This window comes from Frondihabitans sp. OV104 (assembly GCF_057787745.1).
The window spans coordinates 3,278,448-3,334,548 of record NZ_CM173541.1 but is presented as its reverse complement, the minus strand read 5'-3'; the positions used below and the strand labels follow the sequence as shown (position 1 = coordinate 3,334,548).

At 66.0% G+C, this 56,101-nt stretch carries 57 protein-coding genes, 1 tRNA gene and 2 pseudogenes (2 of these 60 only partly in view); 24 read left to right on the top strand and 36 right to left on the bottom strand.

The window, feature by feature from the left end:
- The 10 genes from AC3CBB_RS15755 to AC3CBB_RS15710 form a co-directional block, all read right to left on the bottom strand.
- On the bottom strand, positions 1-1,511 hold the 5' portion of the coding sequence (locus AC3CBB_RS15755; protein WP_488625324.1) for a glycosyltransferase family 2 protein. It extends 457 nt beyond the left edge of the window; the window shows 1,511 of its 1,968 coding nt (coding positions 1-1,511); it begins with the start codon at positions 1,509-1,511; its stop codon lies off the left edge, out of view.
- A 365-nt stretch (positions 1,512-1,876) separates the two neighbouring features.
- Entirely contained in the window at positions 1,877-2,761 is an 885-nt protein-coding gene (locus AC3CBB_RS15750) for a hypothetical protein (RefSeq protein ID WP_488625323.1), read from the bottom strand.
- A gap of 21 nt (positions 2,762-2,782) precedes the next feature.
- Positions 2,783-3,073: a TnpV protein gene (locus tag AC3CBB_RS15745; RefSeq protein WP_123506822.1), complete on the bottom strand. Its 291-nt coding sequence runs from the start codon at positions 3,071-3,073 to the stop codon at positions 2,783-2,785.
- 96 nt (positions 3,074-3,169) lie between these two features.
- The gene (locus AC3CBB_RS15740) at positions 3,170-3,565 is read right to left on the bottom strand and encodes a DUF1304 domain-containing protein (RefSeq protein ID WP_488625322.1); all 396 of its coding nucleotides are present in this window, start codon (positions 3,563-3,565) and stop codon (positions 3,170-3,172) included.
- A gap of 121 nt (positions 3,566-3,686) precedes the next feature.
- Complete coding sequence (locus tag AC3CBB_RS15735) at positions 3,687-4,010, bottom strand: hypothetical protein (RefSeq protein WP_488625321.1); 324 nt, start codon at positions 4,008-4,010, stop codon at positions 3,687-3,689.
- Positions 4,011-4,080: 70 nt separating this feature from the next.
- Positions 4,081-5,145 (bottom strand): DUF2510 domain-containing protein, encoded by a 1,065-nt coding sequence (locus tag AC3CBB_RS15730; RefSeq protein ID WP_488625320.1) that lies wholly within the window; start codon positions 5,143-5,145, stop codon positions 4,081-4,083.
- Between the two features lie 180 nt (positions 5,146-5,325).
- Positions 5,326-6,168: a helix-turn-helix transcriptional regulator gene (locus AC3CBB_RS15725; RefSeq protein WP_488626756.1), complete on the bottom strand. Its 843-nt coding sequence runs from the start codon at positions 6,166-6,168 to the stop codon at positions 5,326-5,328.
- Between the two features lie 122 nt (positions 6,169-6,290).
- A complete protein-coding gene (locus AC3CBB_RS15720; RefSeq protein ID WP_488625319.1) occupies positions 6,291-7,625 on the bottom strand; it encodes a glycosyltransferase family 2 protein in 1,335 nt (444 codons plus the stop codon).
- Between the two features lie 23 nt (positions 7,626-7,648).
- Complete coding sequence (locus tag AC3CBB_RS15715) at positions 7,649-8,626, bottom strand: glycosyltransferase family 2 protein (protein WP_488625318.1); 978 nt, start codon at positions 8,624-8,626, stop codon at positions 7,649-7,651.
- Positions 8,623-9,468 carry a glycosyltransferase family 2 protein gene (locus AC3CBB_RS15710; protein WP_123506817.1) on the bottom strand — a complete coding sequence of 282 codons (846 nt, stop codon included), beginning with the start codon at positions 9,466-9,468 and terminating at the stop codon, positions 8,623-8,625. The genes AC3CBB_RS15715 and AC3CBB_RS15710 overlap by 4 nt, the downstream gene beginning before the upstream one ends.
- Before the next feature lie 836 nt (positions 9,469-10,304).
- On the opposite strand from AC3CBB_RS15710, the gene AC3CBB_RS15705 reads away from it, so the two are divergent.
- Positions 10,305-11,333, top strand: a complete 1,029-nt coding sequence (locus AC3CBB_RS15705) for a glycosyl hydrolase family 18 protein (protein ID WP_488625317.1) — start codon at positions 10,305-10,307, stop codon at positions 11,331-11,333.
- A gap of 95 nt (positions 11,334-11,428) precedes the next feature.
- Positions 11,429-11,746 carry a DUF6504 family protein gene (locus AC3CBB_RS15700; protein WP_370454108.1) on the top strand — a complete coding sequence of 106 codons (318 nt, stop codon included), beginning with the start codon at positions 11,429-11,431 and terminating at the stop codon, positions 11,744-11,746.
- Positions 11,747-11,808: 62 nt separating this feature from the next.
- Here the strand turns inward: AC3CBB_RS15700 and AC3CBB_RS15695 are convergent, their stop codons facing one another.
- Both AC3CBB_RS15695 and AC3CBB_RS15690 read right to left on the bottom strand, forming a co-directional pair.
- Positions 11,809-12,414, bottom strand: a complete 606-nt coding sequence (locus tag AC3CBB_RS15695; RefSeq protein WP_488625316.1) for a GNAT family N-acetyltransferase — start codon at positions 12,412-12,414, stop codon at positions 11,809-11,811.
- Between the two features lie 251 nt (positions 12,415-12,665).
- Positions 12,666-13,373, bottom strand: a complete 708-nt coding sequence (locus AC3CBB_RS15690; RefSeq protein WP_488625315.1) for a ScbR family autoregulator-binding transcription factor — start codon at positions 13,371-13,373, stop codon at positions 12,666-12,668.
- 186 nt (positions 13,374-13,559) lie between these two features.
- On the opposite strand from AC3CBB_RS15690, the gene AC3CBB_RS15685 reads away from it, so the two are divergent.
- On the top strand, positions 13,560-14,654 hold the full coding sequence (locus tag AC3CBB_RS15685; protein WP_488625314.1) for a glycerate kinase: 1,095 nt from the start codon (positions 13,560-13,562) through the stop codon (positions 14,652-14,654).
- A 20-nt stretch (positions 14,655-14,674) separates the two neighbouring features.
- On the opposite strand, the gene AC3CBB_RS15680 is transcribed toward AC3CBB_RS15685, so the two are convergent.
- Entirely contained in the window at positions 14,675-15,757 is a 1,083-nt protein-coding gene (locus AC3CBB_RS15680) for an alkene reductase (protein WP_488625313.1), read from the bottom strand.
- A gap of 60 nt (positions 15,758-15,817) precedes the next feature.
- Between AC3CBB_RS15680 and AC3CBB_RS15675 the strand changes: the two genes are divergently transcribed.
- A complete protein-coding gene (locus AC3CBB_RS15675) occupies positions 15,818-16,846 on the top strand; it encodes an MBL fold metallo-hydrolase (RefSeq protein WP_488625312.1) in 1,029 nt (342 codons plus the stop codon).
- Here the strand turns inward: AC3CBB_RS15675 and AC3CBB_RS15670 are convergent.
- The 4 genes from AC3CBB_RS15670 to AC3CBB_RS15655 all read right to left on the bottom strand — a co-directional run bounded on the left by AC3CBB_RS15670 (position 16,843) and on the right by AC3CBB_RS15655 (position 19,215).
- On the bottom strand, positions 16,843-17,790 hold the full coding sequence (locus AC3CBB_RS15670) for a GAF domain-containing protein (RefSeq protein ID WP_488625311.1): 948 nt from the start codon (positions 17,788-17,790) through the stop codon (positions 16,843-16,845). The two genes, AC3CBB_RS15675 and AC3CBB_RS15670, sit on opposite strands and share 4 nt — an antisense overlap.
- Positions 17,787-18,038 carry a hypothetical protein gene (locus tag AC3CBB_RS15665; RefSeq protein ID WP_488625310.1) on the bottom strand — a complete coding sequence of 84 codons (252 nt, stop codon included), beginning with the start codon at positions 18,036-18,038 and terminating at the stop codon, positions 17,787-17,789. The genes AC3CBB_RS15670 and AC3CBB_RS15665 overlap by 4 nt, the downstream gene beginning before the upstream one ends.
- 94 nt (positions 18,039-18,132) lie before the next feature.
- Positions 18,133-18,996 carry a GH25 family lysozyme gene (locus tag AC3CBB_RS15660; protein ID WP_488625309.1) on the bottom strand — a complete coding sequence of 288 codons (864 nt, stop codon included), beginning with the start codon at positions 18,994-18,996 and terminating at the stop codon, positions 18,133-18,135.
- Between the two features lie 33 nt (positions 18,997-19,029).
- Positions 19,030-19,215, bottom strand: a complete 186-nt coding sequence (locus AC3CBB_RS15655; protein ID WP_488625308.1) for a PspC domain-containing protein — start codon at positions 19,213-19,215, stop codon at positions 19,030-19,032.
- 81 nt (positions 19,216-19,296) lie between these two features.
- Between AC3CBB_RS15655 and AC3CBB_RS15650 the strand changes: the two genes are divergently transcribed.
- From AC3CBB_RS15650 to AC3CBB_RS15635, 4 genes are all read left to right on the top strand, one after another.
- The gene (locus AC3CBB_RS15650) at positions 19,297-19,785 is read left to right on the top strand and encodes an SRPBCC family protein (protein WP_488625307.1); all 489 of its coding nucleotides are present in this window, start codon (positions 19,297-19,299) and stop codon (positions 19,783-19,785) included.
- A gap of 104 nt (positions 19,786-19,889) precedes the next feature.
- Positions 19,890-20,243: a DUF6596 domain-containing protein gene (locus AC3CBB_RS15645; protein ID WP_488625306.1), complete on the top strand. Its 354-nt coding sequence runs from the start codon at positions 19,890-19,892 to the stop codon at positions 20,241-20,243.
- A gap of 33 nt (positions 20,244-20,276) precedes the next feature.
- On the top strand, positions 20,277-20,501 hold the full coding sequence (locus AC3CBB_RS15640) for a YciI family protein (RefSeq protein ID WP_488625305.1): 225 nt from the start codon (positions 20,277-20,279) through the stop codon (positions 20,499-20,501).
- Positions 20,483-20,818: a YciI family protein gene (locus AC3CBB_RS15635; RefSeq protein WP_488625304.1), complete on the top strand. Its 336-nt coding sequence runs from the start codon at positions 20,483-20,485 to the stop codon at positions 20,816-20,818. The genes AC3CBB_RS15640 and AC3CBB_RS15635 overlap by 19 nt, the downstream gene beginning before the upstream one ends.
- 69 nt (positions 20,819-20,887) lie before the next feature.
- Here the strand turns inward: AC3CBB_RS15635 and AC3CBB_RS15630 are convergent, their stop codons facing one another.
- The gene (locus tag AC3CBB_RS15630) at positions 20,888-21,904 is read right to left on the bottom strand and encodes a class I mannose-6-phosphate isomerase (protein ID WP_488625303.1); all 1,017 of its coding nucleotides are present in this window, start codon (positions 21,902-21,904) and stop codon (positions 20,888-20,890) included.
- 124 nt (positions 21,905-22,028) lie between these two features.
- Here AC3CBB_RS15630 and AC3CBB_RS15625 point away from each other — a divergent pair, with 124 nt between their 5' ends.
- Positions 22,029-23,006, top strand: coding sequence for a zinc-binding dehydrogenase (locus AC3CBB_RS15625; RefSeq protein WP_488625302.1), 978 nt, complete (start codon positions 22,029-22,031; stop codon positions 23,004-23,006).
- Positions 23,007-23,015: 9 nt separating this feature from the next.
- Here AC3CBB_RS15625 and AC3CBB_RS15620 read toward each other — a convergent pair whose 3' ends face one another.
- The 3 genes from AC3CBB_RS15620 to AC3CBB_RS15610 all read right to left on the bottom strand — a co-directional run bounded on the left by AC3CBB_RS15620 (position 23,016) and on the right by AC3CBB_RS15610 (position 25,456).
- Positions 23,016-23,525 carry a DUF3592 domain-containing protein gene (locus tag AC3CBB_RS15620; RefSeq protein ID WP_488625301.1) on the bottom strand — a complete coding sequence of 170 codons (510 nt, stop codon included), beginning with the start codon at positions 23,523-23,525 and terminating at the stop codon, positions 23,016-23,018.
- 271 nt (positions 23,526-23,796) lie between these two features.
- Positions 23,797-24,723, bottom strand: coding sequence for a helix-turn-helix transcriptional regulator (locus AC3CBB_RS15615; protein WP_488625300.1), 927 nt, complete (start codon positions 24,721-24,723; stop codon positions 23,797-23,799).
- Between the two features lie 61 nt (positions 24,724-24,784).
- On the bottom strand, positions 24,785-25,456 hold the full coding sequence (locus AC3CBB_RS15610; protein ID WP_488625299.1) for a response regulator transcription factor: 672 nt from the start codon (positions 25,454-25,456) through the stop codon (positions 24,785-24,787).
- A 117-nt stretch (positions 25,457-25,573) separates the two neighbouring features.
- Here AC3CBB_RS15610 and AC3CBB_RS15605 point away from each other — a divergent pair, with 117 nt between their 5' ends.
- Positions 25,574-25,849 carry a GlsB/YeaQ/YmgE family stress response membrane protein gene (locus tag AC3CBB_RS15605; RefSeq protein WP_123506802.1) on the top strand — a complete coding sequence of 92 codons (276 nt, stop codon included), beginning with the start codon at positions 25,574-25,576 and terminating at the stop codon, positions 25,847-25,849.
- A gap of 72 nt (positions 25,850-25,921) precedes the next feature.
- Here AC3CBB_RS15605 and AC3CBB_RS15600 read toward each other — a convergent pair whose 3' ends face one another.
- Entirely contained in the window at positions 25,922-26,794 is an 873-nt protein-coding gene (locus AC3CBB_RS15600) for a LysR family transcriptional regulator (RefSeq protein WP_488625298.1), read from the bottom strand.
- A 93-nt stretch (positions 26,795-26,887) separates the two neighbouring features.
- Between AC3CBB_RS15600 and AC3CBB_RS15595 the strand changes: the two genes are divergently transcribed.
- The 3 genes and pseudogenes from AC3CBB_RS15595 to AC3CBB_RS15585 all read left to right on the top strand — a co-directional run bounded on the left by AC3CBB_RS15595 (position 26,888) and on the right by AC3CBB_RS15585 (position 29,029).
- Positions 26,888-27,661 carry an SDR family oxidoreductase gene (locus AC3CBB_RS15595; RefSeq protein ID WP_488625297.1) on the top strand — a complete coding sequence of 258 codons (774 nt, stop codon included), beginning with the start codon at positions 26,888-26,890 and terminating at the stop codon, positions 27,659-27,661.
- Positions 27,662-27,908: 247 nt separating this feature from the next.
- Positions 27,909-28,577 (top strand): HAD family hydrolase, encoded by a 669-nt coding sequence (locus AC3CBB_RS15590; RefSeq protein WP_488625296.1) that lies wholly within the window; start codon positions 27,909-27,911, stop codon positions 28,575-28,577.
- Positions 28,574-29,029, top strand: a pseudogene (locus tag AC3CBB_RS15585) (DUF1810 domain-containing protein). Before AC3CBB_RS15590 ends, AC3CBB_RS15585 begins: the two are co-directional and overlap by 4 nt.
- Before the next feature lie 173 nt (positions 29,030-29,202).
- On the opposite strand, the gene AC3CBB_RS15580 reads toward AC3CBB_RS15585, so the two are convergent.
- The 6 genes from AC3CBB_RS15580 to AC3CBB_RS15555 form a co-directional block, all read right to left on the bottom strand.
- Positions 29,203-30,228 carry an NAD-dependent epimerase/dehydratase family protein gene (locus tag AC3CBB_RS15580; RefSeq protein WP_488625295.1) on the bottom strand — a complete coding sequence of 342 codons (1,026 nt, stop codon included), beginning with the start codon at positions 30,226-30,228 and terminating at the stop codon, positions 29,203-29,205.
- A 968-nt stretch (positions 30,229-31,196) separates the two neighbouring features.
- Complete coding sequence (locus tag AC3CBB_RS15575) at positions 31,197-31,553, bottom strand: glutaredoxin domain-containing protein (RefSeq protein ID WP_488626755.1); 357 nt, start codon at positions 31,551-31,553, stop codon at positions 31,197-31,199.
- Positions 31,554-31,582: 29 nt separating this feature from the next.
- Positions 31,583-31,993 (bottom strand): hypothetical protein, encoded by a 411-nt coding sequence (locus AC3CBB_RS15570; RefSeq protein ID WP_488625294.1) that lies wholly within the window; start codon positions 31,991-31,993, stop codon positions 31,583-31,585.
- 105 nt (positions 31,994-32,098) lie between these two features.
- Positions 32,099-32,302, bottom strand: a complete 204-nt coding sequence (locus tag AC3CBB_RS15565) for a hypothetical protein (RefSeq protein WP_488625293.1) — start codon at positions 32,300-32,302, stop codon at positions 32,099-32,101.
- A 1,087-nt stretch (positions 32,303-33,389) separates the two neighbouring features.
- Positions 33,390-33,680 carry a hypothetical protein gene (locus AC3CBB_RS15560; protein ID WP_488625292.1) on the bottom strand — a complete coding sequence of 97 codons (291 nt, stop codon included), beginning with the start codon at positions 33,678-33,680 and terminating at the stop codon, positions 33,390-33,392.
- Positions 33,673-34,584: a GIY-YIG nuclease family protein gene (locus AC3CBB_RS15555; protein ID WP_488625291.1), complete on the bottom strand. Its 912-nt coding sequence runs from the start codon at positions 34,582-34,584 to the stop codon at positions 33,673-33,675. The genes AC3CBB_RS15560 and AC3CBB_RS15555 overlap by 8 nt, the downstream gene beginning before the upstream one ends.
- 116 nt (positions 34,585-34,700) lie before the next feature.
- On the opposite strand from AC3CBB_RS15555, the gene AC3CBB_RS15550 reads away from it, so the two are divergent.
- Positions 34,701-36,359, top strand: coding sequence for an N-6 DNA methylase (locus AC3CBB_RS15550; RefSeq protein ID WP_488625290.1), 1,659 nt, complete (start codon positions 34,701-34,703; stop codon positions 36,357-36,359).
- Positions 36,343-37,362, top strand: coding sequence for a hypothetical protein (locus AC3CBB_RS15545; RefSeq protein WP_488625289.1), 1,020 nt, complete (start codon positions 36,343-36,345; stop codon positions 37,360-37,362). The genes AC3CBB_RS15550 and AC3CBB_RS15545 overlap by 17 nt, the downstream gene beginning before the upstream one ends.
- A gap of 33 nt (positions 37,363-37,395) precedes the next feature.
- Here AC3CBB_RS15545 and AC3CBB_RS15540 read toward each other — a convergent pair whose 3' ends face one another.
- The 3 genes from AC3CBB_RS15540 to AC3CBB_RS15530 all read right to left on the bottom strand — a co-directional run bounded on the left by AC3CBB_RS15540 (position 37,396) and on the right by AC3CBB_RS15530 (position 42,531).
- Positions 37,396-38,910 (bottom strand): AIPR family protein, encoded by a 1,515-nt coding sequence (locus tag AC3CBB_RS15540; protein ID WP_488625288.1) that lies wholly within the window; start codon positions 38,908-38,910, stop codon positions 37,396-37,398.
- Between the two features lie 45 nt (positions 38,911-38,955).
- Positions 38,956-40,124 (bottom strand): IS3 family transposase gene (locus AC3CBB_RS15535; protein ID WP_488624446.1). Its coding sequence is split into 2 segments (ribosomal slippage): positions 38,956-39,836 and positions 39,836-40,124, totalling 1,170 coding nucleotides; the frame shifts between segments, so codons are not numbered across the junction.
- Between the two features lie 364 nt (positions 40,125-40,488).
- Complete coding sequence (locus AC3CBB_RS15530) at positions 40,489-42,531, bottom strand: hypothetical protein (RefSeq protein WP_488625287.1); 2,043 nt, start codon at positions 42,529-42,531, stop codon at positions 40,489-40,491.
- 538 nt (positions 42,532-43,069) lie between these two features.
- Between AC3CBB_RS15530 and AC3CBB_RS15525 the strand changes: the two genes are divergently transcribed.
- The 3 genes from AC3CBB_RS15525 (at position 43,070) to AC3CBB_RS15515 (ending at position 45,624) form a co-directional block, all read left to right on the top strand.
- Positions 43,070-43,684: a hypothetical protein gene (locus tag AC3CBB_RS15525; protein WP_488625286.1), complete on the top strand. Its 615-nt coding sequence runs from the start codon at positions 43,070-43,072 to the stop codon at positions 43,682-43,684.
- 207 nt (positions 43,685-43,891) lie between these two features.
- Positions 43,892-44,365, top strand: a complete 474-nt coding sequence (locus tag AC3CBB_RS15520) for a hypothetical protein (RefSeq protein WP_488625285.1) — start codon at positions 43,892-43,894, stop codon at positions 44,363-44,365.
- Positions 44,366-44,415: 50 nt separating this feature from the next.
- Positions 44,416-45,624: a hypothetical protein gene (locus AC3CBB_RS15515; RefSeq protein WP_488625284.1), complete on the top strand. Its 1,209-nt coding sequence runs from the start codon at positions 44,416-44,418 to the stop codon at positions 45,622-45,624.
- A 56-nt stretch (positions 45,625-45,680) separates the two neighbouring features.
- Here the strand turns inward: AC3CBB_RS15515 and AC3CBB_RS15510 are convergent, their stop codons facing one another.
- Both AC3CBB_RS15510 and AC3CBB_RS15505 read right to left on the bottom strand, forming a co-directional pair.
- Positions 45,681-46,496, bottom strand: coding sequence for a GIY-YIG nuclease family protein (locus AC3CBB_RS15510; RefSeq protein ID WP_488625283.1), 816 nt, complete (start codon positions 46,494-46,496; stop codon positions 45,681-45,683).
- Positions 46,497-46,798: 302 nt separating this feature from the next.
- Positions 46,799-47,008, bottom strand: a pseudogene (locus tag AC3CBB_RS15505) (recombinase family protein); the annotation flags it as partial.
- A 589-nt stretch (positions 47,009-47,597) separates the two neighbouring features.
- On the opposite strand from AC3CBB_RS15505, the gene AC3CBB_RS15500 reads away from it, so the two are divergent.
- Positions 47,598-48,530: a hypothetical protein gene (locus tag AC3CBB_RS15500; RefSeq protein WP_488625282.1), complete on the top strand. Its 933-nt coding sequence runs from the start codon at positions 47,598-47,600 to the stop codon at positions 48,528-48,530.
- 521 nt (positions 48,531-49,051) lie between these two features.
- Here the strand turns inward: AC3CBB_RS15500 and AC3CBB_RS15495 are convergent.
- A complete protein-coding gene (locus AC3CBB_RS15495; RefSeq protein ID WP_488625281.1) occupies positions 49,052-49,717 on the bottom strand; it encodes a nuclease-related domain-containing protein in 666 nt (221 codons plus the stop codon).
- Positions 49,718-50,295: 578 nt separating this feature from the next.
- Between AC3CBB_RS15495 and istA the strand changes: the two genes are divergently transcribed.
- Positions 50,296-51,972, top strand: a complete 1,677-nt coding sequence (gene istA / locus AC3CBB_RS15490) for an IS21 family transposase (protein WP_488625280.1) — start codon at positions 50,296-50,298, stop codon at positions 51,970-51,972.
- Positions 51,966-52,787, top strand: a complete 822-nt coding sequence (gene istB, locus AC3CBB_RS15485) for an IS21-like element helper ATPase IstB (RefSeq protein WP_488626754.1) — start codon at positions 51,966-51,968, stop codon at positions 52,785-52,787. The genes istA and istB overlap by 7 nt, the downstream gene beginning before the upstream one ends.
- Positions 52,788-52,826: 39 nt before the next feature.
- On the opposite strand, the gene AC3CBB_RS15480 is transcribed toward istB, so the two are convergent.
- Positions 52,827-53,399, bottom strand: coding sequence for a TetR/AcrR family transcriptional regulator (locus AC3CBB_RS15480; protein WP_488625279.1), 573 nt, complete (start codon positions 53,397-53,399; stop codon positions 52,827-52,829).
- Between the two features lie 96 nt (positions 53,400-53,495).
- Between AC3CBB_RS15480 and AC3CBB_RS15475 the strand changes: the two genes are divergently transcribed.
- Both AC3CBB_RS15475 and AC3CBB_RS15470 read left to right on the top strand, forming a co-directional pair.
- Positions 53,496-54,332, top strand: a complete 837-nt coding sequence (locus AC3CBB_RS15475; protein WP_488625278.1) for an oxidoreductase — start codon at positions 53,496-53,498, stop codon at positions 54,330-54,332.
- Between the two features lie 403 nt (positions 54,333-54,735).
- Positions 54,736-55,596 (top strand): hypothetical protein, encoded by an 861-nt coding sequence (locus AC3CBB_RS15470; protein WP_488625277.1) that lies wholly within the window; start codon positions 54,736-54,738, stop codon positions 55,594-55,596.
- Between the two features lie 182 nt (positions 55,597-55,778).
- On the opposite strand, the gene AC3CBB_RS15465 is transcribed toward AC3CBB_RS15470, so the two are convergent.
- Positions 55,779-55,869: transfer RNA gene (locus AC3CBB_RS15465), tRNA-Ser, on the bottom strand.
- Positions 55,870-55,971: 102 nt separating this feature from the next.
- On the opposite strand from AC3CBB_RS15465, the gene AC3CBB_RS15460 reads away from it, so the two are divergent.
- A protein-coding gene (locus AC3CBB_RS15460; protein WP_488625276.1) for an SGNH/GDSL hydrolase family protein crosses the window boundary here: on the top strand, positions 55,972-56,101 show its 5' portion. It continues 731 nt past the right edge of the window; 130 of the gene's 861 nt are visible here — the first part of the coding sequence; it begins with the start codon at positions 55,972-55,974; the stop codon falls past the right edge of the window.

Here is a 56,101-nt window from a genome sequence, read left to right as displayed (position 1 = left end):
CCGGTGACGTGCCAGCCCTCGTCCTTGCCGGTGATGACGTTCCAGAGCGCCTTGACGTAGATCGGGAACGACACGGTCGCCAGCATCAGCACCTCGTACCGGAACGACCCCAGCGTGTAGAACGCCAGCAGGATCTGCATCAGGTAGAAGCTGCAGTAGTAGAGGATCCACTGCCAGAGCGAGATGGTCAGGTTCATGGGGCGCAGGTCGAAGAAGATCTCGAGCGGCGGCACCAGGAGCAGGAGGAGCGGCGCGATGCCGGTCAGGTAGTTGGTCGCGGTGACCATGTACTGCAGCTTCTGGTCCATCGTCAGCGTGCGCTTCGGCGACATCGGGTTGTGCTGCATCAGGATCTCGAATCCGCCCGAGGCCCAGCGGAGCTGCTGCTTCGAGTACGCCTCGATGGTCTCGGGGGCGTCGCCGACGGCGAGCGTCAGCGGGATGTAGATCGAGCGCCAGCCGGCCTCGTGGAGGTGCAGCGAGGTCCAGACGTCCTCCGACTTCGACGCGGTGTCCATTCCGCCGATCGAGTCGATCGCGGCGCGACGGAAGATCACGTTCGTGCCGACGCAGAACGCCGCGTTGAAGCGGTTGCGGCCCGGCTGGATGAACTTGTAGAAGACGGCCTGCATGTAGCCGGCCCCACGCGACACGAGCGACGACAGGTTGCCGTACGCCTGCGGGGTCTGCACGAAGGCGACCTTGTCGTCGACGAAGAACGGCACGGTCTCGAAGAGGAACTCGGGCTTCGGCACGAAGTCGGCGTCGAAGATGGCGTAGTACTCGCCCTTGGCGAGCGAGAGCGCGTGGTTGACGTTGCCGGCCTTCGCGCCGTGGTTCGTCAGTCGACGCACATAGCGGGCGGCATGGCGCGCGGCCAGGTCGCGGACCTCGTCGCTCTTGCCGTCGTCGAGGATCCAGGTGCGGTGCTCGCCCTGCAGGGCGAGGGCAGCGACGAGCGTGGCCTCGATCTTAGCGACGTCCTCGCCGTAGACCGTGATGAACACGTCGATCAGCTGACGCTTGCCGTTGATGTACATGGGCCACAGGTGCGGCTGGTCGGCGAGGCCGAGACGCTCGATCTCGTCCTCGTCGTACAGCGTCTCCTGCGTCTGGTGGAAGTCGAAGTCGCGGGGGTCGGCGCCGCCTGAGAGGATCGTCCACATCGACAGCAGCGCCTGGACGACGACCACGGCCTCCGCCACGATCACCATGCAGTACGGCAGCAGGTCGCCACGGTTCGCAGGGTTCAGCAGGAACTGGCCGTACAGCAGGATGCCGAGGGTCGCGACGAGCACGAGCAGCACCATCACCGGCGAGTGCGTGCGCCCCTCGGGACGACCGCCCGCCGTGATGTGCGCGGTCGTGTGGACCTTCGGAGCTCGCACGGCCTTCTTGACGGCGGCGGCCTCCTCGAGGCGCATCCGCTCGGCTTCGAGCCGCGTCTCAGCGCGGCTCACGTGGGTGGATCTGCGAGCGGACGTGCGCTCGCCGGGCATGGTTCGGGACATGCGGGACAGGTCTCCTGGATTCGGGTCAGGGGAGATGCCGACAGAAGGGCGCAGCTGGGTGGGCGAGCCCTCGCGAAGGCGGGGTGTCGGCTACGGCGACGACGAATGGACTGGGATGAACGGAGTTGCCATCGTGCTCTGCAGACGGTTGGGCGGCCGTCCGAGTTGGTCTGGTCAGATTATCCTGAGGTCCCTCTTTTGACCGACCCCCGTTTGGGGTGCAAAAGGGGGGCACTTGTGCCTTTGTCCCCCGCATAACGGGCCTCTCACCCGCGTAGACCACCCGATGACAACGCTTACCCACCCGGCGGGTGCCGTGTCGATGACGCCATCGCTGCCAGGGGTTTCTCAGGCGCGCGACGCCGTCAGGCCACCTGCTCCAGCCACGAGCGCAGGAACTCGGCCCCCGCCTCGTCGTGGATGGCCCCGCTGGCGCTCACCCGGATCGGATACCCCTTCTCGGGCACCCCGTCGGACGGCCGCACGTCGACGTGCTCGACCTCGTAGCCTTCGGCGTCCAGCCAGTCGGCCATGGCGTAGTCGCTCCGCGAGTCGCCCACCGTGCGCCACGAGAGAGGCAGCGCGCCGTCGAGGGCGAGCAGCTCGAGAGCCCGCTTCGCACCCAGGTCTTTGCCGAGGACGACCGACTCGATGTCGGTCGAGATGATGGTCGGGTCGATGCGCCACTGCACAGCGCCGTCGGCGTCGGGGCGCTCGTCGTCCATCCGCCGCACGCCGAAGCCGCGCCGCTGGAGCGAGGCCATGGCGAGGTCGTCGAAGACGGGCTGGATCGCCAGGTAGGCCTCGGTATCGATCGACGTGAGCTGCTCGACCGACACCATCGCGCGCTTGGTGTGGTCGAAGAAGACGCTGTCGGCGAAGCGCGCCTGCACGAGCTCGTCCATCTCGGCGGCGAAGTCGATCGGCATCGCGAGGGACTCGTCGACGTAGATCTCGCTCGTGCCGGCAGGGCCGTACTGCGGGCCGATCGAGAACCAGACGGCGCCCTTCTCGCAGATGCCGTGCACGCGGCTGTCAGCGCGGAGCCCCGCGGCGAGCAGCGGCCTCACGACCTCCTCGCGGATGAACGCGTCGGATCGGCCGGTGTTGAAGACGAGCGGGACGCCCGCGTGCGCGAGGGCGACGAGGTCGCGGGTGATCTCGGGCAGGTTGATGCTGCGGGTGATCGGGCTGGCGATGGGGCCGTCCACGTCGAGGAGGAGGCCGAGGGCGGGAGGCGTCGAGGTCACGCCTCAATCCTCCCAGCAGGCTCAGGCGTCGGCGAACACCTCAGCCGGGGGCGCCACCGTCTGCGAGAAGATGAGCTCCTGGAAGGCGACCTCCTCGGCCTGCTTCTTCGCCTTGCGGAGCCGGAGGTCGCGGAGGCGACCAGGCTCGCGGGTCGGGGCATCGCCGGCGAACACCGGCACGAGCTCATCGACCCGACGGGCGACGCGCGATCCGAGCTCGGCGAAGAAGTCGTCACGGTGCTGCATCTGCGCGAAGCGCCGCTCGTCGGCGGCCCTCCACAGGTCCTGTGCCAGTTCTCCGTACGCGTTCACGTCAGCTCCCGCCCCCACCCTTGGTCCGTGGGTTCCACTCCACAGCACGGACGCCTGCAGTGCATCCACCCCGAGACTGATCCTCAGCCCTTGGAATCAGGACGCAGGTGCCATTGCGGTCACTATGAGTGCCACCACAGCGGGCACGAACTGGATGAGCGCCGGCCGGAAGTAGGCACGACCCGTGGTGGAGAGCACGATGCCGGCGACGGCCATGCAGGCCGTGCCGAAGATCACCAGCGTCTTGCCCGCGACGAACGCACCGTCGGCGCCTCCCAGCAGGACGATGCCGACGATGACGCCGATGGCGAGGGCGAGGTTGTAGAACCCCTGGTTGTACGCCATCGGCCGGATGGTGTCGGCCTCCGCCTGCGTGGCGATGCCGAACCGGCCGAACACGGCGGGCCGCCTCCAGAGCACGCTCTCGAGCACGAAGAACACGATGTGGAGGAGGGCGGCGAGCCCCGCGACCACCATTGCGGCGATGAGCATGCGCGGACCCCTGTCAGTGCGACGACGGGCCGGTTGCGCCCTGCTCTCAGCATGGTCCAGCGACGGACCGGAACCGCGGAGGCGAAGGCGTGTCGCGCCGCCCGCGGCTCTGGTCGCGGACTCAGGCCGCGCGGCCGCCGGCGCCGTGCGAGTGCTCGACCACTGCGCGGGCCGCGAGGCGGAGCACGACGTGCACGTCGAGGTCTCGCTGCTCAGCGAGCGCGCTGCTGATGCCTGCGGTGATGGCCGCGCTGGCCGACCCGATCATCTCGACGACTTCGGCCTGGCGGTCGGTAAGGGGCACGTCGGAGAGGCCGTCGACGAGCTCAACGAGTCCGTGGTCGCTGGCGCGCATGGCGTCTTCCCCGCCGTCGACGGAGGCCGTTGCCACCGCGACGAGGGCGAGCGCCAGAGACGCCGCCTCGCTTTCGGTCAACCCGTTCATGGCCTGCACGGTACGCCGCCGCGACCCGGGTTGCGGAGGCAACGCCCAGGGCGCGGTGCGAGAGAGCGGACTAGTTGATCGACCCCATCACGCCCGAGATGATCCCTACGAACGCGGTGATGCCGAGGACGAGTCCGATCACGGCGATCGCGATGGACACCCAGAGGGGCAGGAGACCACGACCCGACCGGCGGTGCACGACGACGCTGCGGCCGATGATGTAGACGAGCGGCGTGATCAGAGCGAAGAACGCGAAGGCCCAGTGGAAGGGGCGCACGACCCCGGCGGCCTTGAGCGCCTTCCAGTCGAAGTAGGCGAGGACGATGGTGGCCGCCGCGATCAGGATGCCCACCACGTTGCCGACGATCTCGAGCGGTGTGGTTGGCGTCGTGGGCACGGTCGACCCCGTCGGATCGGTCTGCGCCGACTTGATGACGTCTTCGACGACCCCTTGGAGGCTGGCGATCGAGGCCAGGCTGAAGATCAGCGAGATGATCGGCAGGAGCACGATCAGCCAGATGAAGATGTTCGTGACCTTGGCACCCTCGGGCGCCTTCGGGATCGGCTGGCCGTAGCCGTACTGCTGGCCGCCGTAGCCGCCGTAGGGCTGCTGCTGAGCGCCGTAGGGCTGCGTCCCGACCGGCTGCTGCTGGCCGTAGCCCTGCTGCGTGCCGTAAGGCGACTGCTGGCCGTGCGGCTGCTGCTGCCCGTAGCCGCTCTGCTGCCCGTAGCCGGTCTGCTGCTGGCCGTAGCCGCTCTGCTGGCCGTAGCCCTGCTGCTGGCCGTACGGCTGGGCCGGCTGCTGCTGCTCGGGCCGGGCCGAGCCCGGCGTCTGGTAACCCGGGATCCGCTCGCCGTACGCGGGCTTGTCGTCATCGCGCTTGCCGAGGTCGAGCGCGGGTGCGGCCGCCTCGGGCTCGACGGCCGACGAGGGCGCAGGAACTCCCACGGCCGCCGCCGGGGCCGCCGGAGCGGGGGCGGCGGGCGCCGCATCGTGCTGGTGCAGCGGAGCCTGCGGCTCCGGTGCGCGCACGTGCTCCGTCCAGGCGCGGCCGTCCCACCAGCGGTAGCCGGGGTCTCCGGACGGGTTGGGGTACCAGCCGGGCTGCGGCGATGCGCCGGTCGAGTCGCTCACGGAGTTCCATTCGTTCTAGACGCCGGGCGCAGTTCCTGCGCCCGCGGACGTTCTCGGGGTTCGTGCAGGCCCAGCCTAGGTCCGGCTTCCTTGCAGAGACCAGGGAACGTCGCGAGATGGCCCTCGACGTCACCCAACCCGCCCCGGAGCGACCGGGAGGGCCATCTCACGCGGAGAGCCTCACTCGGCGAAGGTCTGCCGCCCCACCACGCCGAGCAGGTCGAGCTTCGCCGCCGACTCGCTGCCGGGCTCGGCCGTGAACACGAGCAGGCGCTGGGACGCGTCGCTGACGGTGAGGATCTCGCACCGCACCTCGATGACGCCGAGCTCTGCGTGCCGGATCCGCTTCTCGTTGCTGACCCGCGAGGCGACCTCGTGCCTCTTCCAGAGCTCGACGAACTCGGCGCTGCCGGCCAGGAGGCTGGCGAGGATCGGCGCGACCCGGGGATCGTTCGCGCCGTAGCGGCCGACGGCGGCCCGGAGCTCGGCGACCTGGAAGCGCGACTGGAAGGCGTGGTCCTGCTCCGGGTAGACGTCGCGCCCGTCGGGCCGCGTGAACCAGCGGTGCACGAGGCTGCGGTCGAGTCCGCTGAACCGTTCGTCGTCTCCCATGAGCGCGACGGCGAGGGGGTTCTGCACGAGCGTGCGCCCGAGGTCGTCGACGACCTGCGCCGGGGTGTCGTGCAGGCGGTCGAGGATCCGCAGGATCGTCGCGTTCACGTGGTCGCCCGACCCGAGCCGCTGCGGCGGGTTGTGGCCGGCGAGGCGGAAGAGGTGGTCTCGCTCGTCGAGCGTCAGGCGCAGGGCCCGCGTGATGGCGCCGAGCATCTGCTCGGACGGCTGCGTGGCGCGCTGCTGCTCGAGACGGCCGACGTAGTCGACGCTCATGCCGGCGAGCAGGGCGACCTCCTCGCGGCGCAGGCCCGGGGTGCGACGGCGGCTGCCGGCGGCGAGTCCGACGTCGGCCGGGGTCAGCGCCTCGCGGCGGCGCCGCAGGAAGTCGGCGAGCTGGGCGCGGTCCATGTCCATGCGTCCATCCTCCGCCCGGCGCCGCCGGCGAGCCAGGGACCGCCGCTCCCCGCCCGCCCCGCCCCGCAATATCGAGGAGATTCGTGGCGACAGTCGCGGCCGTCCGGCAGGGGCGGTCATCGACGCGCGAGTGCCGCCGTCCGGATCTGAGGATCAATCAGTCCCGTGCCGTTCCAGCGCTGCCGCAGGTAGCGGCCCGGCCCCTTGGCGACCGACACCAGCTCGGTCCAGCCGACCTTCGACACGGCCTTGGCCCAGTCGGTGCCGCCCTCGGCCGGAGCCGCGGTGACGCCGAGTCGAGCCGACTCGTCCGAGACAGGCTCGCCGCTCTCGAGGGTTCCGCCGCCCTTGGCCGCGAGGCGGCGCAGGGCCGACGGGGCGCGGCGGACGGCGACCTTCATCATGGTCGGGTCGAGCGCGACCTTGGTCAGCCAGGCGCCGAGCCCGGTGCCGTAGCCCACCGCCTGAGCCCGGAGCGCGCCGAGGTCGGCGCGGTGGCGGTGCCAGACGAGGGCCGAGGGCTCGACCACGAGGGCCGATCCTGCGAACAGGACGCGGGTGAAGATGTCGAGGTCCTCGCCGCCGCCGGTGCGGGTGCCGACTCCGAACGCGGTGTCGAAGCCGCCGAGCTCGATGGCGCGGGTGCGGCGCAGCGCGAAGTTGGCGCCGGTGCCGAACTCGCCGACCGAGAACGGGAACATGGGCAGGTCGGCCGGAGGCGCCGAGAGCCGGAACTCGCGAGGCACCAGGTTGCCCGACCATCTCACGCGGTCGTCGAAGAAGCGCTGCACGGGGGTGCGCAGCTCGCCGCTCGGCACGAGGCCGGTGACGCAGTCGACGTCGGCGCCGCGGGCGAAGCCGGCGATGAGGGCGCGCAGCCAGTGGCTGTCGACCACGACGTCGTCGTCTGTGAAGGCGACGAACTCGCCTGTCGAGGCGATGAGACCGGTGTTGCGGGCTCGCGAGAGGCCGGCGAGGGGCTCGCGGATGAGGCGGACGCGCGGGTCGGCGAACTCGGTCTCGACGAGCACGCGCGTGGCGTCGGTCGCCGGAGCGTTGTCGACCACGATGACGTCGAAGGCCGGGTAGTCGATCGCCAGAACCGAGGTGAGCGCGCCGCGGAGCTGGTCGGCGCGGTCGCGCGTGCAGACGATGACGGTGACCGTCGGGAGGTGGATCGGATCGATCGAGCCCGCGACGGGGCCGAGCTTCGCGATCTTCGACACGAGGTCGTCGAACGAGACGCTTCCGCCGATCTGCGGGAGGTCGACCACGGGGAGCTCGACGAAGCCCAGCACGGCGCGTCCGCGGCGGATCAGGAGCCGCGCCCGCCTGTAGCCGGTGCTGTCGCCGAGCACGACAGTGTCACCGTGGACGCCCTCCAGAGAGGCGACGTCGACTGCGCCGATCCAGATCGCCCCCGACCAGTCGGGGGCGATCGGGCTGTCCATCGGGCGCTCCAAGCGCAGCGCGATCACCGTGCGACGACCGCGTGCCGCCGGATCTGCTTCGACAGGGAGGGGGAGTCCGCTGCCGTGGCACCCGAGACCACGCCGACGGCGTAGCCGGCGATCGTCGCCGAGACGGTCAGCGCGATGGCCGCGGCGCGCCGGATGCCCCCGTCGCGGAACTCGCCGAGCTCTCGGAAGAACGCCTTGGGCAGCACGCGCGTCAGGTACGCCGACTCGCTCGAGAGGGAATCGGTCCGTCCGAGCGACCGGCTGAGCACGGCCTTCGAGACTCCCTCGTAGAACGAGCGGCGACGCAGATAGCGCCAGGTGCCCCGGTCGGCCGACACGCGGTGGTGCACGAGCGACATGGGTTCGTAGACGACCCGGGCAGCAGGATCCGCCTGGCGGATCCTGATGCACAGCTCGGTCTCCTCGCCGCCGAGCGGGACGTTGCCGACCCGGCCGACGGCCGACGAGAAGCCGCCGGCGGTGAGGATCGCCGCACGGCGGAACGCCATGGAGCAGCCGATCACGTTGCGGACGTCGGCCGTCTCGGTGGGGAGGCCGGTGTAGCTGCAGCCGACGATCCAGAGGAGCTCGTCCGGGTAGAGCCTCGGACCGCGCTCGTCGGGCCACACGGGCTGCGCGTGGCCGCCGACGCCGGCGACGTGAACGTCGTCGAAGGCGTCCATCAGCCAGGTGAGCCAGTCGGCGTCGGCGATGGCGTCGTCGTCGAGGAACGCGACGACCTCGCCGGTCGCGGCACGGACGCCGGTGTTGCGAGCGCCCGAGAGACCCCGGGCCTCGGTGTTCTCGAGGACGGTCAGGGTCGGCCAGCGGTCCTGCGCCATGCGGAGCAGCTCGGGCTCGTGGTCGATGACGACGACGACCTCGGTCGTGCCGCTCTGCAGGCGGGCCGACTCGACGGAGTCCTGGAGATCGTGCCAGCGGCGCTGAGTGTAGGCGCAGACGACGACGGTGACGGTGAGGGGGGCGCTCACGCGAGTTCGCGGTCGGACTGGATGCGGATCGGAGCGGTGACGGCGCCGATGAGCTCGCGCTCGGGGGCGGAGGCCGACGCGGTCGCGGCGGCGTAGGCGGAGTTGTCGCGGCGCTTCTCGTCGAAGATGGTCTTGAGCACGCGGATGCCGTCGCTGATGGCGTTGAGGTTCGACTCGCCGTGGATGCGGTTCTTCTCGAACGAGGGCACCTCGACGACGCGGAGCTCCGCCTGGGCGAAGCGGCAGGTCAGGATGGTCTCGATCTCGAAGCCGTCGCCCCACAGCATGCCGCCGCCCACGGGCGCCGGCAGCGACGAGTCGAGCAGGTCGATCGCGGGGAGCACGTCGCGCCAGAACGCGTTGTAGCCATAGCAGAGGTCGGAGTACTTGGTTCCGAGCAGGATGTTGCAGATCAGGTTGAGGCCGAGGTTTCCGCCGGAGCGGAAGAGCGTCAGGTCTTCCGAGCCGCCGCCCCTGCGGAAGCGCGAGCCCTTGGCGACGTCGGCGCCCCTGACCAGGGTCTCGACGAACGCGGGGATCTCGGCCGGGTCGGCGGAGCCGTCGGCGTCGAACATGACGATGATGTCGCCGGTGGCCGCCTCGAAGCCGCAGGCCAGGGCGTTGCCCTTGCCCGTGCGGGTCTGCTGGACGATCTTGATGCCGGGCAGCACGCGCCGGGCCGCCTCCACGGTGCCGTCGACCGAGTTGCCGTCGACCAGGATGACCTCGTGCACGTCGGGGAGCTGGGGGAGGATGACCTCGAGGTTCTTCGCCTCGTTGCGAGTCGGAACGATGATCGAGATGGTCGGGTTTGCGGGGCGCAGGGGCGTGCGGACGATCATGGGGAACTGCCATTCGGGTAGGCGGATCAGGGGGGTGACTCATCCGCCGGTGAGGAGTCTGGGTGATTCGACCGGCAGATGTCGGGGCGGCCTTTCGGGTCGACCGCCCCTGTGACGGGCGAAGCCTTTCGGGAGGCTCCGTTCGTCTTCGGGTGTTGCCAAACTAGCCTCGTCCGGATCGAAGCGAGAACCCCCGCGTACGGGGGGTCCTTCACAGGGTTCTCGCCATCTGCGGGCCGTTTCGGTCCCCCGTTTGTCACCCGGTTCGTGGGCAACAGGGAGGACACCGGTGGTCCCCATGGAGGACACAGCTGTACCCCGGGCACATCTCGGCCGCCCGTGGTGCCGAACGCGGTTTTCCGGCACACTCGACGAGCGAGGAGATCACCGTGCCCCGCCCGCCCTCATCATCGAAATCAGGATCAATGCCGACCGCCGACTCGAGCCACCCGCCCGTCTGCCTGTGCGGGCACGTCGGAGAAGCCCACGAGCACTATCGGCGAGGCTCCGACTGCAGCCTGTGCGACTGCAAGCGCTACCGGCCGGCGCGGTAGGCGCGGTCTCCCGCAGTGCGGACACGGTCCCCCGTCGTGTCCTCCTTTCTGCCGACTGAAACGCGCTGTGTACCCCTGGCCCTGTGGATAGCCGAAGCGCAGGAACTGCGGGCGGCGTCCGTCGATCCACGGCGTCTGACCCCGAATCGGGGGCGGCCGCCCCGAGTTCCTGCGCCCCCTCTCGCCCCCCTCGGTCACCCGAACTGGGGGTAGTGGCAGGCGGCTCGGAGGCTCTGGGCGCTCTGGGGGCGGCTCGCGAGGTAGTGCCAGTACCCTCGTCGCATGAACCATCGCTCGCGTTCCAGGGTCGTGCTCGCCGGGGTGGCGGCAGTGGCCCTGCTCCTGACGGCGGGCTGCTCGAGCAGCTCGGCCGACTCGCACGCCGCCAGCATCCCGGCCGGCCTGGCCGTCGAGGGCTACGGCACGGCGAGCGCGGCGACGCTGAAGGCGCTCGCGCGCGACACGGCCGCGATCGACACCGTGGGCATCTCGGGCGTCAGCCTCACCGCGGAGGGGGGCGGGGTCGCCGCGTCGTCCGAGGAGGCGCTGGCGATCCTGAAGAAGGCGCACGCCGACGGCAAGAAGGCCGAGCTGCTGATGAACAACATCGACCAGGCCAAGGGCGACTTCAGCGCCGAGATCGCGACGAAGATGCTGTCGAGCGAGGCGAACCGCGAGTTCGTCATCTCGGGCCTCGCAGGCGAGGTCGAGCACGGCGGCTACGACGGCGTCCAGCTCGACCTCGAGTACCTGTCGGCGGCGAACTCGGACGACCTGGTGTCGTTCGTGTCCGAGCTGCGCGCCGCCCTGCCGGCGAAGGCGACCATCTCGATGGCGCTCATGGCGTCCACGTCGCCGGACGCCTATGCAGCGGCGGGTTACGACCTGCCATCGCTCACGGCCGACGTCGACCGCTTCGTGCTGATGGCCTACGACGAGCACGGCTCGGGTTTCAGCGAGGCCGGCCCCGTCGGCGGGCTCCCCTGGATGAAGCAGGCGGTCGCCGCGCTCACGAGCCTGGTGCCGGCGAAGAAGGTCGACCTCGGCGTCGCCGGCTACGGCTACACCTGGAAGACGAGCGGATCGGGCGGAGTCGTCACGCCGGCGCAGGCGCGATCGAAGGCCGGCACCCGCGCCAGCTGGGTGGCGGCGCAGGGCGAGTGGACCGCCAAGCTCGCCGACGGCACCGTGCTGTGGTGGTCGGACGGACGGTCGCTCACGACACGGGCCAACTACGCGAAGTCGATCGGCCTGCACGGGGTCGCCCTCTGGCAGATCTCGACCGGCGACCGGATCACGCGGGCCTCCTGACGCCGTCTCGAAACCCGTTTGGCGCGTCGCACCATTTCGACGTACGCTCTCCCCCTATCGAACATACGTTCGATTTTCTCCACGAGAGGAGCAGGGTGGACGTCATGACGCGGGTCGACGAACCGGTGACGGTGTGGGTCTCTGACACCGGCCTTCCCGAGCGGATCGTGTGGCGAGCGCGCCGATTCCGCGTGAGCGACACCCCCACTCGGCTGGCCCCGACGCAGCCCGGCTGGCACGGCGAGGCCGGCTGGCAGAACGAGGCCGCATTCGACCCCGCGATCACGCACCCGCCCGAGCCCCGCGAGTCGTGGCGATTCCAGGCCACGGCCGAGACCGGCGAGAGCCTCGTGTTCGACGTGGCCCTCGATCGCTACGCCGCGCGCTGGCGTCTGCTCCGCACCTACCTCTGAACCGCAGTTGCGCGTCCGGTTCCGGCCGCCTCGGCCGGCCGGCGGCGAACTCGGGCGGACAGTCAGCGGGGCGAGCGGGCGGCGGCCAAGCGCTGGATCAGCGACTGCCGGACGGTGGGCCACTCGCCGTCGATGATGGAGAAGACGACCGTGTCGCGGATCGTGCCGTCGGGCCAGACCTTGTGGTTGCGGAGGACGCCGTCCTGCTTGGCGCCGAGGCGGGCGACCGCGGCCCGCGACTGCTGGTTGTGCCAGTGCACCCGAAATTCAACGGCGATGCAGCCGAGCGATTCGAACGCGTGCCGCAGCAGCAGCAGCTTCGCCTCCGTGTTGATCCCGGTGCGCTGGAACTCGCGCCCGATCCAGGTGGAGCCGATTTCGAGGCGGCGATTGGCCGGCTCGAGGTTCAGCACCGTCGTGATGCCGACAGCACGGCCGGTGCGGTTGTCGACGATCGCCCACGGCACCGACTGTCCGGCGGCGTGGAGGGCCAGCCGAGCGTCGATGTCGTCTGCCATGGTCTCGGGAGCGGCGATGTGCGTGGCGTACCAGGTCGTCCAGAGCTCGCCCGCGGCCACCGCTTCGGCCAGATCCGCGGCGTGCTCCGGCGACAGCGGCGCGAGGGTGACCAGGTCGCCGGTCAGAGTGGGGCGGGCCGTGAAGTCCATGCGACGACCCTAGAGGACGATGCGCTGACCCGCAGTGGGGAGAGAGCGAGTTCGCCGCCGCGAGCCAGGCCTGCACCGACTTCGCAGCCGGTGCAGCCTGATCCCCACGGTATCGACCTCGCGAGCCGACACCAGCCGGCCCCTCCGTGCCGATTCAACGATCAAACCATACCGTCTGGTACTTTTCCAGACCGCCGAATGGAGGACACCCGTTCGGGGGGCTCGCCGGATGGGCTCGGGGTCAGATGGGGTCAGTGCCGGATGAGTGCGGGCAGCGCTGCGCACTCCTCGAGGCAGTCCGGCGACGAGATGCCCGGTAGCAGGAGCTCCCACATCTCGCGCACGCGGTCGAACAGGTCGACTCGCCCGTTCAGCGAGTTCGAGACGAGCTGCACGCCGGTGAAGGCGCCGACGACGAAGCGCGCCAGCTTGAGGGCGTCGAGGTCGGCCCTCAGCTCGCCGTCGTCGATCGCGCGCTGGAAGAGGTGGACGTAGAGGTCGGTCCAGGTCGCGTACGGCGCCTGGATCTCGAGCTGCGCCACGAGCTCCTCGGTCGTGAGCTTGACCCCGGCCGCGACGACCACATCGCTCACGATCTGCTGCACCAGGTTGCGGTTGAGGCGGATGAGCGTCTCGACGGGCGGAGCTCCTGCGTCGAGGATCTCCCTGGCGCTCTCTGTCGTCATCCGGAGCTCTTCGGCGATGACGGCGTTGGCCAGGTCGCGCTTCGACGCGAAGTGGAAGTACAGGGCCCCCTTCGTCACGCCGGCCTCGACCGCGACGACGTCGAGAGTCGTGCGGGCGTACCCGCGCTCGGCGAAGATCGTCGCCGCGGCCAGGACGATGGCCGCCTGCGTGGCCTGCGCGCGCTCCTGGCGAGGCTTCTCGAGGGGCGGCGGCGACGTCAGGAGCTCGCGCTCGGCCGGAGTCTCTGGAGAGGGGGTGGAGTCATTCGGCACGGTGATCGCCGTCGTCTTTCTCTTGCAGCAGCCCCCGCCCGCAGGCTCGGCTGCGCGCTTTTCATGTTAACCGCGGACGAACCTGTACGCCGCCGTTTCTGCCTGGTCAAGTGTCCGAACGGGCGCAAACGGATGTCCGTGCTGAATGCAAGACCGTGGAGCCTTCGGATAGGGCAGTGTCGAACCATGAAGATCGTCGTGGCTCCGGACTCGTTCAAGGGCAGCGCGTCGGCGCGAGAGGTCGCCGAGGCGATCGCGCGCGGCTGGCGGAGCCGCCGCGACGATGAGCTCGTGCTGCTCCCGCTCGCGGACGGCGGCGAGGGAACGCTCGCCGCATTCGAGTCGTCCGTCGCCGGGAGCATCCGGCACCGAGTGACCGTGACCGGTCCCGACGGAGCCCCCGTCGACGCATCGTGGCTGATGCTCCCCGACGGGACGGCCGTCGTCGAGCTGGCGACGACGAGCGGCATCACCCTGCTCAGCGAGGGCGGCCTCCTCCCCCTCGACGCCACGGGACGCGGCTTCGGCGAGGCCATCGCCGACGCGCTGGCCGCCGGGGCAAGCCGCCTCCTGCTCGCCGTGGGCTCCAGCTGCTCGACCGACGGCGGTGCCGGAGCCCTGCAGGCGCTCGGCGCTCGGCTCGACGACGCCCACGGCAACCCGATCCGACCGGGCGCGCGAGGACTCGCCGACCTCGCGTCCGTCGATCTGACCGCGATGCTGGCGGTGCCGACGCGGGGTGCGATCGTGGTGTCGGACGTCGCGAACCCGCTGCTCGGGCCGGACGGCGCTGCAGCGGTGTTCGGACCGCAGAAGGGAGCGACGGCCGACGACGTCGAGGCGATGGACGCGGGGCTCGCCCACTACGCGGGGCTGCTCCCGGCGTCGGCGGAGACGGCCGGAGCGGGCGCGGCGGGCGGCACGTCGTTCGGCCTGCTCGCGTGGGGGGCGACGCTCGAGCCGGGCGCGGGCGTCGTGGCCGACGCCGTCGGCCTCGAGGCCGCCCTCGACGGCGCCGACCTGATCATCACGGGCGAGGGCAGATACGACGCCCAGTCGGCACAGGGAAAGCTGCCCTCGCACGTGGCCGGGCTCGCGCACGCGCAAGGGGTGCCCGTAGCCCTGGTCGCCGGATCGATCGACGCGCGGACGGACGGGTTCGTCGCAGCGGTGGCCCTCGCTGAGCTCGAGGGATCCGTCGAGGCCGCGATCGCGCACGGCGAAGCTGCGCTCGAGCGCGCGGGCGCAGCCCTGGCGGCGGGGTTCGACGGGGCCGCCTGACCTTCCTGCGCCCTATCGCACTATGCGCGCGACGACTCCAGCACGGGGTAGTCGGTGTAGCCCTCGGCGCCCGCGCCGTAGAACGTCGCGGCGTTGGGCTCGTTGACCTCGGCTTCGGACTCCCAGCGCTCGACGAGGTCGGGGTTGGCGATCGCGAGCCGGCCGATCGCGACTGCGTCGGCGTGCGTCGCCTCGACGAGGTGGATCGCCTCGCCGCGCGTCGTGATCTCGGAGAAGCCGGAGTTCACGATGTACGCACCGCCGAAGCGCTCGTGCAGGTCGCGGACGAGCTCGCTGTCGAGGTCGGCGCGCAGGATCGACACGTAGGCGAGGCCGAGCGGCTCGAGGGCGTCCATGAGGACGCCGTAGGTGGCGTGCACGTCGGCCTCGTCGACCTCCGCGATGCCCTGGATGTTGTGCGCCGGCGAGATGCGGATGCCGGTGCGGCCCGCGCCGATCGCCTCGCGGATCGCCTTCGTCACCTCGATGACGAACCGGGCGCGGTTCTCGGGGCTGCCGCCGTACTGGTCGTCGCGCGCGTTCGACACCGGCGACAGGAACTCGTGCAGCAGGTAGCCGTTGGCCGAGTGCACCTCGACGCCGTCGAAGCCGGCGCGGATGGCGTTGCGGGCGGCCAGCACGAGCTGGTCGCGGACCTCCGACAGCTCGTCGGTCGAGAGCGCGTGCGGAACCGGGAACGCCTTCTTGCCGACGGGCGTGTGCGCCTCGCCGTCGATGGCGACGGCGCTCGGGCCGACGATGCGATCCGTGCCGGTGATCTCGGTGTGCGAGACGCGACCGCCGTGCATCAGCTGGAGAACAATCTGCCCGCCCCGCGCGTGGACGGCGGCGGTGACGAGCTGCCAGGCCTCGACCTGCTCGTCGGTCTCGATGCCGGGCTGGCCCGGGTAGGCCTTGCCCTCCTGCACGGGCCAGACGCCCTCGCTCACGATGAGGCCGAAGCCCGCGCGCTGCGCGTAGTACTCGACGACCAGGGGGCCGGGAACGCCGCTCTCGCTGGAGCGGAGACGCGTGAGCGGAGCCATGACGACGCGGTTTGCGAGCTGAAGATCGCCGAAGGCGGCGGGCGTGAACAAGTCCATTCCGCCGAGTTTAGGCGAGGCTCCTGACACCTGTCGTCCGCGTGCTCGTACTCTGGCGACGTGCAGCCCACCAGTACCGCGCAGTTCGACGCCTTCGAGCGCGGCAGCGCCCCCGAGCTGGAGGCCGTCCGCGACGACGTCTGGGCCCTCGGCCAGCCGATGCCCGGCGAGCGCCTCCCCGCCTCCCTGCTCTACATCGTCCGCGATGCGCAGCGTGGGCTCCACGTGATCGACCCGGGTACCGGCACCGACGACAACTGGGTCCGCTTCGTCGACGCGCTGACGCGGATCGGCGCCGTTCCCGCCGACGTGGCCACGGTGACCGCGACGCACCTGCACGCCGACCACCTCGGCATGGCCGAGCGCCTCCGAGCCGAGACGGGAGCGGCGGTGCAGCTGCACGGGGCCGAGGCGGCCGCGGTGCGCAGGCTCGCCGACGGGGGGCCGACCCCCGCGGGGGTGGGGTCGCGGGCGGCGGGGTGGGGCGTGCCGGAGGCGCGAGTTCCTGCGCTCGAAGCGGTCGCCGAAGCCGCGCCCGCAGTCGTCGCTCCGGAGGTCGACCGGCTGCTCGCCGACGGGGACCGCCTCGAGATCGCCGGGTTCGACCTGCGCGTGGTCCACACGCCGGGGCACACTCCCGGACACCTCTGCCTCTACGAGCCCGACCGCCGCCTCGTGCTCACCGGCGACCATGTGCTGCCGATCACCGTCTCGGGCCTGGGGCTCGGCGGGCCCTCGAGCACGAACCCGCTCGCCGACTTCCTCGCGAGCATCGACCGGGTGGCGTCGCTCGACGAGCAGGCGGCGCAGGAACTCCAGGCCCTCCCCGGCCACGGCTACCGCTTCACGGGCCTGGGCCCGCGTGCCCGGGCCTGCGGCGAGCACCACCTCCGCCGTACGCGCGAGGTCGCCGGGCTCGAGGCCGCGTCGCCGGGCCTCAGCATCTGGGAGCTCGCATCGCGTCTCACCTGGACCGGCGGCTTCGCGAGCCTCGACGGGTTCACGCTGTGGTCGGCGCTGCAGCAGGCCGAGATGCATCGCGACTACGTCGCGGCCGGGCTCGATGCGTCTGGCGAGGCGAGCGGCTAGGCGTGGAGGGGGACCATGCTCTGCGCCAGCTCCCGCTGCACGGCCAGGGCCAGCTCGCGGAGGAGCACCAGGTCGACGCTGTCGGCGAGGCGAGGCTGGGGATCGGTGACGCAGAGCGCGCCGATACGGAGCCCGCCGGGGCCCTCGATCGGGTAGCCGGCGTAGAAGCGCACGGACGGGTGCGTGACGAAGCGGTCGTCCGACCAGACGTCGGGCACGATGAACGGTCCGGTCCCTCGGATGGTCTCGGCGCACATGGCACCGCGGAGCGGGAACTCGACGACGCCGTCGCCCGAGATCGACTTGTTCCACACCCGGTCGTCGTCGACCACCGAGAACGCGGCGCCCGAGGCGGCCAGGAGGATGCGGGCGCGCTCGACGATGTCGTCGAAGCGCTTCTCGGCCGGCGAGTCGAGGATCCCGAGGCGGTGGATGGCGCGCAGGCGGTCCTCGTCGCTCTGCGGCGACGTGCGAAGGGGACAGGCCTCGCGACCCGTCTGGAACTGCGCGTCGAGCGGCTCGACGAGGTGGGCCGCGAGGGTCGAGGCCATGCCGCGGAAGAGGTCGGTGGCGCTCGTGCTGCGAAGGGCGTCTCCGGTCGCGTCGCCGGCGTGATCGGACATCGTGACGAAGCGGACGCCGGGGAGGCTCTCGCAGACGGACGCGCCGATCGCGTTGAGACGATCGGCGTGGCGGTCGAGAGCGCTGCCCTTCTTGAGCGAGAACAGGCCGAGCGACGAGGGGCGGTGGATCGCGACCAGGGCGATCTCGGCTCCCTCGTGACGGTGCGCGATCAGGAGGGAGAGGAGTCCACGGAGATCCCTCTCGTACCGGGCCGGCGAGGTCATGCGAAGCGCATCGCTCAGGCCGAGGGCGACGACCATCGCGTCGTACGACACGAGGCGCGCCACGGGCACCGCACGGGTGGCGGTCGCCGTGATCATCGTCGGATCGGCGACGAGGTCGACGTCGCTGCCTGGCGCGCGAGCTGACCCGGAAGAGCGAGGTCGTGGCTGCGGACTCCCCAGCCGACGGCTGCACCGTTGCCGAAGATCAAAATGCGGTCGGGGTCGACGCCGGGCGCGTGCGCCCACGGGGCGTCGTCCGGGCGCGGCAGCGTGAGCCGGCCCCCCACACCCGCGAAACGCCCCCGGAAGAAGGGGAGAGCGAGAGAGTGGAGCAGAGACAGCACGACGGGGTCCGATCTGAGTGGAATACGACTCATCGACTATCACCCGCGGGCGAGGCGAGCACAACACCCCCGTGCCGGGGGTGAAAGAGTCGTTTCACGCGTGGGTGAGCGGACCCGGCCCGGGCACCAGCCCCGAAGTGGTGTCGAACTGCAGGCGGGCGAGCGCGCGGAGCTCATCGATGGTGCCCGCGAAGAGGTCCTCGTCCGAGGCGGGGGTGTCGTCCTTCTTGCCGGTCGTGATCCCGGCGTACCGGCTGCCGGTGCTGGTGTACTGCCAGATGGTCCACGACGACCAGCTCGCGGGCAGGTCGCCGGCGCCGCCCGCGACGTCGGAGACGTACCGGGCGAGGAAGAGCTGCGTGCCGTCGAAGACCGCGCTGTCGGCTGTGCAGCGCTTCCACCAGTCGGTCGTCGTGTAGAGGAGCGGCACACGGCCGGTCAGCCCCGTCACCGTGTCGGTGAACTGCCGTACCCACAGCACCATCTGCTTCGGGCTCAGCCCCCAGCAGGAGTCCGTGCCGTCGGCCGCCGCGTACGGGTTGTACTCGAGGTCGAGCAGCGGCGGAAGGGTGGTGTCGCCGTCGACGCGACCGCCGCCGAGGCCGTCGAGCGCGGCGACGAAGTACTCCGCCTGCGCGACCGCGGTCGACACGTTCGGCTTCGCGAAGTGGAACGCCCCGCGGATCACGCCCGCCTTCTTCGCCTTCGTGTACTGCGTCGCGAACCGGGCGCTGGTGTAGTGCACGCCCTCGGTGGCCTTGATGTAGGCGAAGCGGGCCCCCTTGGCGTAGGCCTCCTCGAAGTCGACGCCGTGCTGGTAGGCGCTGACGTCGAGGCCCGGGACGGTGGGGCCGGCGGCGGAGGGGTCAGTTCCTGCGCCCGCGGCTCTCGAGGGCGGCGTGGAGGGAGAAGGGGGCAGGAACTGGGTGGACCCGGACGCGCCCAGAACGATCGCCACGCTCAGCGCGACGGCGACACGACCTCGCACCGATCACTTGGCCTTCGGGATCAGGATCCACAGGACGACGTAGAGCAGGAACTGCGGCCCCGGCAGGATGATCGAGACGACGAAGAGAAGCCGGACCAGGAAGCGACTCCACCGGAACCGGTCGGCGATGGCGGCGCACACACCGGCGATGACGGTGCCGCGCTTCGGTCGGACGAGGGTCGCGCTCATGCATCGAGTCTGCACGCATCGGCTGACCGTCGCCCGGAACGGCTCGCCTGCCGGTCTGTGCATCGGCTCCGAACCCCCTGCATGTCCACATCCGCCACCGCGAGCGCACATGCCACGGCCGCCGCGCCCCTCGAGCACACCTGGGGAGTCGCGACGCCGCTGACCCCCGTCGGCTTCTACCCGAAGTCGGGGCCGCTGCCCGCGGTGGTCGAGGTCCGCGATCAGACCGGGCCGTGGGACGGCGTCGGGCAGAGGCGGCAGCTGATGCTGTCGGACGGCGGCAGCGTCGTCGAGACGACCGTGCGCGTCGACCGGCCGAGCGCGTTCGTGTACGAGCTGAGCGAGTTCCAGAAGCTGTTCGGGCACCTCGTGTCGGGCGCTCGGGCCGAGTGGTTCTACACGCCCGACGGCGGCGGCACGCGCATCGACTGGACGTACACGTTCTTCGCGAAGCCCGGCGCGGGCCTCGTGCTGCGCGGCATCGTGCGGTTCTTCTGGGCGCCGTACATGCGGACCGTGCTGCGCGGGATCGTGGCGGAGGTCGAGCGGCGCCGCACGGACGGGTCGTAGTCGCCCGGTAGCGGCAGCCGCGCAGTGCCGCGGCCCAGGTCGGGTGCCGGAACACGGGTCCTCTCGCGGACGCACCATTTCGCCGACGGTGTCGATCTGCGACCATGTCGATCGACGCCTTGGTGAGACGGTTCGGTGCGAGCACCGCCGCTCGACGACGGGAGGCCGACATGGGCGACGACGCGAGGGCAGCGGTGGTCGACGTGCGGCGCGCCGAGTCGGCCCGGGTGGTCGGTGGGCTGGTGCGGTTCACGCGCGAGCCGGAGGTCCACGGCCTGGTCGCTCTGATGGCGTTCCAGACGTCGCGGTTCGCGGCCCGAGTGTCGGCGGGAGGCGACGAGGAACGACCGCGAGCGCGAGACGCTCCGCCACCTCGCCGACGAGTTGTCCACAGGCCCTTCCACAGGCGCTGCGGCGAGTTCCACACATTCCCCCACAGGGTTATCCACAGGTCGTAAACCCGTGGATCCCGCACAGATTCAGGAGTCCCGATGAAGTTCCTCCTCCTCATCCACAACGATCACGCCGAACTCGTGGCCGGGCTCCCGCCCGAGCGCGAGGCGGCATACACAGCCGCCCACGGCGCGCTGATCGGCGACCTGATGGCGTCGGGCGAGTTCATCGACACGAACGAGCTCGACGTCCCCGACAGCTCCTGCACTGACTCCCCAGCCATCCCCACCGAAAGGACTCACCCATGCAGTACCTCCTCCTGATCTGCGACGACCCCGAGGCCGAGACGTACGACCCGGCCCAGGACACCATCGGCGACTGGGTCGCCGATAACGACGCGAACGGCCGCACCATCACCGGCAACCGGCTCCGCCCGCCGGCTGACGCGAAGACCGTCCGGGTCCGCGGCGACGAGACTCTCATCACCGACGGACCCTTCGCCGAGACCCGCGAGACGATCGCCGGCTTCGACCTGCTCGAGTGCGGCTCGCTCGCAGAGGCCCTCGACGTGGCGGCCCGGCACCCGATGGCGCGGTTCGGGCGGGTCGAGGTGCGCGCGGTGTGGCCGTTCGAGGGGTGAGGGCCGGGGCCTGAGGGCGCAGGAACTCGCGGCCCGTCGGCGGGCCGCCCGTTCCTGCGCCCGCTGCCCCTAGGCTGCCGCCGGCGAGCAGCGCACGACCCGCACGCCCCCGTCGATCGTCGTGGCCCCGGCGGAGTGCGGCACGAGCAGCACGTCGCCGCGGGTCAGCGGCATCGTGTTGTCGGCGCCGAAGTCGAGCCGGCCGTCTCCGTCGAGCACGACCAGCACCGCGAAGCCCGGATCGACCGCGACGGGCTCCGTCGGCGCGATGATCTCGGCACGGAAGCAGGCGTCGGCCGCCGGCGGGAAGAGGCGCGACCGTGCGCCGTCGTCGGGCCGGCCGTGCACGTCGCCGAGCCGGTCGGCCGGCAGCGGCTCGAGGTCGACGGCCTGCAGCGCCGAGTCGACGTCGAGGCCGAGGAAGGCGTCCGCCGGATCGAGCAGCGGGTACGGGGCGTACTCGAGGATGATCGACAGGTCGCTCGGCTCCTGGAGCTCGACGAGGGTGACCCCGGGGCCGATCGAGTGCGGCATCCCGGCGGGCACGTAGAGCCAATCGCCGGGCCGGACGGTGATCTCGTGCAGCTGGCTCAGGAGGGCTGCACCGTCTTGTGCGTCGACCCACCGCCGCACCTGGGCGGGGTCGACGCGATTCCTGAACCCGAGCCACACGGTCGCCTCGCCGGTCGGGCCCGCGTCGATGATGAACCAGGCCTCCGTCTTTCCCCGCGGCGAGCCGAGGTGCTCCGCCGCGAACGCGGCACCGGGGTGGACGTGGTTGAAGAGCCGCTCGCCCGTGCTCAGCAGCTTGACCAGCAGGCCGGTGTCGGTGCCGTGCGCGTCGACGTGCTCCTGGCCGAGGTAGGCCACCGGATCGGCGGCGATCGCGTCGCGCAGGGTGCGGCCGTCGTCGAGCACGGTCAGGCCCACCGTGTCGCTGCCGTGCGTCGTCGTGACCGACGCGACGAAGTCCTCCGGGGCGTGGTCGTCGGTCGAGCCCGTTCCGCGGAGGGCGAGGATCCCGGCGCCGCCCTTGTACGGCCGGGCGGCCGGCTGGTTCGGGGCGAGGCGGATGGGACCGATCACGGGTGCTGCCTCCTGGAACGTCGTCGTCAGCGCCACCCTAGCGCGGGCCCCTCGCCTTCAGCCGGCGCCCCAGCCGGCGGTGACAGACTCGAGGCCGAACACCGAACAGAGAGTCGAGATCACCATGCGCGCAGTCGTGCACACCCGTTTCGGAGAGCCGTCCGAAGTCCTCACCGTCGACGATGTCGAGACGCCGACCCCCGGCCCGGGCGAGGTGCTCGTTCGCACGGTCCTGTCGCCGATTCACAACCACGACCTCTGGACCATCCGGGGCACCTACGGCTTCAAGCCCGACCTGCCCGCCCGCGCCGGTACCGAGGCCGTCGGCACCATCGAAGCGCTCGGCGACGGCGTCACCGGCGTCGAGGTCGGCCAGCGCGTCGCGACGGGCGGCACGTTCGGCGTCTGGGCCGAGTTCTTCGTGGCCAAGGCAGCAGCGCTCATCCCGGTGCCCGACGGCATCGCCGACGAGGTCGCGTCGCAGCTCGTCTCCATGCCGTTCAGCGCGATCACCCTGCTCGACTCGCTCGATCTCGCCGAGGGCGACTGGCTCGTGCAGAACGCCGCCAACGGCGCCGTCGGGCGCATGGTCGCCCAGCTGGCGGTGGCGCGCGGCATCAACGTCGTGGGTCTCGTCCGCCGAGCAGCGGGCGTCGACGAGCTCGAGGCTCAGGGCATCGGCAACGTCGTCGCCACCGACTCGGACGGCTGGCGCGACAGGGTGGCGGCCATCGTCGGCGGTGCTCCCGTGCTCGCCGGAGTCGACTCCGTCGGCGGCCCGGCCAGCGGCGAGGTGCTCTCGCTCCTCAGCGAGAACGGCACCCTCGTCGTCTTCGGCGCGATGCAGTCACCCGTCATGGAGATCTCGTCGGGCGACGTCATCTTCAAGCAGGCCACCGTCAAGGGCTTCTGGGGCAGCACCGTCAGCTCGAGCATGGCCCCCGCCAAGCGCGGCGAGCTCCTCGGCGAACTGGTGCGCAGGATCCAGGACTCCACCATCACCCTGCCCGTCGAGGCCACCTACTCGTTCGACGAGGCCCGCGCCGCCAGCGCGGCCAACTTCGAGCCGGGACGCGCGGGCAAGATCCTGCTGCGCCCCTGACCCCGGCGGCTACCGCTTCGTGGTCCGCCGGATGCGGCGGACCACGAGCGTGACGGCGATCGCCAGGACGGCGGCGATCCCTAGCCCTGAGAGCAACCAGAAGCTGACGACGATGTCGCGCTCGGCGCCCGGCCAGTCGGGTACGACCCTCGACGGGTCGCGGGTGTCGTAGACGACGGCGAGGCGTTGGCCGACGAAGAACTCCGACGAGTTGCTGACGTTGTACGCCTTCGTCCTCGTCGTCGCGTCGACGCCTCGGATCGTCGTCGCGATGACCGGGTAGTAGTGCTCGTGGGTGCCGTGCCGCGAGTGCGTCGTGTAGTGCACGACCTCCGTGACGACACCCGTGGCGCCGGCCCCCTCGGAGCGCACGTCGCGATCGTGGAAGTAGGCCGGACCCTGCGACGCGACGCCGATCAGGCTCACGAAGAGCATCACCGCCGACAAGAAGATGATGCTCGCCGACGGGCTGCTGCCGGCGACCTTGCCGCGTCGCTTCTTCGTGCTGTTGTTCCCCACGGGATCAGTCTGCCGGACGCATCGGTCGGGGTCCGCCATTGCGCCGCGTGGATACTGCGCGAGACAGGGGCGAGGGCTGGTGAGTCCCTCGCCCCTCTTCCCGGATCCCTGATTCGAAGAGCCGGGGGACTCTCATCATGGCGATCGGCGACGCCTCCTCGCGCCCGCACGCCCCCCTTAGTCGGCAAGGGCGACGAAGATGTGCGTCTGGTGTCCAGCGGCATCGTCTCGCGTCCACTCCCTGTGCGGGCGCGAGTCTCGACCGACGGGCTCAGCGAGTCAGAGCTTCGCGGGGAGACTCGTCGTACGTTCGCGTGTGAAGGCTGCTGAACCGGCTGATGTTCGTGAAGCCCCAGCGCTGCGCGATCTGCGTGACCGTCGCGTCGCGCGGGTCCGAGGCGAGAAGCTCCCGATGCGCCTCGGCGAGTCGCACGCCTCGCAGGTACTCCAGCGGCGTGATGCCCGCTGTGCGCCGGAACGCGGCCTGAAGGCCCCGAACGCTCATGCGGGCGTGCTCGGCGATCTCCTGCACCCCGATGGCGGCGGCCGCGTTGTCGTCCATGTAGCGCATCGCACGGTCGACGGCGCTCGGTCGAGTCGAGTGCTCCCGCGATCCCGGTGCCGCATCAGCGACGGTGATGCCGAAGGTGGTGATGGCCGATGCGAAGAGCAGATCGACGGAGGCACGGCGGACGAGGTCGCTGCCGAGGAGCTCCGGACTCGCGAACACGTCGAGAGTGTGCGCCACCAGGCGCTTCCAATGAAGGCCGCTGTCTGCAGTCAAGGGCCTCGGAGATCCGACCCGGAGAGCCGCCCCGGCCTCTCCCCCGGCGTAGGCCGCCAGAGCCGCGGCATCGAGATTCACCATGGCCAGTCGGTGGTTCTCCGACGACGACCGCGCGACACCCGGCTCCAGGACGAACGGCCGCGCGACATCGACAGGCCTGCCGTTCGTCGTCGCCCGGTAGTCGCCCCCGGCGCACATGCCCACGGCGAGGACGCCTTCGATGTCGACAGTGAAATCGGAGGGCGCGTTCACGACGAACTTCGCGATCGTGGCCCGCTCGTCTCCGACCACCCGCTGACGAAACAGGAACGGCGCCTGAGGCGACCGCAGCTGGGCCTTCCGGTACACGCGATTGACCGCGTCCTCCGCCTCCGAGATGTCGTCGGTCTGATGTCCGGCATCGATGAGCACGGCGACCTCCGATCTCCCGACTCAGCGCCAGAATAGCCCTTCGGCTCTCAGCGGTACCGACTCACGGGCCACCCAGCCAGTGGTCGATGCGGTGGTGATCGGGAGCGAAGCCGTTCGCCACCCCGTAGAGCACCGCCTGGGTCCGCGTCGTCGCGCCGATCTTCCGGTAGGCCGAGCGGATGTACGACTTGACGGTGTTGGGGCTGAGGTAGGTGAGCTGCGCCACCTCGGCATTGCTCTTGCCCTGGGTGATCAGGGCCAGGATCTCGGACTCCCGATCGGTGATGCCCTGGAGGCGGCCCGGCCAGTCGAGGCCCGGCGCGCTCGGCGCACGCCTCGTGGGCGGGCTGATCACCGTCTCGCCCGCGTGGACGGCCTCGAGGGCCTCCACGAGCTGGGCGGGCGTCATGGTCTTCGACAGGTACCCGTGGACGCCGAGCTGCTGTGCCGTCTCGATGAGCTCGGGCTGGAAGTTCCAGGTGTAGACGACCACCCGGTGCGCCCTCGGGTTGGCCAGCAGGGCGCGGATCTCGACCTGATCGGACTCCGGCTGGGCGAACGAGTCGTAGAGGACGATGTCGATCGTGTCAGAGAGGGAGGCGTTCGCATCGATCTCCGCCACGATCACCCGATCCCGGAAGTCGTCGAAGAAGTGGGCCAGGCCCTTGAGCACCACGTCGTAGTCGTCGATGAGAGCGACGGTGATGGGTCGGGTGGCTACCTGGGCTGGCATGACTTCACTATTCCACCCCCAGGGGTGTGTCGGCACACCCCGAGGGGTGGTTGATTGAGTCCACGCCGAAAGGCCAGACGGGTCGATTCCGACCCGCACAAGAGAATCGAGAATCTCATGATCGGCCTCCTCATCAGCCTCATCATCGTCGGCCTCATCGCCGGCTTCATCGCCCGCGCCGTCATCCCCGGCCGTCAGAGCCTCGGAATCCTGAAGACCATCATCCTGGGCATCATCGGCTCGTTCGTCGGCGGCTTCCTCGGCTTCCTGATCTTCCAGCACGACCCGATGGACGGCTTCTTCCAGCCCGCCGGCATCATCGGCTCGATCATCGGCGCCATCATCGTCCTGTTCATCTACACCCGTGTCGTGGGTCGCAGCGTCGCCCGCTGACCCAGCGCCGCCAGAAACGAAAAAGCCTCCGGAGCCCTCCGGAGGCTTTTCGCGTCGGTCTGGCTGCTGCGCCTACGCCGTCAGAGCCGCCGACTTGTGCACTCGCAGGGCGGTCGCCCGCAGCCGCGCGACGTCCGGTGTCAGACGGCCGGTCGGCCAGCCGAACACCGTCGTGGCGAGCGGCGCGTCGAGCACGGGGACGGCGACGTGCTCAGGCCACTGCCAGGCGCGGCTCGAACGGGGGATCACGAGCAGCGTCTGCCCGAGGGCCACGAGCTGCGCCAGCTGGGACTGCGAGTGCACCTCGGGGCCTGGTCCGTCCGCGTAGCCGCCGCCGACCAGCGGCCACCGCGCCATCGGCAGCCCGGGAACATGCGTCACCTCGGCCATGGTCAGCGACAGCCGCGAAGCGAGCGGGTGCGACGCCGGCACGATGGCGACCTGCGCCTCGGTGTCGAGGTCGTCGCCCTCGATCCCGGCGAAGTCGTCGAACGGCCGGTGCAGGATCGCGGCGTCGGCGCTTCCGTCGAGCAGGAGCCCCTGCTGCTCGCCGATCTCGCAGAGCATCACCTCGATCGGCGCGGCGCCCTTGTCGGCCGCGTTCGCATCGAGCAGCGCCTGCAGGAACTCGTGCGACGACCCGGCCTTCGTCGCCAGCACCACCTTTCGGACCGGAGCCCCGGCCCGACGTGCCCGCCGCACGGCTGCCGACACCCCGTCGAGCGCGGTCCGGGCCTCCCGCAGGAGCACCTCGCCCGCAGCGGTCAGACGGACACCGCGTCGATCGCGATCGAGAAGCGGCACCCCGACCCGCTGCTCGATCTGCTGGATCGCCCGCGACAGGGCCGGTTGCGCGATCCCGAGATCGGAGGCGGCTCGCCCGAAGTGCAGGCGCTCCGCGACCGCCACGAAGTAGCGCAGTTCACGGGTCTCGAGGTCGTCCACGCCGCGAGTCTACGTCTGTGATGCCCGTGCGGCATCACAGGGTGCCGGATCGGCCTTGGACGCCGACAGCCCGGACGACCGACGATGGACGACATGAACGACATCCAGGCGCAGACAGCCCCCGACACGACAGCTCACGACACCGCAGCCACGAAGACGACCGCCCTGGTCACCGGGGCGAACAAGGGCATCGGCTATGCCATCGCGAAGGGCCTCGGCGAGAAGGGACTCCGCGTGATTCTGGGCGCCCGGAACGCGCAGTCCCTCGACGAGGCAGTCGCCACCCTGCGAGCGGAGGGCATCGACGCCGAGGGCGTGGAGCTCGATGTGACCAGCGACGAGAGCGTCGCGGCCGCAGCCGCCGACCTCGCCGAGCGCTTCGGCACGCTCGACGTCCTGGTGAACAACGCGGGCGTATCCGGCCCGTTCGACCCGGTGACCTGGGCGCAGGATCCCACGACCCTCGATCTCGGCACCGTCCGAGCCGTCGTCGACGTGAACGTGTACGGGGTCATCCGGGTCACGAACGCGCTGCTGCCGCTGCTCGAGAAGGCGGCATCGCCGCGCATCGTGAACGCGTCGAGCAGCATGGGCTCGCTCGGGCGGCAGCCGGGCCCGATCATGGCGGCGTACTCGCCGTCGAAGACGTTCCTCAACGGGATCACCGTGCAGTACGCCCGCGCGTTCGCCGAGACGCCGATCATCATCAACGCCGCGTGCCCGGGCCTCGTCTCCACCGACTTCAACGGCTTCGCCGGCGACCGCACGCCCGAGCAGGGTGCAGCGACAGCGATCCGTCTCGCCACCCTGCCCGACGACGGACCCCGCGGCGGCTTCTTCGACGACGAGGGTGTCGTCCCCTGGTGACGGCGAGCTCGCGGCTGGCGTTCCCTGAAGAACGACCAAGCGGCTCGACACCGTGAGGCATTTCTTATCTGGGACCAGATTCTCGCGGCGCTGGTGATGTGCCGGACACCGGCGCAGAACCCTTGTTGCGTCCCGGCCGGAAAATGCCAAGGGGCGTTTCATGGACGGATCCCTGAGGGTGGCGTGTGCCAGCCCTTGCCGTGTTCCTGTCTCTGATTGGTGTTCCGTCGTGACTCGTCCTACTGCAGTGCTATTCGATCTCGACGGCACCCTCGTCGACTCCAACTTCCTTCACGTCGAGGCGTGGGACCACGCATTCACATCGGTGGGTCTGAGCGTGCCGTCCTGGCGAATTCAGCAGGTCATCGGTGCGGACTCCAGCGTCTTGATGGACACCCTGGCGGGGACTGCGCCGGAAGCCGTGCAGGACGCGGCGAAGAAGCTTCACGATGAACGGCTCGGAGAGCTTGCTCCGAGGTTGCAGGTCCTTGATCAAGCGGAGGCGTTGGTCGCGGCGATCGCCGCGCACGGCACCCGAGTGGTGCTGGCGACCTCAGCCCCGCAGAACGAGCTCGACCGGATCTTGGACATCCTCCCTATCGAGGAGAACACGTACGCCGTCACCTCGTCCGAGGACGTCGAGAAGGCCAAGCCGGAACCGGACATCATCTCGGTGGCGCTGCAGAAGGGCGGGGTGGAGGCGGCAGGCGCGATCATGGTCGGCGACTCCGTCTGGGACATGAGATCTGCCGCCAAGGCGGGCGTCCGCGGTGTCGGCCTCCTGTCCGGGGGCACTGGCGAAGCCCTCTTGCGGCAGGCCGGGGCCATCAAGGTGTTCGATGACGCCGCGTCGCTACTCGCCGCACTGGAGACCAGCATCCTGGCCACGCTCTGGCACGACGACGCCCCCGAATGACAGCGAACAGTTCCGTGGCCGATGCTGACCCGTTCGACCTTGCTCGGTTCGTCGACGCTCAGAACGATGGGCAGACCTACTCGGTCGCGCTCGGGGAGATCTCCCGGGGCCGGAAGGTCTCCCACTGGATGTGGTTCGTATACCCGCAGGTCGCTGGGCTCGGCCGCAGCGCCACCGCGCGACGTTTCGCGATCCGCTCCCTTTAAGAGGCGCGCGCATTCGCCGCGCATCCTGTCCTCGGAGCTCGGCTGCGAGAGAGCGCGAAAACCATGCTCACCGCCCCCGGAGCTTCGGCGGACGCCGTCTTGGGTGGCACTGATGCGGTCAAGCTGCGATCGTCGATGACCTTATTCGCGGAGGCCACCGACGACGCCGTCTTTACCCAGGTGCTCGATCGATGGTTCCACGGCGTGCCGGACGAAGCGACAGTCACGCTTCTCCGCAGGAGCTGACGGTCGGTGCCCGAGGGGGCCCGGATTGGCTGTGCCCGACCCGAGAGTGTTTTGAATGACATCTCAATGTCATCGACGGGGTCGCCGTTCTTCTCGTGGACATGGGCGATCCGGCGGCCAGTTTCAGCGCATCAGATCTCGACGGAGTGATCATGGTCCGCAGTGTTGTGGTCTCAGCGGGCGGGCCGGCCTCGAAGGGGGTCGGAGGCGGGCACGTTGGACCTCTCGGCAAGACCGGTGATCAGAGCGGCGAGCGCCGTATCGGCTGACACTTTCGGTTCCCAACCCAGAACGGTGCGAGCTCGGTCGGTATTCATGACCGGGACCTTTGCGGCGATGTCGACCCAGCCGGCATCCACCGGCAGAATCCGCAGCCGCCACGCAACCGTCACGGCGGCACGGATGACCCGATACGGGAAGGGGACTGCCCGCGTACCCAGCACGGACGCGACAAGGTTCGGCGTGACGACGGGCTCCGTCGCGATGTTGAACGCGCCGCCGGCGCGACGGTCGATCGCACGCCAGAACGCGTCCGCGAGGTCCGACGCGTGCACGACCTGCGCGACGAAGCGCGGCGACAGCGGCAGGAACGGGATCCTGATGGTCTTGAGCCACCGGGTCGGAACCCAGGAACCCGCGAACAATCCGAGGATCTCGCTGGCCGCGGCCTGCTGCATGACCAACCCCGGGCGAAGCCTGGTCACGACAATGTCAGGGTGCGCTTTTTCGTACACGTCGAGGGCGTACTCGTTCAGGGCCTTCTGCTGGGAGTAGCTGGACTCCCGGATCCCCCACACCGGCCATGACTCGTCCCTCCGATGCTTCTTCGACGACGCCGCATACGTGCCCACCGAAGACGCATAGACGAGCTGCGGGACTCCCGCGGCCGCGACGGCCTCCATGACGTGCTGGGTCCCCGTGACGCTCGTGCGCATCATCGCTGCCTGGTCATGCGTCGGCTGGAGCGCCCACGCGACGCAGATGACGGCGTCGGCACCATCGAACACGTCGGTCAGTCTTGAGGCCGAGTCGTCGTCCCCGATGTCGAGGGCATGCCATTGGACGTTCGCGTACGGCGGGACGGTGTCATCGGGGCGCCGCCGGGCGATGCCGACGAGATCGACACCTGGTTGCTGGTGGAGGCGCGTCAGAATCGCTGATCCGACGTTCCCGGTTGCTCCGATGACCACAATGCGCATGCCTTTGACGCTACGCGCGCCCCGCTCTGCAACGACCAGGCAAAAAAGCGTTGCCGAAGGGCAATAAGCGCCGCGTAACGACTCCCCCGAACCGCGCAGACCGCCACACACGTAGTCTCGTGTATATGAGGCTTGCGAGGATGCGGCAGGATCGAAAGCACGCAGTTCAGCGCTTACAGCGCATAGCCGCCTTGCAAGCTGAGCTAGACGTTCAGGGCCAACGGTCCGTCGACCGAACACGGACGATTGAGACCAAGGCTGCGTATACGACTACAGCCGCGGCGGCCGTCGTAGCGGCCAGTATTGCTGTTGTCGGACCGGCGTGGAAGGACCTGACGGCCGTCGTCCCACTCATCCTGGCGGCTGTGACAATCCTTGTTTCTACTCGTGCGATCACCCCACTATCTTTGGGGGTGGTATCCGCGGGCGACCTGGTGTCTCGGTACGTCAATGACGACATGCCTCTCGTAGATCTTCACGACACTTTGCTAGAAGTGCGGAAAAGCGAAATCGAACTGCGGGACGCTCTAAACACTAAGCGGGCGGTCTCCATGACAAAAGGATTCCATTTTCTCTCCGCCAGTGTCATCGCACTTCTGTTATCGGCAATAATCAGCGGACTCGTTCAATCAGAGGGAGGCCTCCATGGCCCAGCAGGAACGCCCCAACCCGGAAGATCGACCAGCGCCCCAACCACGCCCTAACGTCGAGGACGTCTTCACAACTCTCACGCACGGCGATGATGCCCCGAACACCAAGGCCGACGATGAGTAAGAAGCCGGAACCCACACCGCCCCCTAGGCCGCCCGTGGAGGAAGTATTCAAGCACATTCAAGAAGGCGAAAAGCCGCCGTCCAACCCACCTAAAAAGACTCAGTAGACCGCCTCAGGAGACGCTTGCCTATCGGACAGCCGGCCACGAACCCTGCTTCGTAAATTGGCGTTCGTGCTCGGTCAGCTCCCACGGGTTAATGCTCTCGGCTGGGTCGTCGTAGACCGGCGGGGCATCGTCGTCTGTGCGTGGCGGCGGGGTTTCTTCTTCCGCCCAGGAGAAAGCATCCACCAGGTCTCTGCCTTACGGTTTCGTCGTCGGCTGCTCCCCCAGCGGCGACGCGGTTGTTTTGATCCGGCCGGAAATCATTCCAGTGGTCGTGTTCGGATCCGACCACGACTGGTGCGGTCAGATACCCGAGCTCTTTGACGTAGGCGAGGGCCGCCGGGTTCTCAGTGACGTCGACGACCTCGTAAGTGAGCCCCTTCGCGTCAAGGGCAAGGCACGACAGGCGGCACTGCTGGCACGACGGGGTCGAGTAGACGGTGATCATGATTTCCCCTGGTTCCTTGTAGGTCTGTCTCACTCGTGGGCCGTAGCTGGCACGTCGACGTCGTGGGTGACGATGGTCCGCACGTGGTCGTGGTCGCACTCCCAAAAACTGGAAAGCACATTGGCGGCGATCTTCTCGGCAGTGACCCCGGTCGAGGCGGATTCGGGAAACGTCACGGTCACGGTGACGCTGTGCACTGGTTCGGTTGAGGATGGCCCGTATCCGGCGCCGCCCCTCTCGGGCCCGTCCTCGCCTTTTTCAAATGTGGCACGGTGCTCGTCGTCTGTGTGGCCGGGACGACGGGTGCACGTCCACTCCGTCCCAACGACGCCCCACGTGGATGCCGCACACACGGCCCCTTCCGGGTAAAGGTCCGCGGCCGGTGCTTTCGGGTCGATCTGCTGGCCGATGGTGTCGGGGCGGTTGTAGGTGATGATCACGGTTCTTCTCCTGCTGGTTTCGGTTGCTTAGTTGTGGTGGCGCGGCCTGACAGCCCTGCCGGAGGCGGGAGGGGGCAATGAGTCGTTGTCCCCTCCCACCTGGTGTCACTCGCTGTGACGGGTGAGGGTGCCCACGAACGTGACGAGCTCCGGCCCGGTGATGGTGGCCGTGTGGCTGAGGTCCCACCCGTTCGACGCGAACGATGCAAGGTCGCTGTCTCGCTCCTCCAACTTGCGAAGCTGCCGCTGCAACTCTCCCTCCCCGAAGACCGGAACAAACGTGGTCACCGTGGTGATCTGTTGGCTCATGTGCTCTTCCTCTCCCTCTCGTTCTTTTTGCCTTGGAGGCACGAAGTGTCGAGCAGAACGGGCAGGAGCTGTGCAACCCAAAGGGCGGCGGAGGAGAAAAGTTCGGCCAAAATAAGGAAGCTTGCGACCGCGGCCGTACTTGTCGGAGGAAGGCGGTGGCGCAGCCACTAGAACAGCTCCCGAACGGACGTACGATGCCGCAGGCTCCATGGCAAAAAGAACAAAGCCCGCAAGGGCCAGAACCGGCCGCGAAGTGGCACCTCTAGGAGCGAAGCGACTACCGGGCACGCCGGAATGCTCGTCGACCATGCACCGCGAAGAGGAACCTCTCCCTTACGGCGTGGGCGTGAGAAACCCCCGAGTTGGTCGGCAGCTGGGGGGAACGTCCGACGCCCGGGGGCATTGACCACTGATTGGGGGGAACCAGCCGTTGCGTCAAAAGTACGCGGCGCCGCGCTCGCCCGGTAGAGAGTCGACCCCATTCATCGCACGGCTCGCGTGAATAGCAAGGGGCTCTTAGGCCGGCCACTGCTCCGGCTCGACTTCGTGCCGATCATTAAACGCCCGTACTTGCGCCTCGTGCTGGAGCATCCATGCCACCGCAGAGTTCAAGGTGTTGAAGGTGCGAAACCACGGACGACCACCGTTGTCGTCACGGCAGTGCGCGTAAGCATGGAATACGTGCCGGCCTTCGAGTGAGAGCATCAGGACGTAACTGAGCGGGACGGCTTTGTGCCGGCGGACCTGCCAGGTGCCCCAGGTTCCCGGTACCGGCGGGCTCGCAAGCGGGTGAGGGGGAATGGGGCGGCGAAGGATCCGCTCAACGCTCTCCCCCGTACCCTGCACACCCATGCTCGGGAGCGTAGGAGTGGCCGCCGACAGTCCGACCGAACCGGTGTCAGCGCGGGAACAGCACGGCCGCGCGCTTACTGAGCAAATAGGAGTCAAGGTCGCGTTGAAGCAACGGGACACCGTCTCTTTGGGTCATGGTGACGTCGGTGTACCAGTAGAGGCGGCGTATGTCTTTCGGTGACCGCTGCTGGGCGAGCTCCCGAGCCTCAGCGGCAGTAAAGAGCCAGACGACGTCTCACTCAAGGAACGTGAACGCCAGCACTTGCGCAGTCGTGTCGTGAGGAAAATTCCATCCGATGGCGTTTTTGCCGATGCCTCCGGCAGGCATAGCGCGCTCCGCGGTCATGACTTGAACGGTCGTGGCAGAGCCTGTTGCGGGTGCATAGACGACGAGGTCGATTCCGGAGTCGGTGGTCAGGCGCGCACTGTCGATTCCGAGCTTGAGGAGCTGGTACTGCACGAGCAGTTCCCCGGCGGCACCAATGTGTTGCGTCGTCCTTGGACGGATCGGCGTCTCGTCACTCACTGACGGCGTCCTCTAGGTTCCGGTTTTGCCAGTCGCCGTAAGTCAGCCCACTGCTCTCCTCGATCCAGGACGTTCGACCATTCGCCGAACGCCCTTGAACGACAGCGGCCGCAGCAGAAGGGCTTGCAAACACCTGGTTCCGAGCAAACATGGCTGGAGATGAGGAGATATCCAGGGTGCCGTCGCGTTCGAGACGATCTCGTAGCGAGACATAATTATGCTTCCCCGTCTGCGTCGTGCGGGCCTGAGAACCCCTGAGGACGGTAAATTCTCCGTCCTTCTCGATAGCGTACGCGACGCGACCTTCTCCTCGGCTTTCGAGAACAAATCGAGGAATGACCTCCGGGCTCGTGGGCGCGAGGACCGGTGCATCAGCGGGGCTGACCTGAGTGGCTGCGGCACGGAGAACGTTGACGCCGAGGACCGGCAGCGCGATGAGCGCTTGAGTGATGAAGTACTCCATGTCGGAGACATCGCCCTCGGGGAGGGCGATGAGGGGTGGGGCCGTCCCGTTGATGAGCTCTGAGCGTTGCGCCTCGCGAGCGATTTGCAGGAAGCGAGACTCGAGGTACCGGGCATGCGCTTTCGTGAGGTTCGCGTCCTTGCTGGTGAGCAAGACGGCGCGCTCCCAGAAGTCCTTCTCGCGAGCGTGGCTGGTCAGGCGCGTGCTGATGTCGTCGCCCTCGCCGATGTAGACCTGGAGACCACCGACGCTGTCGGGCGCGTCTCCCAGGAGCAAATACACGCCCGTGCGACGCGCCTCTTCGCGGCGAAGCAGCGCAGGCAAATCAGACCGAGGGCCCGCAAGAAGATGGCCCGTCCAGTTCATGATCTCCGCGGTCACCAGACCGCCGGGTGTTCCATCCACCAGAAACAGCCGAACAGACTTTCCTGACTTCGCCACAGCTCCCCCCTCGTCATTGATCCGTCCGCAGTTTATGGCAGGTACAACATCGTCTCGATGGCAGGAGGTTGGGCGGGTTGGCGTCGAACGTCGGCGGTTTGCCCAACAATAGAGTTGTGAGTATCGCGCCCCTCCCCCACGTCTCCGACACGGCGCATCTCCGGAAGGCGCGAGGCGCGTTCTTCACCCCGGAGCCCCTCACCCGCTTCATCACCGACTGGGCCGTCCGCACCCAGAGCGACCTCGTGATGGAGCCCTCCGCTGGCGACGCGGCATTCCTCGTAGAAGCTGTCCGCCGCCTCAGCGATCTCGGTGCAGAACGCCCCATAGTTGCTGGCGTAGAGATTCACGCCAATAGCGCACGAGTTGCAGCTGAGCGGATCACGGAAGCCGGCGGCATCGCCGACATCACACACAGCGACTTTTTCCTCGTTGACCCCGAGCCGACCTACGACGCTGTGATCGGGAACCCGCCCTACATCCGCTACCAAGACTTCACCGGCGAGTCCCGAACCCGCTCCCGCGCCGCCGCTCTAAAGGCCGGCGTCGCCCTCAACGGGCTCGCCTCTAGCTGGGCAGCCTTCACCGTCCAGTCCGCCCTGTTCCTAAAAGCCGGCGGCCGGATGGGGCTGGTTCTGCCTGCTGAGCTTCTCAGCGTGAACTATGCAGCTCCCGTACGCCAGTTCCTCTTTGACCGGTTCAAAAACGTGGAGTTGGTCCTCTTCAGCGAGCAGGTATTCCCGGAGGCTGAGGCTGACGTGGTTCTCCTGCTGGCCGATGGATATGACAAGGGCCCGACGGACCACGCGGTCATTCATCAAGCACGCGACGGCGAAGCGCTTGAGACACTTGGCGTGCCGCTGACCTGGTCGCCCAAAAGCCCCTCGGACAAATGGACCGGCCTGCTCGTCGGGACCAGTGCCTTACGCCCCCTCCGCGACCTGCGTGAATCCGGGGCGTTCACCAACCTGGAGACGTGGGGCGACACCACTCTTGGGATGGTCACCGGCAACAATTCCTTCTTCGCCCTCTCCCCCGCGCGCGTCAAAGAACTTGGTCTCAGTCGCACGGACCTTCTCCGCCTGTCGCCACCCGGCAGCTCACACCTTCGCGGCCTCGCTCTGACCCGCCACAACATGGGCGAGCTGGGTGGCTCAGGCAAATCGACGTGGTTGTTCCGCCCCGGCGACAAGCCGTCTGCGGCCGCCGCCGCCTACATCGACGCCGGCCATAAAGCCGGTGTCGACCAGGCTTACAAATGCCGTGTTCGGAAGACCTGGTATCAGGTCCCCCTCCTTCCGCCAGCGGATCTGCTGCTGACATGCATGAACGCGGACACCCCGCGCCTCACGACCAACAAGGCGCACGCGCATCACTTGAACTCCGTTCACGGCGTCTACCTCGCAACTGCGCACAGCGAACTTGGGAAGGAGCTGCTCCCACTCGCGTCCCTGAACTCGGTGACGTTGCTGAGCGCAGAAATTGTGGGCCGATCCTATGGGGGCGGGATCCTGAAGATCGAACCGCGCGAGGCGGATTTGTGGCTCATGCCGAGCCCGTCGCTGGTCATGAAAAATGCAACAGTCCTGAGGACACTCCGGCCGACCGTAACTCGTCTGCTTCAAGCCGGGCATCTCCTCGAGGCAGTTGCCAAAGTGGACGAAGTTCTTCTTGATACCGGTGTGACGCGTTCCGAACTCGGAGTGATACGGGCCGCACATATGACGTTGCAATCGCGAAGAATGACGAGGGGCAAGAGTGCCGGACGACTATGAACGCGATCTAGCGGTTGACCTGGGTATCTCGCAGCCGGCCGCCGAAATTAAAATGAAGAAGGAATCGACGTATACGTCCATCGCGTGGCCCCTTTTTGATCAGATTATTTCGGAGGCAAAGGGTGGCGATGGCGCCTACACGAATCCATGGCAGGTCGTTGACGGAAGTACCCAGTTCCGAATCGACGAGGCCGTGCTCACGCGACTTCTAGGTGTGCCTCTGGCCATCAAAGGAGTTGCCTCGACCTCAGGAGTACTTGCTATCGCCATCGACGTATGGGCTGCTTACGAACTTCGTCGGGCCGGCTTCGAGCCAAACGCGATCTGGCCTCGCGAGTCAATGCCCCGCGTGCTACCCGTTCCGGTCGGAAATCTTCTAGTTAGCAAGGACCTCTTAGCCACCCAGAAACGCGAACTTGCGAAGCGCATAGAGGGCCGGTCGAGCGTGCAGGGTGTCGCTGGAGCCGAAGCTAAGGTTTTGGGCAAGTTATATGAGAAACAGATTGATGTCGGGATGTCTCGTTGGGAAACGGGTCCGGAAATCCTGATTTCGACCAAACGCATGGACGGTGCGTACGGCAAGAACCTGGCGAATCGCGCAGAAGAGAGCTATGGAGATGCGAAAAATCTTCGGCTGAGATATCCCCTTTCTGCATTCGGTTTCATCTTCGCCCTACGTTCCGATGTACTGACTGCGAGCCCGAAGGGCGCTCGCGCTGTCACAGACCGACTGAGCAAACTTGAGCGGGAAAACGATGCCTACGACTCGACCTGCTTGCTCCTCATGGAGTACGCCGATGCGGTCGAGTGGTTGGACACGCCCACTTTGGATGACCTGCCTTTGATGAAGCTTCGCTGGGACGCCATGCCCACGCATCTCGACCCGAATACGTTCTTCCAAAAGATCGTCAAGCGGGTTCTCGAAGTTACTCCCGAGAATTATCACGCAGAGGCGCGTACCCGTCTGGGCACGGTCGAACCAGACAACTTGCCCCCCGCGTAACCGCCTTCGACGGTGATTCGGGTATTCAGTTCTCTAAGCCTTGTCGGCGGGAGTTACCGTGAAGAGGTACGAAGTAGGTCGGCCCGCCTGACGCTTTGCGTCGCGAATGACGTCCGTGACTAAGCGACTCACTCCACCCCGACTCTTGAATACGCTTTTTGGGTCGTAATCTGCATTCCCCTGCAACTCCGCGTCGACGTGATAGTTCGAGGAATCTACGACTTCTGCCGCGATCACCTCAAGTGCAGCAATCACTGCGGCTTCTTCCTCCGGCAACCACGCTTCCGGCTCGTCCATAAGCTTTGCACCGGCGTCGGTGATCGACAGCACCACCGTGACCAGGTGCACCAAAGTGAAACGGATTGACGCGTAGCTGGCACGGAGATCGGGGCGAAGCTTGCCCCTCTGGGTACCTACAGCCTTATCCAGCAGGTGCAGCAGATAAAGGCGGTCGGGGGTGATCGTGCGGTTGAAAATGCGTCGGTAGTCCTGGTCGAAGAGCCGCACTTTACGAACGGCCGCCCAAGGCTCCCCCAGATACGCAGCGGTGATGAGCTGAGCGGCAAGGGTATTTTCGAGGGTTTCAGACGCAGACACGATTTCGCCGACTCGCGTGACGAGAGCGAACTTATTGCCGAATCGTTCCGCAACACCTGCCTGGAGATCCCTCATGGTGGAGTCGCTGGAACGTTGATCCCGAAGAGTCACTGCATTCTGGTTATTCGACCTGTAGGTGATCAGGTCAGCCACCTTGTCGTCGCCCGTAACTTCTACGACCTTGACGATGAGCTGGAGCTCGTTGGTGAGGGCGTTCTTGTTGTCGTAAAGAGTGATTAGCGATTGACAACCATTGACCACACCGACGCCTTCCAGCTCGATGGAGCCGTCCGTAACCTGCCCAATTTTGTTGGTTAGCAGCGTCAATCCGTTGTGATAGGCCGGGAACAGGCGGTGCTCGTCGAGGTTCTGCACCGTGCTTCGTAGCTCATTGTTGATCCGCGTACGGCCCGCGAACAGCCTGACGTTTCGGCTGAAGAGAGAACGATCGTCGATGCCCGGGAGTGCTACCAATTCGAGGGCCGGAATTGCGCAAACGGCCATCTTCGCGTCATGCGTCAGGTCGATGACCATCGGGACCGAAGTTGTCTGTAGTTCTCGGGTGTCGTCGATCAAAGAGGGGCGTTGAGTGCGCTCCGCGACATCCGTTAACCGGGTTCGTTCCCAAACTTCAAGTGGTGGCGGTCCAACCCTGCGGGCATCCGCATAGGACAGGCCGGCTGAATCCAGCTCGGCGTTGGTCACAAACACGAGACGCACAACATGACCACCATTGGCGACCTTGTCTCGAACGCCTTGGCGGATTAGTAGGTTCCGAAGTTCCTGATTTGGACCAGCTGCAAGAAGCTGATCGATACTCTCTGGTGACTCGAACCAGGCTGCGGCCCCGACCAACGATTTTAGGTCAGTGTCGCCCTGCGTTGAATGCGTAGGGTCTTTTCGGAACTTCGACTGAAATATGGTGATCTCCGCTAGATCGTCGTCGACCACGAGGGCATCGATAGGGACTGCTGAGGGTTTAGTTGACTCGGTTTCCTAGGCCGCGATTGCGGCCTGTGGGTTGATTATGGCTTCGTACTCGACCGGTGTCAGCTTGCCGAGGCCACGTTGGCGCCTTTTCCGGTGATAGCTGGCCTCGATCCAGGTGATTATCGCCAGCCGCAGCTGCTCCCTTGTAGCCCATTTCCGCTGGTTCAGAACGTTCTTCTGCAGGAGCGCGAAAAACGATTCCATCGCAGCGTTATCGGCGCACGCACCGACTCTGCCCATCGAGCCGAGCAGCCCCGCCTCGCTCAAAGCGCGGACGTATGTCTTGGACCTGAACTGGCTGCCCCGATCGGAGTGGACCACAGTGCCGGCCGGGCTCCGGCGGTCGACAGCCATCCGAAGTGCGTTGACAGCGAGGGACGCTTTCATTCGGTGGTCAATCGAGTAGCCCACGATCCGACGGGAGCAGGCGTCCTTCACAGCGCACAGGTAGAGCTTGCCCTCGGCCGTCTCGTGCTCGGTGATGTCGGAGAGCCAGAGCCGGTTCACATCCGGAGCGGTGAACTCTCGTTTGACCCTGTCGTCGTGCACCGGTGGGCCGGCTTTGCGGTTCAGGCCGCGTTTCTTCGAGTGCAGCGACCAGAGCCGCTGCTGGGAGCACAACCGCCAGACACGTCGCTCCGATGTCCGATGCCCGGCGGCCTTCAACTCATCGGCGATGAACCGATACCCAAACGTCGGGTCGTCCTCGTGAACATCGAGAGCCGCGTTCGTGAGATGGGCGTCGTCCCAATCGCGCTGACTGACCGGGTTGCTCCTCCACCGATAGAACGCCTGCTTGGAGAAGCCGAGCACCCGGCAGGCCACCGTGACGGGGACTCCGTCAGCGGCAAGGTCAAGGACCAGCGGGTAACTCATTTTGGGAGTTGAGACTGGGCGAAATACGCCGCCGCCCGGCGCAGGATCTCGTTCTCCTGCTCGAGCAGCCGGATCCGTTTCTGCGCCTCTTTCAGCGCCGCTTGCTCGGCCGCCTTTGCTGCTGCGGTTGACGCTGACGCCGGATCGAGTCCCTCGTCACGGTCTGCTACTCGAAGCCACCGTTGCAAGCACGTCTCGGAGATCCCGAAGTCTTTCGCGACTTGTCGATGCGATGCCTCGCCTCGGCGGGCGACCGCGATCACGTCACGTCGGAACTCCGGTGGATAGGCCTTCACCATGTTGAACATCCTTCCAGCAAGGGCGAATGCCCCTACCGATTGGAGTCAACCGAACCCTCAGCAGTCCCATACCTTTGTCACCGCCCCCGTCACAGATAGCAGAATCTGCATCCTCGGGATCTACTCGCCATGCGTTGATCAGGAACCAGGACAGGAGAGCAGCTGATTCAGTGCGGCTACCGATTGTCTCGGATTGGATTCCTGACTGAAGAAGGGTGTCGGCTTCTGTTAGGGGCGCTGGCATAACTGAAGCGTAGATCAGAAGGCGAATCGCCCCAATGGCGCGGCGGGATACTTAGCGAGGGTGAGTGCTGAGAAGGTGCAGGGTAAGGAGTCCACGGAGTGTAGATCCGCCATAACAAACTCAGATTGCGGTGCCCGATTTTCGAAGGCGTCTTATGGCGATCCTCTTGCTGAGCGCCTCCTCCAAAGGCTTGAGCCACTCAAGAACAGTTCCCGGAACGAACATCTGGATGATCCCAATTGCAATCACGAGGAGACCAGCGATAACACAGGGAATTCGCAACGATTTAAGTGACGACGGAAAAACGCCGGGGAAAAACGCGCTAAGAATTCCGGCGGCCACCAAAATAATGGCGACAGTCAGTGTGCCTGCAACGACCCACCCGTGACCGACCCGGGCAGACATGCGAACAACCTCCGCACGTCGTGCTCGCTCCGCGCTAGCCCTGTCCTCTGCGGCCTGCTCGAGCCTGAGACGCTCTGCCTCCAAGGCGGCGACTTGTTCTCGGAGCTCGCTCTTCTCGTCTTCGGCTCTTAACCAATCCCGCGTGATGGAATCTGTAGCTGTTGTTGCCGAATTAACTTCGGCCTCTGCCTGCGCCGCCCGTTCTTCTCCCGGGCGTCGGTACTCGCTTCGAACTCGATCGAGGACATCCTGTATGGACGTGTCATCGAGTTCGTCTTCGTCTCCGAGCGTGACCTCCATAAGGGCACGGCGTGGCTCAGGACCGGTACGGAAGATGACTGCATCTTGGTCCGTCATGCTCCCCGAGGCCACGAGCCGGTCGACTTCGTCGAGGTACGCGCCCCAGAGGTGGGAGGCTGGTTGCATTCCTGCGTAGGCGGTCGCAATGAGCTGCGCTTTGGGTAACCCCTCAGCTGCGTCTGGCCGCCGCACCCAAAGGGCGGCGGCCAGCATGAAGTCGGTCATGGCTAAGGGCCACCCCGTCGACTCTCGGGCAAAGTCACGAGATACGCGGGCAACATCGACGTTAGTCGTCACCAATACCGCCACCAACCGCTCAATTTGGGTGGCAGCGTGACCCTTCCGCAGCCGGTGTACGGCGGAAAGGCTGTCGACGTCGTAATTTCGGGTTCCGACGCTCCGGTAGCCGATGGCGTTATCGAGCCTGGTGCCGAGATCCGTTTCGTCGAGGCCATAGGTCATGTAGTCATCCGGCTTCTCTGCGATCTGCACGCCTCGCGACTTGAGATCGTCGTGCAGATGCGTTCGGATTGAGAGCAGATCGGCCGGCCTGAAACCATTCTGGATAAAATGAGCTTCGATTCGCGCCGTCGACCGCCGGCTTCCTTTTGATGGCCTCAGAGCGTTTTCTGCGTTGGAGAGAACTCCATCCAACTCTCGCACTGAATGCTCGAACGCCGATATTCGTGCCCCGAGCGTCTGAGCCAAGACAACTAGCTGGGTAGTGGCCAGTTCGGCCGCTTCTCCGTGCCACCCCATCAAATCGATCATGACGGGAGTGTCAAGAAAGATGGTCAGCTTGTCGAGATTTTGGCTCAGGCTCGACGTGTCCATAGACACAGTGCTGGCCAGGATCGCTCCCTTTGCGGCACTTTCGACATATCCGAACGCAGCCTGGTCAGACTGGCTGAGAACCGAGACGAAAGTTGATATGAGGTAGTCAAAGCCAGGGTTCGTGTGCAAGGTCCCGCTGGTATCACCGCGCAAGGCCTGCGAGAGCAAATCAATCGAGTGAGCTTGAAAGTAAGCGCTGAGTTGCTCAGTAAGGTTTCGGTCTGGCTCCGCTGCATGTTCGGGTGAAGCTTCGACTAGAAAAAGTCGGAATTTGGCAACGAGCTCTGCCTGCTCCCGTCGAAACTGGGTGATCTGCTCCGAGATGCGAGGAGCATCTCGGGCACCGCGTTCCGTCAGGCGATACCCCGTCTTTTCGTTCCCCTCGACAAACTTGGCCGATACGGCCCGCTTGACGAGGCGTTTCACAACCAAGCTGGGGATCGAGATTCCGAATCGATCTGCAATCAGCGCGGAGAGTTGGCCAGAGTCACCGGCTGGCGACGACGACTCGGCAACAGCGTCTAGAACGAAGCCCCGAAAGTTGTCAAGGAAGCTCGGGGCTTTGGCGTTGTAGTTGGCCCGCAACACTGCGTAGCCGATCAGCGATTGTTGGATCTCCGGCAAGTCAGTCGCTCCCCCGCAAGTAATGGATTCCTTTTGCCAGATTAGGGCAGGCCTCGGACATCCCAGCTCGTTGACCGCCGGTCCTCGACGCTGAAAGTCGATTCCTTATCGAACAGCTTGTCCAAGCTCATGTACCTCAAGCTCGCGAAACTAGACGGCGTATTTGACAAGTACAGCTGGTTCGTGCCGAGGGCGCCTGTTGGCAAGAGGAAATCACTGGGGAGTCTCGAAAAACTAAAGCTTTACGAGACGTCTCATCCACCCACTGATGTCTAGCGATGGTCGACGCCACTCCCCCGCATCTAAACGAAATCGTCAAACCTCGCCACTGTCTTGCAATGTTGTCTCAGCTTTTTTCACGACCAATATCCCTAGGGATAGGAGATAAACCAATGCCAGCGACGCATTGCTGCGGCCATCCCCTTGTTGACCGCCGCAGCCCGTTTCTATAGACGCATTGCGACCGTCCTAGGACGTAATCGAGCCGCGCTGGAGCGCCCTCGAGTTTGGTCGCTCTCCTTCTTGCTACGGTCATGCAATGACGATCACTCAGGATAGGGATGAGCCGATTTCCAAGGGCGAGTACTGGTTGCTGGCGATCGGCGGCCTCATCGTCGTTGTCTTTTTGTTCTTGGCGAACAGTCTCGCCCACGGTTTTGTGGAGTGGATCGGGGTCTTCGGAGTCGGCGTCACGATCGCAGCCGTCTTCGTAGCCGGCGCGATCTACTTCAATCAACGACGTTCATCGGCGGCCTCCGAACGCCGGATGTCAAAAACTATCGAGCTCGGGCTCGCCACAAAGGTCAAAGACGACACATCAGACGACAAGATCGAGGCAGAGCCCGACAATTTTCCACCGGGATACGCCGACCTCGGCGCGCCCGTCTCTGGAGAACCCGAGGTGTTACGACTGCTTCGAGATGAGGTTCCGCTTCAATTGATTCGGGATTTGGTGGTCGGATGGGAGCAGGCCAATGAGGACGGTTCCTGGAACGTGGGCGATCTGCGGCTCGTGCTGCGTAGACGTGGCAAGGGTAATCACGCTTGGTGGTTCGTCTTCAGCCGGCCCGGTGGAAATCGAGTGCTGAAACTGAGCCGCGGTGGGAGAGGCAATGGGCCGGATGACATCTCAGTACGCGACATGACGACTTAGACCGGAGAGGCACAGAGACGTGAGGAAGACGATGACGCTCATGAATCCGAACTGTCTCGTTAGCGGACTTTGTCGAGACCTTAGGGTCGTGAGACGGACCGTCACCTCACTGTAAGACTTACAGTTCTTTACAGATTCCAATTCAGAGCTTGCCTAGAAACTCTGGATCCTCTAGATTTAGATTCAGAAGTTATTAGAGGAGCAGAAATGAACGGCACGCTGACCATCCATGGAGAACTCGCAACGTTGAGTGAGCTAGCCAAGAAAATAGACGAGTGGTTCCCCCAGGTCCTGAGCCTCGAAAGTCAACCTGACGCCTGGGGCGGTTGGACCGTTGACACCATGACCGTCCTGTTAGGTCGACTCCACCCTTGGCAATTGCTGTTGACGAGTTTTATGGCCTTGGGAGCTGGTCGTCGAACCGATTCCGAGGTGCGTTCCAGATTTGCCCTCGGCAATAGTGGACTTAAAGGCCAAACCGGTGCGGTAACGAAACAGATTGCCAAGATGGTGACTGAGGGATTGATCCCGGCAGACGCGTCACACTTGGTGAAAGTAGAGTCCGGCATGTTCGTGACGCCGGAAGAGCTCGTGCCGATCATTCGGGCCGCACTCTCCAAGCCGGGTCTCGAAGGAGCACTCGTCGAAGCACGGGCAAGCCAGCGCCTAGACGAGAGGTAAGGGTTGGCCAGTCGAACCTAGGCTGTTCTCAAACCAATCACGGGGGAAGCATGACAGAAGAGATCGAGATCGTCGGTGACGACGAGGGTCTGGTGATCCTGGGGCCATCGGACCGCGTCGAGCGTTGGCTGAGGAACCACGGACTGCTTGAGATATCGAAGAGCATCTCGTCTCTGCGGCTCAAGGCTCTTCTCGACACCGGCGCCAGCTTGGCGAACGCAGCATCGGCGATCGCCGAGAGATCCGGCAGCTATCTGAAGCTGACACCCGAATCAGCTCAGAAAGTCCGCGACCTCGGGCTCATGAGTACGTCCACGCCGGGCATCAGCCATGCAATGGTGGGAGACCCGGGCAAAATCAGTACATGGATCCAAGTAGAGGATGGCCCCGGCTCTCTTCTTGCGAATCCTGCTGCCTTAGCAAACGTCGGCACGCTTCTGATGCAGCTGTCCCGACAATCGGAGGCGCGGCAGCTCAAGGCCCTTCTCCTCTCCATCGACCAGAAGCTCGACGACGTCAGGCGCAAGCAGCGAGACGTTGACCTTGCAAAAGTACTCAGAGCGTCGGACGCAATCTCCGAGGCCTCAAACATTCTCGAACACGGCGGAGACCTGCTCACGGTGTGGAGCAAGGTGGTGTCAGAGTCGGGCACTCTTTTCGAAGCGCAGCGCAGCGCACTACTAGATCTCAGCGCACTTGCCGAAAAGGCGGCTCTGAAGGAGAAGGTCGGCGAGCTCTCGAAAGCCGCGGCCGAGATTGAAAGCCAAATTGCGGTCTTGCTCGCAGTCCTGGGTCGGATCTTCGAATTGCAAGATGAATTCAGGGTGCTCGAAATCGAGCATGTACGGCTGACGGCACCCGCCAGTCTTGATGGCCACCGTGCTGGTCTGGCCTCTGCCCAAGAATCGCGGCGCGACCTCATCCTCGAAAAGACCGGCGCAGTTCTAGCGGCAATGGACAGAGCCGGCGGCATCGCCAACGCTAACATCGTGCTCCATTTCCGGGCAGCTCATTCCATCATCGGGTCGGGTAACTCGACCGGTAAACAGGTCGAAGAGTTCTTCGTCCCCCTCGGCATCGAGTCGGGCCGCGAGGTAATGAAAAGCACGCCGTGGATTGAGGCCATCCGCGATCCAAGTCAGCTTCTGTCCGCAGGCAAAGATGTTGGCAGGGGTGCTCTTGTCGGAGGCGGCGTCGTCGCTGCAATCGCCATCGCCTCCTTGGCGAAAGATGCGGCGGGCAACAAACCCAGCGCCTGACATCCGCAGGCTAGGCCCAGTCACGAAGCTAGGGCTGGCAAACGGGATCTAGTCTCCTAGTTCCGGTTCAGCCCGTGCCTCCTCGAATCAAGGGCATCCTTAAAGTGTTTCTCTGCCAGGTCAATCTTCCTTGTCGGGGTCGCAGGGTCGAACACGCGGAGCAGTGAAAAGCGGAAGTGACCCGGATGAACCCGACGTAGCTCAACGTTTCCCCCGTGGCCGTTGGCCGCATAGGAGCTCCATCGTTGAAAGATGTTCTCGAGCCCGTCAGCCTTGCCCACGTAGTGACGCCCGTCACTGGTGTCCGTGATCAAATAAATCCCGATGACGGAGGAAAGCGCCACTTGCCACGTGGCGTAGCGCTGCTGGGTCATCACTGCTCGAAGTGACTCGTAGTCCAGAATGAGCTCGTCAAAACCGGGGAACGGAATCGGCTTCGAGTCGGCAATCTCGACAACCGGGTAGGTCCCCGCAGTTGACGCCTTGATCCGCCAAGCTCGAGCCGACTTCCAGCCAATGACTAAACGCTTCCTGAGGTCCTCCATGTGATGGCAGACCGCAACATCAAAGGTTCGCAGTACCCCGTCGTTTGCGACCTCGCCGCGGTTTTCGAGCACTGCCCACAGGCGTGCGCGGTCACGACCCTCGCCGATGAAAACAACCCAGTATCGCGGTGGAATCGCAGGGAACGCGTTGGTTGCTTTCGCACCTTGGATGCTCGTGTATTTAAGGATCTCGGCATCCGATGAGTTGGCGTTAATGCCGACGAGCCCGCTGTCCTCATGCACAGGCACGTATGAGTGCCGAAGAACCATTGCATCACTTGGGTTGATGCCGGCGTCAAGAAGGACGGGGGCAAAAGTCAGAGGCATCGGCAGGTCATCTCGTCTCGTGAGTCTGCAAAGGCTCATCGCGACCTGGAGACACCTGGTCGTGAAGTGCGCCGAGCTGTCCAGGATCCAACGAGCCGTTCGCGAATTCTGGAATGGTACCGCCGACATAAGCAACCGACGTGATCGTCAGGGGCAACGGGACAGCACGACACTCGTGACTGCTGGACTCGTCGCGCCCTCCCTAGACCCTCACTCGGATCTGTCGACACCAGGTCAGTAGACTACAAAGCGACACGATTCTCGCTCGTGGGCAATGTCGTGTTGGGCTGTACCTCAGAGCATTCCAGCTTCGCGATGACGAGGGTGTCGCCGTCGCGGCAGGCAGCCAGGGCTTCGCGGAGCCCTGGTCGAGCTCTGTTCGTGCCGGTCAGCCCATGGTCGGTATGGATGTCGGCCGGAAGGACGCCGAGTCGTTCGAGGGCGACGCGTTGGGCGGTGAGGTCTTGTTCGTATGTGGACACGCGTGCGTATCCGATAAGTAGTGGGTTCATGACGCGACGATGCGATCCTCGGACCGTCCGGTGGCCGACCGGCCAGCGGGCATGCAGAAACGAACCGAGTTCGGACAGATTGTCCTACCGAGCTGTGAGGCGCACGCGGCATGGGTGCCAATGTCGGGACTACTTACCGACCCAGAAGGAGGCTGCCATGAGACGTCGTGAGGGTGGATCAACCCAGGTGACACCTGCGGCTTTCATCAGTGTTGGCTGCGTGCTGGTGCTCGTCGGTTGCTGGGGCTTCGTAGCTTCAGCACTGCACGCTGCGAACAACATACGAGCCGGCGGGGACGTGCTCATCGCGCTCCCCGCCGGTCTCGTATGCATCGTCGGCGGCGTCTTCCAGATGGTTCGGCGCGGCCGCTAGAGAGGACCTATGTCAACCCGCGCGTGAGGAAGATGCAGATCCCGCCGGCGATGAAGACAGCAACGCCGACCCAGATCGGTGCCATCGCCAGAACAGGCGTTTCGGGTACTACTGCTTCGGCGTGTCCCCGCGTCCGTTTCCGGCATCCGGAAACGGTCGTTTCTGGGCGGCTATCCGACGCACCACAGGCGTCGCGATGGCCAGTAAGGTGCTGACGTGCCCTCAACAACACTCGCGGACATCACCTCCCGTCTCGATCTTGACCCCGCACTAGCCGACGATGCTCGTGCTCTCCGAAAGGCGATCCGCCGAGCCGTGAACGATCTGGGATCAAGTGATGCCGAAGAGACTCGGGACTGGCACGCCCAACTGATCGTCGCTTTGGAACAAGTCGAGACGATCATGGCGTCCGAAAATGGTGCCGCAACCTCTGAGATTGCGAAAACCTCACAAGATTTAGTGACCCTTCCCGCCGAAACTGTGTCGTCTTTGCTTCGCCTGCTCGAGAACAGGGAGGTGAGTGCTCCGACTCCCGGTCCCGCACTCGAGCACGAAGCGGAACTCCAACTCCGAGACAGCAAAGCAAGCTCACGCGTCGAAGCTACAAAGGACTTCCGGAAGGGCAGGACGTACCCATTCGCCGGACTGGGCGGCGCAATCGCTATCGCATGGGGCGCGCGAGAGCCGCTTGGCATCACCGACCTTCACGTTCCTGGGATCATCTACTTCGCTGGCGCCGCTGCTGGTATCGCCATCACTGCCGCTGCCTACTGGATAGCGCGCAGGAACCAGGAGCGAGATGAGCGGGTGCTGGACGCCCTTTACGAGACAGAGGTGCAGGAAAGAGCGCTACGAGAACTCGCGGACCGCGAGGAATTCGTTTTCGATAAATCCACCTACATTGCAGCTCTGAGCGACGAAATCCAGCACGGACGCTATGTCTACGTCCTTCCGGAGTTCCGGCCGCGACCCGGCAGCACAGTTAACCTGCTTGGCGCTCTCCGAGACGCCGCAATCTTGGGGCTCGATCGATTTGTGGCGGCGGGTGTTCTAGAGAAGAAGCAAAGCGGCGTTCTCACGGTCTTCGAGATTCCCGAAAAAAACCGATCCAGTGCGCGTGTAAGGCGCTCTCGTAAGCCTCGACGCTAAATGCCCTAACAGCACGGGAAAGCCCCCGACCGGACAGAGTGGTCGGGGGCTTCGGCGTCCGTACCGGGAGAGAGTCGGTACCGATGGGCTCGAGCGGGTCGGACAGAGTGACCCGTCGAGAGCTAGGTGCCAGTTCCACCGCTCGGGAGTGCTGCTCGAAGGATCAGGCTCATGAGACGGAGACCACGGGCGTCCCGGTCGGCGTCAACGCTACGTAGCTCTCCCGCGATGGCAAGCGAGAGTAGGTCTACGTCGGACTCTGAGACGTACGGATCAGCAGCAACTTCTTCGATCGCCGAGCGCAACGCGATCGCCACAGCCGTCCGTCCTTCTGCGCGAGCTGCGTCAACCTCGCCTCCGAAAGAATCGGCACTTCTGGTCCTCACCAGGGGCGAGGGCCAGCCCGTGCGTCGGGAATGCCAGGCACACGTCCACGCCGGATCCCACGGGCTCCTGATTCGACCGGTTAGAGAGGCTCCATAGCTGCGCGAATGCGTCCTTCTCCTGGTGCGGCGCGGAGCTCAGGCGGAAGGGAAGTGGCCGGCGACCGCAGCGGCGGTTGCGGCGACATCGACCGGCCCGTTCGCCGCGGCGAGCAGCTTCACGAGCTTCTTCGGCCAGAGGACTTCGACGCCACGAGTGCGGAACGAGCCGCCGAACAAGGGCCAGTTGGCGTCGACGAAGCAGAGAGCACCGGTCACGGGGACGGCACCAGTCCGCTGGCCGAGAACCTTGCTGACGAGCGCTACCTGACGAAGCACTCCGTCGACCAGCTTCGTCCGATCGCCGCCGACGATGAGCTTCTCGACGCGTGGTCGGAAGAGCCCGCCCTCGACGCGCAGCGCGGGCCGCTTGTTCTGGTACCGCTTGGCATCGACGACCCAGACGCCGCCGCGGGTGACGACAATGTGATCGATGTTTGCGCGGGTCCGCGGAATGCGGCGGTCGTGCAGCACGACGATCCCGTCCGAGGCGATCGCCTCGAGGTGAGATCCGACCTTCGACTCTCCCGTCGCGCCGGACTTCCACGCCGAGGTGCTCTGCTTCTCGTCCGTGAGCGCAACGGCGATGCGCCCGAGGCGGCCCTGGCCCCACTTTCCGCGGACCTTCGCCTCGTCATTGGCGCGTCGGCGCTCGTACTCACGCTGCGCTGATGCTCCAGCCGCGTTGCCCTCATGCGTGTCCATGCGCTCCATCCATTCAGAGCCGAGAACTCCGCGCCAGTCCCCTTCCTGGGCGTGAATCCAAAGCGGCTCGGCTCGTTACGCCAACGTGCTGGATATGAAAGGAGACCGGTAGGAGAGCACCGACTGTGCAAAGAACATGATGGCCAGCACGGACGGCTCGGATGGATCGTCAGAGCGCAAGCAGATTTCGATCATGAAGGTCGACACTTCGGTAGTCGCATGTCGGGAGAGTCAGCGCGACGCGGGCCTGTCGGTACGACTGCTCCTGCGCTCCGCGGGGCCTCGTGCCTCGTGCATCGTGCGGAAACATTCGTTTTTATGCAGACGCGCCAGCAAACGTCGTTTCGGTGAGGTTGTGCCTCGTAAAACGAGGCCCGAAGCAGTCCCGCCTCACACGTCCCCAAGCCTCCTGGCCGCCTCAGCCATCCTGACCTGACTATGGCAGCGTTATTGGGACCCACCAGGGCAATCTAAGCGGGACCCACTTCGGCTGTTTCGGGGTGTCTGGGGCAATCTAAGCCGGACCCACCTTCACCGTTGTTGCAACGTGTTTTCGTTGCTCAAGGTGGAGGTTTCGGATGGAGTCTCGGGTGGAGTTGTTCGCGCGGATCCGACGTGATGCGCGGGTGGAGGGTCTCTCGATCAGGGAGCTGGCTCGAAGGCACGGGGTCGGCCGGCCGACGGTGCGGCAGGCCCTCGCAAAGGCGGAACCGCCGGCCCGGAAACCGCGGGTGCGGACGGCGCCTCGGTTGGACGCGTTCAAGTCGGCGATCGACGAGATGCTCCGCCAGGATCTCGACGCGCCTCGCAAGCAGCGCCACACGGCGAGGCGCGTCTTCGCCCGTCTAGCCGAGGAGCACGACGCGACCGAGCTGTCGTATTCGACGGTCCGTGACTACGTTCGCCGCCGCCGCCCAGAGATCGACCTGGAGGCAGGCCGGCTGCCGGAGGTGTTCGTTCCGCAGGAGCACGCACCAGGAGCGGAGGCTGAAGTCGACTTCGGTGAGGTCTGGGTGGTGCTGGCTGGAGTGAAGACCAAGTGCCACATGTTCGCCTTCCGCCTCTCGCACTCGGGGAAGGCCATCCATCGGATCTATCCGACGCAGGCGCAGGAAGCGTTCCTGGAGGGCCACATCGACGCGTTCGAGGACATCGGCGGCATCCCGACGCGGCACATTCGCTACGACAACCTCACCGACGCGGTCGCGAAGGTCATCTACGGCAGTGGTCGCCAGCGCACCGAGAACCATCGGTGGGTCCTGTTCCGTTCTCATTACGGGTTCGACGCGTTCTACTGCCACCCCGGGATTGAAGGCGCGCATGAGAAGGGCGGCATCGAGGGCGACGTCGGCAGGTTTCGCCGAACCCACCTGTCTCCGATGCCCGTTGTCGACTCGCTCGCGGAACTGAACCGGCAGGTCCGTCAGTGGGATCTCGACGATGAGAACCGCAGGATCGGTGACCGCATCCGCACCGTCGCCCAAGACTTCGCCCTCGAACGGGAACTGCTGGCACCGATCACGGCGGAACGGTTCGAACCGGGGCTGTCGCTGACGCCGCGGGTGAGCCGATCCAGCCTCGTCCGGGTGCGTATGGCGTCCTACTCGGTCCCCGCCCGATTCATCGGCCGGCCCGTTCGGGTCTCACTTCGCGCGTCGGAGGTCGTCATCTTCGACGGCCGCAACGAGATCGCCCGTCACCCACGGGTCGTTGCGCTGCATGGGCAGAGCGTGAACCTCGACCACTACCTCGAGGTCCTCCAACACAAGCCCGGCGCTCTTCCGGGCTCGACGGCTCTCGCCCACGCTCGAGCATCTGGCGCCTTCACCTCAGCTCACGAAGCATTCTGGGCGGCAGCCCGGAAGACCGACGGAGATTCCGGCGGCACCCGAGCCCTGATCGACGTCCTCCTGCTGCACCGATCGATGGCGACCGAGGGCATCGTCGCCGGGATCACCGCAGCGCTCACGGTCGGAGCGGTCACGGCCGACGTTGTCGCAGTCGAGGCCCGACGGCACGAAGCGTTGGGTGGGTCCCGCATCGACCGCCCTCTCGCCGAACAAGGTCGTGGTCCCGAGCGACGGGTTGTCAGTCTTACCCAGCGCCGCCTCGCCGACCCCGCCGCTGTTATCGCAGGTCTCCCAGCTGACACCCGGCCGTTGCCGTCCGTTGCCGCCTACGACCAGCTGCTGCGCCTGCCCGACCGGGCAGCACCTGAGGCTGCGCCCACCAATCAGAAGGGAACGGGATCGTGACCACCACGACGAGCATCACCACGACTCTCCGCAGACGGCGGGGCCTGACGGAAGAGGCCGCGAACGCGGCCATCGACCAGGCCTGCCGCCGGCTTCGCCTCCCGACAATCCGGACGGTCGTCGATGAAGCAACGACCGCGGCGAACAAAGAGCAGCTCAGCTACCAGGGATTCCTGGCCGAGCTACTCCTGGCGGAGTGCGACGACCGAGACCGCCGCTCCTCCGTCCGCCGCGTCAAAGCCGCCGGATTCCCTAGAGACAAGTGGCTGGGGGATTTTGACTTCGACGCCAACCCGAACATCAACCCCGCCACCATCAACACCCTCGCCACCGGCGACTGGGTCCGACGCGGGCAGCCGCTCTGCCTGATTGGCGACTCCGGCACCGGCAAAAGCCACCTCCTCATCGGGCTCGGGACTGCGGCCGCGGAAAAGGGGTTCCGGGTCAAATACACCCTCGCGACCCGGCTCGTGAACGAACTCGTCGAGGCCGCCGACGAGAAGAATCTGGCCCGGACCATCGCCCGCTATGGCCGGGTCGACCTGCTGATGATCGACGAACTCGGCTACATGGAACTCGACCGCCGGGGCGCCGAACTCCTCTTCCAAGTCCTTACCGAACGAGAAGAGAACAACTCAATAGCGATCGCCTCGAACGAGTCGTTCTCCGGCTGGACGAAGACCTTTACCGACCCAAGGCTTTGCGCCGCCATTGTTGACCGGCTCACGTTCAATGGCACCATCATCGAGACCGGCATCGATTCGTATCGGCTTGCCCAGACGCAAAGAAGGCAAACGCCTGCCAACTCTTCGTGACTGGGGCCCACCTTGCGAGTTCAGGGTGTCTCCCTTTTCTCAGCGACCGGACGGGACGGCGATGCCGGTGAGGATCAGGTCCACCCACCGATCGAGGACACTCACGGGCTGCCCGGCCGGGATGTTGCTGACGAGGAGATAGAAGTCGTCGATGGAAAGATCGGGCCTGACCGTCTCATCGCGCAGGGTCTGGTCGATGATCGACTGAAGCGCAGCCCCCGCGCGCCGCATCTCGCGTGAGTCAGCCTCGTCGTCGTTCAAGGCACCTGCGGCAACTTTGGCTGCCTGGTTCGTTGCCGTCGCGATCACGATGTCACGCAGGAGACCCGTGAGTTCCACGAAAGCGGGACTCCCGCCCTTCATGGCCTCAGCAGCGGCCTCGCTTCGATCAGCGACCTGCGCCAGGAACTCGCTGACGACAGCCGCGACGAGCGCGATCTTCGTCGGGAAGTGTCCATAAAGAGTTCCCACGGCAACACCCGCGGCCGCCGCGATCTCGTCCATTCCGACGTCCGGGCCATGGAGCGTGATCTGCTCGCGGGCCGCGCCGAGGATCTTGGTGCGATTGCGCCGAGCATCCGCCCGCATCGGCCTCTGGCTGGTTTCACTCACGTCGTCTTCCTATCACCGAAACTCGGACTTGCATTAACTCGAACTATGGTTCAGTCTACTACTCGAACAGCCGTTCAACTTAGTGAAGGATAGAAAATGACCACGTCAGTCCAGAAAGTCGCCCTCGTCACCGGAGCTTCTTCCGGGATGGGCCACGCATTCGCCCAGCATCTCCAGGACGCGGGCTTCCTCGTTTACGGCGTTGCCCGTCGTATTGACCGGATGGACGACCTCCGGAAGCGCAACATCAAGACAGTCGCCATGGACATCACCGACGACGAGTCAATGACCCTGGGCATCGACCAGATCCTCCAGGAGGCCGGACGCATCGACGTGCTCGTCAACAACGCCGGCTACGGCTCCTACGGTGCTGTCGAAGACGTCCCCCTCGAGGAAGCACGACGACAGTTCGAGGTCAACGTCTTCGGCGCAGCCCGCCTCGTCCAACTAGTCATGCCCACCATGCGCGCCCAAAAATCCGGCACCATCATCAACATCACCTCGATGGGCGGAAAGATCTATACGCCCTTCGGCGCCTGGTATCACGCCACCAAATTCGCCCTCGAGTCATTCTCCGACTGCCTGCGCCTCGAGGCCAAACCCTTCGGCATCAACGTCGTCGTCGTCGAGCCTGGTGCGATCCGCACCGAGTGGAGCGGCATCGCCGCGGACCACCTCGTCGAAACCTCCTCGAAGGGCGCCTACGCCGACAAAGCCGGAAAGGTCGCGAAGTCGTTCCGGTCCGAGACGACAGCCAAGCAATCATCGCCGCCCGAGGTTGTCGCGAAGACCATCGTCAAGGCAGCCACAGCACGACGGCCCAAAACGCGCTACGCCGTTGGATTCGGCGCCAAACCGCTCATCTTCACCCGCAGACTTCTCTCCGACCGGGCCTATGACTCGATGATCCTGCGCGTCGGCGGAGTTCGCTGAGCGAGTCGCTAGACGGCGGCAATGCAGGAGCGGCTAGACACTAAATATTCCGACAGCATGGCCTCGCCCGGAGGGCGAAAGAGGAATGAACTTGCGTCGCAATAGTTGAAGTGGGTCCCACTCAGTTTGCCCTGGTGGGTCCGAATTACCTTGACATAGTCACTGACCGGATGCACAACAAGACGCCAGCAATTACTCTGCATCCGAAACGCGAGCCGAGACCGATCCAAGACGAAGAGACCTCATCCGACAACGCGACTCTTCTCAAAATGTACGCAGGCGACTCGGCGCGTTCGACTAGCGACGACACGACCGGAGCCTTCCTCTCAACCTGCGGGGCAAGTCGTTGAATAAGGACGCGAGCATATGGTTCATCGGCGACGACGAGCCCGAGAGGATGGCGATGCACCCTTTCTTCTCGGAGAGGGAGCTCCAGAGCTTTCTCGAAGAGCACTCGGAGGTTCTCGGCGACCTGATCATCATTGCCGCTTACGTCAAAACCAACGGACACGGCGAACTGGATCTTGTCGCCGTCGACGGATCCGCTCGGCTCTGGGTCATCGAGTTGAAGAAGGTGTCGGCGACCCGGAAAATCATTGAGCAGACACTCGGGTACACGTCCTGGGCGGAATCTGCGAGCGTCCGGGAGCTCGAGAACCTGTACGCGGGACACTTCGACGGCGGTTCGCTGAAGCAGGCCTTCGAAGAGCGGTACGGGCGGGGCCTGCCGAGCCGCGATCAGATGAGCGTCATCGTCGCGATCGTCGCGTTCAAGATTGACGATCACGCACACTGCCAGCTGCTAGCGCTGGCACAGCATGACTTTCCCGTCCGTGCCTACGAGTACGCGCTCTCGTACTGCCCTGGGGGGCCCGTGTTCCTCCTTCAACGGGTCCGTTTCCACGGACACACCCGCTGCAACCCGACGCGGTGCGGTGATGGGCGAAATGCTCAGTCGGATCTGCCACGACGATATGACCATCAAGGCCCGCCGACTCAACTGAACCGAACCGTGTTGACTGTGGCTGCGGCCTGGGAGCGATGCTCCATTCAGAGTTCGGATTGTCGGTCTCGATCGGCACCGCATTGCGGTCAGCTCGGCCGGCGGAACGGCAAGCGGGCGCCCAAACGATCTCGGCAGTTCTGTACTTCGCCTACGTGTTTGAGACATGTCGAAGACCGCACGGCGTCCATTCGATGCCTGAAGCTCGACGCAAGCCGAGTGAGCAGCCCTGCAAATGTCTCCTCCGGCCACAGACTGTGACACAAGGACGGGTCCGACGAGTGCCTGCTGATCTTCAAACCGATCTCCGCGAAGGGCGCCGGACGCGTGCACGATCCCGGACCGCGGCGTATTCGGCAAAGTGTTCCGATAATCGTGCACCACCAGTGCACCACGGAGTCTTCGGAAACAGAGAAAACCCCCGCCTGAACGAGGGTTTTCTGTGGCGGTACCGGTGGGATTTGAACCCACGGTGGAGTTAACCCCCACACATGTTTTCGAGACATGATCCTTCGGCCGCTCGGACACGGTACCGGGAGAGAGTTTAGTACATTTTCGAAGCCGGGCCGAATCGGCTGGGTGGGGCGGGGAGTTCCTGCGCATCTGATCGCTGGGGTTCGGGCGTATCGTGCCGTCATGACCAAGTCTGCTGTGGTGGTTCGGGTGCTCGGGGCCGTCGGCGGGAGCGCCGCCGCGACGGCTGCAGGAACATACGCGTACCGCCGCTTCATGAAGCGCCGGCAGGGCGCCGCCGACGTCCTGAACA

Coding starts and splice junctions, on each gene's coding strand:
- AC3CBB_RS15580 (WP_488625295.1), bottom strand. CDS start 30,228: ATGCGCATTGTGGTCATCGGAGCAACCGGGAACGTCGGATCAGCGATT.
- AC3CBB_RS15635 (WP_488625304.1), top strand. CDS start 20,483: ATGCAGTACCTCCTCCTGATCTGCGACGACCCCGAGGCCGAGACGTAC.
- AC3CBB_RS15470 (WP_488625277.1), top strand. CDS start 54,736: ATGCACCCTTTCTTCTCGGAGAGGGAGCTCCAGAGCTTTCTCGAAGAG.
- AC3CBB_RS15705 (WP_488625317.1), top strand. CDS start 10,305: ATGAACCATCGCTCGCGTTCCAGGGTCGTGCTCGCCGGGGTGGCGGCA.
- AC3CBB_RS15725 (WP_488626756.1), bottom strand. CDS start 6,168: ATGGACCGCGCCCAGCTCGCCGACTTCCTGCGGCGCCGCCGCGAGGCG.
- AC3CBB_RS15740 (WP_488625322.1), bottom strand. CDS start 3,565: ATGCTCATCGCCGCAATGGTGGTCGCGGGGCTCGCCGCCCTCCTCCAC.
- AC3CBB_RS15645 (WP_488625306.1), top strand. CDS start 19,890: ATGTCGATCGACGCCTTGGTGAGACGGTTCGGTGCGAGCACCGCCGCT.
- AC3CBB_RS15510 (WP_488625283.1), bottom strand. CDS start 46,496: ATGCCTCTGACTTTTGCCCCCGTCCTTCTTGACGCCGGCATCAACCCA.
- AC3CBB_RS15720 (WP_488625319.1), bottom strand. CDS start 7,625: ATGGACAGCCCGATCGCCCCCGACTGGTCGGGGGCGATCTGGATCGGC.
- AC3CBB_RS15515 (WP_488625284.1), top strand. CDS start 44,416: ATGACAGAAGAGATCGAGATCGTCGGTGACGACGAGGGTCTGGTGATC.
- AC3CBB_RS15710 (WP_123506817.1), bottom strand. CDS start 9,468: ATGATCGTCCGCACGCCCCTGCGCCCCGCAAACCCGACCATCTCGATC.
- AC3CBB_RS15525 (WP_488625286.1), top strand. CDS start 43,070: ATGACGATCACTCAGGATAGGGATGAGCCGATTTCCAAGGGCGAGTAC.
- AC3CBB_RS15625 (WP_488625302.1), top strand. CDS start 22,029: ATGCGCGCAGTCGTGCACACCCGTTTCGGAGAGCCGTCCGAAGTCCTC.
- AC3CBB_RS15735 (WP_488625321.1), bottom strand. CDS start 4,010: ATGAACGGGTTGACCGAAAGCGAGGCGGCGTCTCTGGCGCTCGCCCTC.
- AC3CBB_RS15595 (WP_488625297.1), top strand. CDS start 26,888: ATGAACGACATCCAGGCGCAGACAGCCCCCGACACGACAGCTCACGAC.
- AC3CBB_RS15640 (WP_488625305.1), top strand. CDS start 20,277: ATGAAGTTCCTCCTCCTCATCCACAACGATCACGCCGAACTCGTGGCC.
- istA (WP_488625280.1), top strand. CDS start 50,296: ATGGAGTCTCGGGTGGAGTTGTTCGCGCGGATCCGACGTGATGCGCGG.
- AC3CBB_RS15610 (WP_488625299.1), bottom strand. CDS start 25,456: ATGCCAGCCCAGGTAGCCACCCGACCCATCACCGTCGCTCTCATCGAC.
- AC3CBB_RS15575 (WP_488626755.1), bottom strand. CDS start 31,553: ATGATCACCGTCTACTCGACCCCGTCGTGCCAGCAGTGCCGCCTGTCG.
- AC3CBB_RS15670 (WP_488625311.1), bottom strand. CDS start 17,790: ATGATCACGGCGACCGCCACCCGTGCGGTGCCCGTGGCGCGCCTCGTG.
- AC3CBB_RS15695 (WP_488625316.1), bottom strand. CDS start 12,414: ATGGACTTCACGGCCCGCCCCACTCTGACCGGCGACCTGGTCACCCTC.
- AC3CBB_RS15565 (WP_488625293.1), bottom strand. CDS start 32,302: ATGAGCCAACAGATCACCACGGTGACCACGTTTGTTCCGGTCTTCGGG.
- AC3CBB_RS15605 (WP_123506802.1), top strand. CDS start 25,574: ATGATCGGCCTCCTCATCAGCCTCATCATCGTCGGCCTCATCGCCGGC.
- AC3CBB_RS15655 (WP_488625308.1), bottom strand. CDS start 19,215: ATGAGCGCGACCCTCGTCCGACCGAAGCGCGGCACCGTCATCGCCGGT.
- AC3CBB_RS15495 (WP_488625281.1), bottom strand. CDS start 49,717: ATGGACACGCATGAGGGCAACGCGGCTGGAGCATCAGCGCAGCGTGAG.
- AC3CBB_RS15520 (WP_488625285.1), top strand. CDS start 43,892: ATGAACGGCACGCTGACCATCCATGGAGAACTCGCAACGTTGAGTGAG.
- AC3CBB_RS15475 (WP_488625278.1), top strand. CDS start 53,496: ATGACCACGTCAGTCCAGAAAGTCGCCCTCGTCACCGGAGCTTCTTCC.
- AC3CBB_RS15650 (WP_488625307.1), top strand. CDS start 19,297: ATGTCCACATCCGCCACCGCGAGCGCACATGCCACGGCCGCCGCGCCC.
- AC3CBB_RS15680 (WP_488625313.1), bottom strand. CDS start 15,757: ATGGACTTGTTCACGCCCGCCGCCTTCGGCGATCTTCAGCTCGCAAAC.
- AC3CBB_RS15685 (WP_488625314.1), top strand. CDS start 13,560: ATGAAGATCGTCGTGGCTCCGGACTCGTTCAAGGGCAGCGCGTCGGCG.